Annotated in this window: 57 protein-coding genes and 1 pseudogene; 24 read left to right on the top strand and 34 right to left on the bottom strand. The window is 66.9% G+C overall.

Going from position 1 to position 55,333, the window contains the following annotated elements; translation table 11 throughout:
* Window positions 1-211: 211 nt before the first annotated feature.
* Window positions 212-922, top strand: a complete 711-nt coding sequence (locus LJ725_RS23480; protein WP_230553375.1) for a DUF2490 domain-containing protein — start codon at window positions 212-214, stop codon at window positions 920-922.
* On the opposite strand, the gene LJ725_RS23475 is transcribed toward LJ725_RS23480, so the two are convergent.
* From LJ725_RS23475 to LJ725_RS23435, 9 genes are all read right to left on the bottom strand, one after another.
* Window positions 909-2,276 carry a paraquat-inducible protein A gene (locus LJ725_RS23475; RefSeq protein ID WP_230553374.1) on the bottom strand — a complete coding sequence of 456 codons (1,368 nt, stop codon included), beginning with the start codon at window positions 2,274-2,276 and terminating at the stop codon, window positions 909-911. The two genes, LJ725_RS23480 and LJ725_RS23475, sit on opposite strands and share 14 nt — an antisense overlap.
* Window positions 2,277-2,280: 4 nt before the next feature.
* The gene (locus LJ725_RS23470; protein ID WP_230553373.1) at window positions 2,281-2,871 is read right to left on the bottom strand and encodes a PqiC family protein; all 591 of its coding nucleotides are present in this window, start codon (window positions 2,869-2,871) and stop codon (window positions 2,281-2,283) included.
* On the bottom strand, window positions 2,868-4,517 hold the full coding sequence (locus LJ725_RS23465) for a PqiB family protein (RefSeq protein WP_230553372.1): 1,650 nt from the start codon (window positions 4,515-4,517) through the stop codon (window positions 2,868-2,870). The genes LJ725_RS23470 and LJ725_RS23465 overlap by 4 nt, the downstream gene beginning before the upstream one ends.
* Window positions 4,518-4,618: 101 nt before the next feature.
* Entirely contained in the window at window positions 4,619-7,489 is a 2,871-nt protein-coding gene (locus tag LJ725_RS23460) for a DNA translocase FtsK (protein ID WP_230553371.1), read from the bottom strand.
* A gap of 15 nt (window positions 7,490-7,504) precedes the next feature.
* On the bottom strand, window positions 7,505-8,710 hold the full coding sequence (locus LJ725_RS23455) for an aminotransferase class I/II-fold pyridoxal phosphate-dependent enzyme (protein ID WP_230553370.1): 1,206 nt from the start codon (window positions 8,708-8,710) through the stop codon (window positions 7,505-7,507).
* 191 nt (window positions 8,711-8,901) lie between these two features.
* Window positions 8,902-10,218: an ammonium transporter gene (locus LJ725_RS23450; protein WP_408015770.1), complete on the bottom strand. Its 1,317-nt coding sequence runs from the start codon at window positions 10,216-10,218 to the stop codon at window positions 8,902-8,904.
* Between the two features lie 68 nt (window positions 10,219-10,286).
* Window positions 10,287-10,625 carry a P-II family nitrogen regulator gene (locus tag LJ725_RS23445; protein ID WP_230553369.1) on the bottom strand — a complete coding sequence of 113 codons (339 nt, stop codon included), beginning with the start codon at window positions 10,623-10,625 and terminating at the stop codon, window positions 10,287-10,289.
* Between the two features lie 188 nt (window positions 10,626-10,813).
* On the bottom strand, window positions 10,814-12,157 hold the full coding sequence (locus tag LJ725_RS23440) for an ammonium transporter (protein WP_408015769.1): 1,344 nt from the start codon (window positions 12,155-12,157) through the stop codon (window positions 10,814-10,816).
* A gap of 40 nt (window positions 12,158-12,197) precedes the next feature.
* On the bottom strand, window positions 12,198-12,536 hold the full coding sequence (locus tag LJ725_RS23435) for a P-II family nitrogen regulator (protein WP_230553368.1): 339 nt from the start codon (window positions 12,534-12,536) through the stop codon (window positions 12,198-12,200).
* A 252-nt stretch (window positions 12,537-12,788) separates the two neighbouring features.
* Here LJ725_RS23435 and LJ725_RS23430 point away from each other — a divergent pair, with 252 nt between their 5' ends.
* Both LJ725_RS23430 and LJ725_RS23425 read left to right on the top strand, forming a co-directional pair.
* Entirely contained in the window at window positions 12,789-13,595 is an 807-nt protein-coding gene (locus LJ725_RS23430) for a TorF family putative porin (RefSeq protein WP_230553367.1), read from the top strand.
* A 69-nt stretch (window positions 13,596-13,664) separates the two neighbouring features.
* Complete coding sequence (locus tag LJ725_RS23425) at window positions 13,665-14,939, top strand: UbiH/UbiF/VisC/COQ6 family ubiquinone biosynthesis hydroxylase (protein ID WP_230553366.1); 1,275 nt, start codon at window positions 13,665-13,667, stop codon at window positions 14,937-14,939.
* A 1-nt stretch (window position 14,940) separates the two neighbouring features.
* Here the strand turns inward: LJ725_RS23425 and LJ725_RS23420 are convergent, their stop codons facing one another.
* The gene (locus tag LJ725_RS23420) at window positions 14,941-15,474 is read right to left on the bottom strand and encodes a hypothetical protein (RefSeq protein ID WP_230553365.1); all 534 of its coding nucleotides are present in this window, start codon (window positions 15,472-15,474) and stop codon (window positions 14,941-14,943) included.
* 154 nt (window positions 15,475-15,628) lie between these two features.
* On the opposite strand from LJ725_RS23420, the gene LJ725_RS23415 reads away from it, so the two are divergent.
* Window positions 15,629-16,606, top strand: a complete 978-nt coding sequence (locus LJ725_RS23415) for a CobW family GTP-binding protein (protein ID WP_230553364.1) — start codon at window positions 15,629-15,631, stop codon at window positions 16,604-16,606.
* A 4-nt stretch (window positions 16,607-16,610) separates the two neighbouring features.
* Entirely contained in the window at window positions 16,611-17,654 is a 1,044-nt protein-coding gene (locus LJ725_RS23410; RefSeq protein ID WP_230553363.1) for a WD40 repeat domain-containing protein, read from the top strand.
* Between the two features lie 2 nt (window positions 17,655-17,656).
* On the opposite strand, the gene LJ725_RS23405 is transcribed toward LJ725_RS23410, so the two are convergent.
* Entirely contained in the window at window positions 17,657-18,862 is a 1,206-nt protein-coding gene (locus tag LJ725_RS23405) for a Bcr/CflA family multidrug efflux MFS transporter (protein WP_230553362.1), read from the bottom strand.
* A gap of 53 nt (window positions 18,863-18,915) precedes the next feature.
* Between LJ725_RS23405 and LJ725_RS23400 the strand changes: the two genes are divergently transcribed.
* Genes LJ725_RS23400 through LJ725_RS23385 form a run of 4 tightly spaced genes read left to right on the top strand, consistent with a single transcriptional unit; the run spans window position 18,916 to window position 22,475 of the window.
* Window positions 18,916-19,704, top strand: a complete 789-nt coding sequence (locus LJ725_RS23400; protein ID WP_230553361.1) for a HesA/MoeB/ThiF family protein — start codon at window positions 18,916-18,918, stop codon at window positions 19,702-19,704.
* The gene (locus LJ725_RS23395; protein ID WP_230553360.1) at window positions 19,701-20,090 is read left to right on the top strand and encodes a DsrE family protein; all 390 of its coding nucleotides are present in this window, start codon (window positions 19,701-19,703) and stop codon (window positions 20,088-20,090) included. Before LJ725_RS23400 ends, LJ725_RS23395 begins: the two co-directional genes overlap by 4 nt.
* 16 nt (window positions 20,091-20,106) lie before the next feature.
* Complete coding sequence (locus LJ725_RS23390; protein ID WP_230553359.1) at window positions 20,107-21,084, top strand: adenosine kinase; 978 nt, start codon at window positions 20,107-20,109, stop codon at window positions 21,082-21,084.
* Window positions 21,081-22,475 (top strand): AmpG family muropeptide MFS transporter, encoded by a 1,395-nt coding sequence (locus LJ725_RS23385; RefSeq protein ID WP_230553358.1) that lies wholly within the window; start codon window positions 21,081-21,083, stop codon window positions 22,473-22,475. Before LJ725_RS23390 ends, LJ725_RS23385 begins: the two co-directional genes overlap by 4 nt.
* A 169-nt stretch (window positions 22,476-22,644) precedes the next feature.
* Here LJ725_RS23385 and phoB read toward each other — a convergent pair whose 3' ends face one another.
* Genes phoB through pstS form a run of 6 tightly spaced genes read right to left on the bottom strand, consistent with a single transcriptional unit; the run spans window position 22,645 to window position 27,961 of the window.
* The gene (phoB, locus tag LJ725_RS23380) at window positions 22,645-23,337 is read right to left on the bottom strand and encodes a phosphate regulon transcriptional regulator PhoB (RefSeq protein WP_230553520.1); all 693 of its coding nucleotides are present in this window, start codon (window positions 23,335-23,337) and stop codon (window positions 22,645-22,647) included.
* A gap of 47 nt (window positions 23,338-23,384) precedes the next feature.
* Entirely contained in the window at window positions 23,385-24,110 is a 726-nt protein-coding gene (phoU, locus tag LJ725_RS23375) for a phosphate signaling complex protein PhoU (protein ID WP_230553357.1), read from the bottom strand.
* A 32-nt stretch (window positions 24,111-24,142) separates the two neighbouring features.
* The gene (pstB, locus tag LJ725_RS23370) at window positions 24,143-24,973 is read right to left on the bottom strand and encodes a phosphate ABC transporter ATP-binding protein PstB (protein ID WP_230553356.1); all 831 of its coding nucleotides are present in this window, start codon (window positions 24,971-24,973) and stop codon (window positions 24,143-24,145) included.
* Window positions 24,973-25,845: a phosphate ABC transporter permease PstA gene (gene pstA / locus LJ725_RS23365; RefSeq protein WP_230553355.1), complete on the bottom strand. Its 873-nt coding sequence runs from the start codon at window positions 25,843-25,845 to the stop codon at window positions 24,973-24,975. Before pstA ends, pstB begins: the two co-directional genes overlap by 1 nt.
* A 4-nt stretch (window positions 25,846-25,849) precedes the next feature.
* Window positions 25,850-26,863, bottom strand: a complete 1,014-nt coding sequence (gene pstC, locus LJ725_RS23360; protein WP_230553354.1) for a phosphate ABC transporter permease subunit PstC — start codon at window positions 26,861-26,863, stop codon at window positions 25,850-25,852.
* Between the two features lie 51 nt (window positions 26,864-26,914).
* Window positions 26,915-27,961 carry a phosphate ABC transporter substrate-binding protein PstS gene (gene pstS / locus LJ725_RS23355; protein WP_408015768.1) on the bottom strand — a complete coding sequence of 349 codons (1,047 nt, stop codon included), beginning with the start codon at window positions 27,959-27,961 and terminating at the stop codon, window positions 26,915-26,917.
* Window positions 27,962-28,218: 257 nt separating this feature from the next.
* Here pstS and phnG point away from each other — a divergent pair, with 257 nt between their 5' ends.
* Genes phnG through phnN form a run of 8 tightly spaced genes read left to right on the top strand, consistent with a single transcriptional unit; the run spans window position 28,219 to window position 34,454 of the window.
* Window positions 28,219-28,677: a phosphonate C-P lyase system protein PhnG gene (gene phnG, locus LJ725_RS23350; protein WP_230553353.1), complete on the top strand. Its 459-nt coding sequence runs from the start codon at window positions 28,219-28,221 to the stop codon at window positions 28,675-28,677.
* A complete protein-coding gene (gene phnH / locus LJ725_RS23345) occupies window positions 28,674-29,264 on the top strand; it encodes a phosphonate C-P lyase system protein PhnH (RefSeq protein WP_230553352.1) in 591 nt (196 codons plus the stop codon). Before phnG ends, phnH begins: the two co-directional genes overlap by 4 nt.
* A gap of 2 nt (window positions 29,265-29,266) precedes the next feature.
* Window positions 29,267-30,370, top strand: a complete 1,104-nt coding sequence (locus LJ725_RS23340; protein WP_230553351.1) for a carbon-phosphorus lyase complex subunit PhnI — start codon at window positions 29,267-29,269, stop codon at window positions 30,368-30,370.
* A 3-nt stretch (window positions 30,371-30,373) separates the two neighbouring features.
* The gene (locus LJ725_RS23335) at window positions 30,374-31,216 is read left to right on the top strand and encodes an alpha-D-ribose 1-methylphosphonate 5-phosphate C-P-lyase PhnJ (RefSeq protein ID WP_230553350.1); all 843 of its coding nucleotides are present in this window, start codon (window positions 30,374-30,376) and stop codon (window positions 31,214-31,216) included.
* On the top strand, window positions 31,213-31,986 hold the full coding sequence (gene phnK, locus LJ725_RS23330) for a phosphonate C-P lyase system protein PhnK (RefSeq protein WP_230553349.1): 774 nt from the start codon (window positions 31,213-31,215) through the stop codon (window positions 31,984-31,986). The genes LJ725_RS23335 and phnK overlap by 4 nt, the downstream gene beginning before the upstream one ends.
* 4 nt (window positions 31,987-31,990) lie before the next feature.
* Entirely contained in the window at window positions 31,991-32,722 is a 732-nt protein-coding gene (gene phnL, locus LJ725_RS23325; protein ID WP_230553348.1) for a phosphonate C-P lyase system protein PhnL, read from the top strand.
* Entirely contained in the window at window positions 32,719-33,864 is a 1,146-nt protein-coding gene (locus LJ725_RS23320) for an alpha-D-ribose 1-methylphosphonate 5-triphosphate diphosphatase (RefSeq protein WP_230553347.1), read from the top strand. The genes phnL and LJ725_RS23320 overlap by 4 nt, the downstream gene beginning before the upstream one ends.
* A 14-nt stretch (window positions 33,865-33,878) precedes the next feature.
* A complete protein-coding gene (gene phnN / locus LJ725_RS23315) occupies window positions 33,879-34,454 on the top strand; it encodes a phosphonate metabolism protein/1,5-bisphosphokinase (PRPP-forming) PhnN (protein WP_230553346.1) in 576 nt (191 codons plus the stop codon).
* Here the strand turns inward: phnN and LJ725_RS23310 are convergent.
* Genes LJ725_RS23310 through phnC form a run of 5 tightly spaced genes read right to left on the bottom strand, consistent with a single transcriptional unit; the run spans window position 34,402 to window position 38,673 of the window.
* Complete coding sequence (locus LJ725_RS23310; protein ID WP_230553345.1) at window positions 34,402-35,151, bottom strand: DUF1045 domain-containing protein; 750 nt, start codon at window positions 35,149-35,151, stop codon at window positions 34,402-34,404. The two genes, phnN and LJ725_RS23310, sit on opposite strands and share 53 nt — an antisense overlap.
* Complete coding sequence (gene phnE / locus LJ725_RS23305; protein ID WP_230553344.1) at window positions 35,148-35,984, bottom strand: phosphonate ABC transporter, permease protein PhnE; 837 nt, start codon at window positions 35,982-35,984, stop codon at window positions 35,148-35,150. Before phnE (LJ725_RS23305) ends, LJ725_RS23310 begins: the two co-directional genes overlap by 4 nt.
* Window positions 35,984-36,868, bottom strand: a complete 885-nt coding sequence (gene phnE / locus LJ725_RS23300) for a phosphonate ABC transporter, permease protein PhnE (RefSeq protein WP_408015767.1) — start codon at window positions 36,866-36,868, stop codon at window positions 35,984-35,986. The genes phnE (LJ725_RS23305) and phnE (LJ725_RS23300) overlap by 1 nt, the downstream gene beginning before the upstream one ends.
* Window positions 36,869-36,902: 34 nt before the next feature.
* Complete coding sequence (phnD, locus tag LJ725_RS23295; protein WP_230553343.1) at window positions 36,903-37,817, bottom strand: phosphonate ABC transporter substrate-binding protein; 915 nt, start codon at window positions 37,815-37,817, stop codon at window positions 36,903-36,905.
* 37 nt (window positions 37,818-37,854) lie between these two features.
* Entirely contained in the window at window positions 37,855-38,673 is an 819-nt protein-coding gene (gene phnC / locus LJ725_RS23290; protein ID WP_230553342.1) for a phosphonate ABC transporter ATP-binding protein, read from the bottom strand.
* A gap of 160 nt (window positions 38,674-38,833) precedes the next feature.
* Here phnC and LJ725_RS23285 point away from each other — a divergent pair, with 160 nt between their 5' ends.
* On the top strand, window positions 38,834-39,151 hold the full coding sequence (locus LJ725_RS23285) for a hypothetical protein (protein ID WP_230553341.1): 318 nt from the start codon (window positions 38,834-38,836) through the stop codon (window positions 39,149-39,151).
* On the opposite strand, the gene LJ725_RS23280 is transcribed toward LJ725_RS23285, so the two are convergent.
* The 7 genes from LJ725_RS23280 to LJ725_RS23250 form a co-directional block, all read right to left on the bottom strand.
* Window positions 39,129-39,470 (bottom strand): hypothetical protein, encoded by a 342-nt coding sequence (locus tag LJ725_RS23280; RefSeq protein WP_230553340.1) that lies wholly within the window; start codon window positions 39,468-39,470, stop codon window positions 39,129-39,131. The two genes, LJ725_RS23285 and LJ725_RS23280, sit on opposite strands and share 23 nt — an antisense overlap.
* Window positions 39,471-39,564: 94 nt before the next feature.
* Entirely contained in the window at window positions 39,565-40,257 is a 693-nt protein-coding gene (locus LJ725_RS23275) for a response regulator transcription factor (RefSeq protein WP_230553339.1), read from the bottom strand.
* 26 nt (window positions 40,258-40,283) lie between these two features.
* Entirely contained in the window at window positions 40,284-40,556 is a 273-nt protein-coding gene (locus LJ725_RS23270; RefSeq protein WP_230553338.1) for a hypothetical protein, read from the bottom strand.
* A gap of 93 nt (window positions 40,557-40,649) precedes the next feature.
* Window positions 40,650-40,868: a hypothetical protein gene (locus tag LJ725_RS23265; RefSeq protein WP_230553337.1), complete on the bottom strand. Its 219-nt coding sequence runs from the start codon at window positions 40,866-40,868 to the stop codon at window positions 40,650-40,652.
* An 83-nt stretch (window positions 40,869-40,951) separates the two neighbouring features.
* The gene (locus LJ725_RS23260; RefSeq protein ID WP_230553336.1) at window positions 40,952-42,346 is read right to left on the bottom strand and encodes an ATP-binding protein; all 1,395 of its coding nucleotides are present in this window, start codon (window positions 42,344-42,346) and stop codon (window positions 40,952-40,954) included.
* A gap of 18 nt (window positions 42,347-42,364) precedes the next feature.
* Window positions 42,365-43,024, bottom strand: coding sequence for a rhomboid family intramembrane serine protease (locus tag LJ725_RS23255; RefSeq protein ID WP_230553335.1), 660 nt, complete (start codon window positions 43,022-43,024; stop codon window positions 42,365-42,367).
* Window positions 43,025-43,065: 41 nt separating this feature from the next.
* Window positions 43,066-44,322: an argininosuccinate synthase gene (locus tag LJ725_RS23250; RefSeq protein ID WP_230553334.1), complete on the bottom strand. Its 1,257-nt coding sequence runs from the start codon at window positions 44,320-44,322 to the stop codon at window positions 43,066-43,068.
* A 113-nt stretch (window positions 44,323-44,435) separates the two neighbouring features.
* Here LJ725_RS23250 and LJ725_RS23245 point away from each other — a divergent pair, with 113 nt between their 5' ends.
* The gene (locus LJ725_RS23245) at window positions 44,436-45,464 is read left to right on the top strand and encodes a class I SAM-dependent methyltransferase (RefSeq protein ID WP_230553333.1); all 1,029 of its coding nucleotides are present in this window, start codon (window positions 44,436-44,438) and stop codon (window positions 45,462-45,464) included.
* Here LJ725_RS23245 and rlmN read toward each other — a convergent pair whose 3' ends face one another.
* Both rlmN and LJ725_RS23235 read right to left on the bottom strand, forming a co-directional pair.
* Window positions 45,465-46,613, bottom strand: a complete 1,149-nt coding sequence (rlmN, locus tag LJ725_RS23240) for a 23S rRNA (adenine(2503)-C(2))-methyltransferase RlmN (RefSeq protein ID WP_230553332.1) — start codon at window positions 46,611-46,613, stop codon at window positions 45,465-45,467.
* A gap of 53 nt (window positions 46,614-46,666) precedes the next feature.
* Window positions 46,667-47,227, bottom strand: a complete 561-nt coding sequence (locus tag LJ725_RS23235) for an RNA methyltransferase (protein ID WP_230553331.1) — start codon at window positions 47,225-47,227, stop codon at window positions 46,667-46,669.
* 83 nt (window positions 47,228-47,310) lie between these two features.
* Here LJ725_RS23235 and LJ725_RS23230 point away from each other — a divergent pair, with 83 nt between their 5' ends.
* Complete coding sequence (locus LJ725_RS23230) at window positions 47,311-48,561, top strand: class I SAM-dependent methyltransferase (RefSeq protein WP_230553330.1); 1,251 nt, start codon at window positions 47,311-47,313, stop codon at window positions 48,559-48,561.
* A gap of 22 nt (window positions 48,562-48,583) precedes the next feature.
* The gene (locus LJ725_RS23225; RefSeq protein ID WP_230553329.1) at window positions 48,584-49,522 is read left to right on the top strand and encodes a hypothetical protein; all 939 of its coding nucleotides are present in this window, start codon (window positions 48,584-48,586) and stop codon (window positions 49,520-49,522) included.
* On the opposite strand, the gene LJ725_RS23220 is transcribed toward LJ725_RS23225, so the two are convergent.
* Entirely contained in the window at window positions 49,509-50,504 is a 996-nt protein-coding gene (locus LJ725_RS23220; protein ID WP_230553328.1) for a D-2-hydroxyacid dehydrogenase family protein, read from the bottom strand. The genes LJ725_RS23225 and LJ725_RS23220 overlap by 14 nt on opposite strands.
* A gap of 54 nt (window positions 50,505-50,558) precedes the next feature.
* Between LJ725_RS23220 and LJ725_RS23215 the strand changes: the two genes are divergently transcribed.
* The gene (locus tag LJ725_RS23215) at window positions 50,559-51,443 is read left to right on the top strand and encodes a TauD/TfdA dioxygenase family protein (RefSeq protein ID WP_230553327.1); all 885 of its coding nucleotides are present in this window, start codon (window positions 50,559-50,561) and stop codon (window positions 51,441-51,443) included.
* A 16-nt stretch (window positions 51,444-51,459) separates the two neighbouring features.
* Here the strand turns inward: LJ725_RS23215 and panC are convergent, their stop codons facing one another.
* On the bottom strand, window positions 51,460-52,323 hold the full coding sequence (panC, locus tag LJ725_RS23210; RefSeq protein ID WP_230553326.1) for a pantoate--beta-alanine ligase: 864 nt from the start codon (window positions 52,321-52,323) through the stop codon (window positions 51,460-51,462).
* 406 nt (window positions 52,324-52,729) lie between these two features.
* Between panC and LJ725_RS23205 the strand changes: the two genes are divergently transcribed.
* Together LJ725_RS23205 and LJ725_RS23200 are read left to right on the top strand one after the other, a co-directional pair.
* Window positions 52,730-54,034, top strand: a complete 1,305-nt coding sequence (locus LJ725_RS23205; RefSeq protein ID WP_068193688.1) for a tyrosine-type recombinase/integrase — start codon at window positions 52,730-52,732, stop codon at window positions 54,032-54,034.
* 114 nt (window positions 54,035-54,148) lie between these two features.
* Window positions 54,149-54,331 (top strand): thermonuclease family protein, encoded by a 183-nt coding sequence (locus LJ725_RS23200; protein ID WP_068190314.1) that lies wholly within the window; start codon window positions 54,149-54,151, stop codon window positions 54,329-54,331.
* A gap of 208 nt (window positions 54,332-54,539) precedes the next feature.
* On the opposite strand, the pseudogene LJ725_RS23195 reads toward LJ725_RS23200, so the two are convergent.
* Window positions 54,540-54,959, bottom strand: a pseudogene (locus LJ725_RS23195) (conjugal transfer protein TraG); the annotation flags it as partial.
* Window positions 54,960-55,333: the final 374 nt, after the last annotated feature.

Genomic DNA, 55,333 nt, shown 5'->3' with positions numbered 1-55,333 from the left:
CATTCCCTCCCAGGGATGTGGTGGCCGACACCTCATGGGCCGGCTCTTCTATTGTTATGACATTAGGACATTCGATTCGGAGCGAGTCAATCCGGCGTCTCACACCTCGCCCGCCGGGCAGAAGACCCTTCGGTCGCCATCGAACGCAGCGCGGGTGTGGCCGAAGCCAACTCGATTGCCACACCACGGAGGCGCCGGTATCGTCGACCCGGTGACGAGTTCGATAGTCCGCTTCGCTGCGCTGATCATCGTCTTCTGCCTGGTCTCGACGGCAGCGCAGGCGCAACGGCGCCAGCGGCAGGCAGCCGCGACGCAACTACAGAATGGCCAAGTCTGGGAATCGCCTGCAGTCGCGCTGGAGTATCGGATCGACCGCAACTGGTCGTTCCATCTCGACACCCAACTGCGCTTCGATCAGAACATGAGCCGCCTGCGGACGCTGCAGGTCCGGCCGGGCTTCGAGTATGCACTCTCGCCCAACTGGGCCCTCGCCGCGGGCTATGTCCAGTTCACCCGCTATCTCCCCGGCGCACGACAGTCGCGCGGGCCCTTCCAGGACATTCTCCATCGCTCGCGCATCGAGGGCCTCCCGATCGTGGCCCGATGGCGGTGGGAGGAACTGTTCTTCGACGACAGCCGGCTGCTGGTCCGCACGCGCGCTCTGGCAGGTGTCCGGATCCCGTTGTGGCGTTCGCCGTGGGAACTCGCGATGTCGAACGAGGTCTTCATCAACGTCGGCACGGACCGTCCCACCCGGACAGCGGGATTCGCGCAGAACCACGCCTATGTCGGGTTCGGACGCCAGCTTTCGGCCTGGGCCAAGGGGTCGTTCGGTTACGAACTCGATTCGATCCGGAGACTGAACGGCTCGTTCCTGAACGAGCACAATATCAAGCTCAACCTGGCCTTCAGCCTGAATTGACGGCCGCCGCCCGGGCATCGCTTCGGCTCGCAGCCGACGGAAGAGACTTCCGGTGCGGGTTGCGCGCGGCGGCGTCCCACATGAGGCGGGGATCGAACGCTTCAGCCGCGAAGATTGTGACGATGACGACCGCGCAGAAGGCTAGCGCCCCCATGCCGGGCTCGATGGTCACGGCACGCCCGAACTGGACCAGCGCGCCCAGCAGCGACTCCATGAAGATGTCCACCATCGACCAGCGGCCGATCCAGGCGACGATGAAATAGAGCCGCGTGCGCTGGCGCAGCAGCACGCCGGCTTGCTCTGCCGTGCCGGTGAGCGAGGTCGCGCCGATCATGCTCACCAGCCCGATCAGCTTGAACAGCGGCACCAGCACACTGGCAAAGAAGACCAGCAGGGCGAGCGGGTACATCTTCGAGGCCACCAGCTCCTCGACGCCGCCCATGATGGTGCTCGGCTCGCCGGAGCCCAGCTGGATGACCGTCAGCACCGGATAGACATTGGCCGGGATGTAGAGGATGACGCCGGCAATCACGAGCGCCAGCGTCCGGTTCAGGCTGTCGGGCTTGCGCTCATGCACGTGCGCCCCGCAACGCGGGCAGCGACCGTCATGTTCGGCCGGCACGCAGACGAGCTTGCAATCCTCGCAGCTCGCGGCACCCGGCCGGTATTCGAGCGGGGCGGCGGCCGGCATCGGCGCATGGGTCTGGCCGCGCCGCTCGATTTCCTCCCACACCGCCTGCGGATCGAGCGACAGCTCGGCCCACACGACCACGACCGTGAGGATGCCCAGCGCATAGACTGCCGGTCCGAGCTGGATCGTCACCAGGTCGCCCAGCTTGGTATAGGCGACGAATACCCCCAGCAGCAGGACCTCGAGCATTGCCCAGGTCCCCATGCGACGGGAGATGAGGAATACTCCACGCAGGTTGGGCGGCAGGGTCCGCATGCGCAGACCGATCAGCACGTAGAGTGTGCCCGCGAACTTGGCGAGCGGTGCCAGGGCCGTCGTGAAGGCTACCGCAATGGCCAGAGGCCACAATCCATGGCGCACAAGCTCGGCCGGACCGGAGAGCAGACTGGTCTCGTGCACGATGCCGGCAGTCGACACCTTCATCAGCATCGACAGCCACAACACCGAGAACAAGACCAGCGACGCGAAGGTAAGCGCCAGGCAATGGCCGGTCGGATCGGCGCGCGTGGCCCTGAGCTCGGTGCCGCAGCGCCCGCAATCGGAACGCATGTTGGCGGCCATCGCCGGCACGATCTGGAACAGGCCGCAGCCCGGACATTCGCGCAGCTGGGGCGGCGTCACCAGAGGACCCGGGTCGCGCTGCACCGCGAAGGCCCGCAGCATGGCGCTACTGCAGCAGCGAGGCGATGCCGTCCGACAGCTCGCCCAGCGCGTCGCTCATGGCGGCGACATGGCCCGGCGTATCCGGCGTCGGCACCGGCCGGGTGATGGAGAAGTTGCGCGCCGCCGTGCGCGACGGCCGGTTGAACTGGATCGCGACCTGGGCCAGCAGGACAACGTTGCCGGCCTTGTCGGCGTCGAAGCGCTGGATGTCGATGCCGACCGTCGCAAAGGGATCCGTCGTAATCGAGCCTGCCTCGCTGTAGACTTGGCTGCCCGGCAGGCGCTGCGAGAGTTCGAGCACGATGGTGCGGCCGATCATTCCGCCGACCGGCTCGCCCCACCAGGCGTTGGAGCGGACATCGAGCTTGAAGTCCTCGGTCGAGCGGACGATCTCCTTGCGGTCGAGATAGCCCGGCAGGCCGATGTCGCGGATCTGCACGATCCGCGGTCCGCGCGTCAGCACGGGGCCCGGCCGAACAGCCAGCGTGTAGAGGGTGGGCTCGGGCGAGGAGCCGCAGGCCTGCAGCGCCGGCGCGGCGAGTACCGGCAGTGCGAGAATGCCGAAACGGCGGCGGCCGAAGCGAGTGGCGATCATTCCTTGCCCGTGTTGGTGCGGCCCTTGATCAGGGCCTCTGGGTGACGCGACAGAAGATCGGCCAGCGCACGGATCGAGCGCGCTGCGTCCGTGACCTGCGGCAGCAGGCGATCGAGGTCGCGATGGAACTTCGACGTGTCGCCATAGCCCTTGTCCACCGAGCCGATCAGCCGGTTGGCCTTGGTCACGGCCTCCTGGAGCTGCAGCGCGATGTCGGGCAGCCGCTTCAGCGCCGGCGTGCCCTCGACGTCGAGCTTGCGGGCGATGTCCTGCACGTCGAGCATCGCCTTCTCGAGCGCGGCCAGCGTCGCCTTGACCTGCGGCCCGTTGACGGTCTGCTCGATGCCGGTGGCGGCGCCGAGCAGGCTGTTGCCGATCTTGTCGAAGTCGATGCGGTTGATCTTGCTCAGCAATTCGCTGGCAGAGGCGGTGATGCTGTCGAAACCACCGATCTCGGCCGCCGGAATGAGATAGTGGTCCCCGACCTTCTCGAGTTCTCCGCGGGCGGCGTCGGGCACCACCTGCAGCGAGATGATCTTGGAGTTGCTGATCAGGCTCGGCGCCTGCAGCGTGGCCCGCAGCCCGCGGTGGATCATCTCCTCGGCGATGTTGATCGGCTCCAGCCCCTGCGCCTTGGCGAGATTGCTGATGCGACCGGCCTCGACGCGATAGTGAATGGGCGCCACGACGCGATCCTGCTTGGGATCGTAGACCAGGCCGACGCGGGTGACCTCGCCGATCTTCAACCCGTGGAAGGTGACATCGGCCCCCTCGGTGACGCCGGCGACAGAGCCGGGGAAGTAGGAGATCAGCTTGATCTGCTGGCCGAAGCCGGCCGACTTGGCCTCCTCGATGTTGGCGTAGAGCTTGAAGCGATGGTCGGCCTTGCTGATGGGGGCCGTCGAATCGTGCGCGGTATCGAAGGCGATGCCGCCCAGCAGGACGGCGCGCAGCGATTCCATCTGGATGTTGATGCCGTTCGAGCCCAGCGAGACCGACAGGCCGGAGGCGTTCCAGAAATTGCTGTCGTCGCGGACGTAGCGATCGAATGGCGCCCGCACGAAGGCGTGGATGGCAACGCGGCTGGCGAGATCGTGCAGGTCCCAGCCCAGCACCGTGCCGACCTCGATGTCGCGAAAGAAGACCGGTGCCCCCAGGCTGATCGAGCCCAGCCTGTTGGTGTCGAGCCGGAAGGTCGTGCCCTTGACCGAAGCCTGCAGGATCGGCGGATCTTCCTGCCCCACGAAACTGCGCGTCGGCGTCCCCTTGTCGGTCGAGGGCCGCATGCCGATGTAGGAACCGGACAGGATGGTTTCGAGGCCGGAAATGTTGCCGGCGAAGAGCTGCGGCTTCACCACCCAGAAGATCGTCTTGTCGGTGAGCAGCGGCTCGGCTTCCTTCACCGTCTCGATCGTCACCAGCACCTTCGAGAGGTCGGGCGGGACCGTGATCGATTTCACCGTCCCCATGACGACGTTGCGGTACTTGAGCTGCGACTGGCCTGCTGTCAGGCCGGCGGCCGTGTCGAACGCGACCGTGATGGTGGGGCCGCGCTTGGAAAAGGTATCCCACGCGAGCCAGGCGGCGATCAGCGCGGTCAGGATGGGGACGATCCACACCAGCGGGATGCGTCGACGGTGGCGCACCGAGGCCGACGCAACCGGACCACCCCCGATGGGTGGCCTTGTGGCGGATCCAGGCGGGGGTTGATCGCTCATCGTTCCTCGTTCGCCCTCTACGCGGGCCCTCAGCGCTCCCGGTCGTCGATGTCCCGGGCCAGGACTTCGCGCTTGCCGACATGGTTGGCGGAGCTGACGACGCCCTCGCGTTCCATGCGTTCGACGATGCGGGCCGCCCTGTTATAGCCGATCTGCAGGTAGCGCTGGATGAAAGAAGTGCTGCACTTGCGCTCGCGGGCGACGAGGGCGATGGCCTGGTCGTAGAGCTGGTCGCTCTCGCCCTCCTCGCCGTCGCCCGGGAGGCCGCCACCCTCGCCCTCGGACTCGGGATCGTCGGTCACCGCGTCGATATAGGCGGGCGCGCCCTGGGCGCGCAGGTGGCGAACCACTTCCTCGACCTCGCCGTCGCTGACGAACGGGCCGTGCACGCGGGCGATCTTGCCGCCGCCGGCCATGTAAAGCATGTCGCCCTGGCCCAGCAGCTGCTCGCCGCCCTGCTCGCCCAGGATGGTGCGGCTGTCGATCTTGGAGGTAACCTGGAAGGAGATGCGGGTCGGGAAGTTAGCCTTGATGGTGCCGGTGATGACGTCGACCGAGGGACGCTGCGTGGCCATCACGACGTGGATGCCGGCGGCACGGGCCATCTGGGCGAGACGCTGGACCGCCGCCTCGATCTCCTTGCCGGCGACCAGCATCAGGTCGGCCATCTCGTCTATAATGACGACGATGAAGGGCAGCGGACGGAGGTCGATCTCCTCGTCCTCGAAGGTGGGCTTGCGCGTCTCGGGGTCGATGCCGGTCTGGACCTTGCGGGTCAGCACGCCACCCTTGCGGGCGGTCTCGGCCAGCTTCTCGTTGTAGCCCGCGATGTTGCGCACCCCGACCGCGCTCATGGCGCGGTAGCGGTCTTCCATCTCGCGCACCACCCACTTCAGGGCCACGATCGCCTTGCGCGGCTCCGTGACGACGGGCGTCAGCAGATGCGGGATGTCCTGGTAGACGCTGAGCTCCAGCATCTTAGGGTCGATCATGATGAAGCGGCACTTGTCCGGCGGCAGCCGGTAGAGCAGCGACAGGATCATGGTGTTGACCGCGACCGACTTGCCCGAGCCGGTGGTGCCGCCGATCAGCAGGTGGGGCATGCGGGCAAGGTCGGCGATCACCGGGTCGCCGCCGATGTCCTTGCCCAGCGCCAGCGGCAGGCCGAGACGGCCGTCCTCGTAGTGTTTCGTCGACAGCAGTTCGCGCAGGAACACCGTCTCGCGCTTGGCGTTCGGCAGCTCGATGCCGATGACGTTGCGGCCCGGCACCGTGGCGACGCGCGCCGACACCGCGCTCATCGACCGGGCGATGTCGTCGGCAAGACCGATGACCCGGCTCGACTTGGTGCCCGGCGCCGGCTCGAGTTCGTAGAGCGTCACGACCGGCCCCGGCCGCACCTTCACGATCTGTCCCTTCACGCCGAAGTCGTCGAGCACCGTCTCGAGCAGGCGCGCGTTCTGCTCCAGCGCTTCCTCGTCGATCTTGGGCTGCGCGTTCACGCGCGAAGGCAGCGACAGGATGTCGAGCGGCGGCAGCTTGTATTCCCCGACCCCGAGATCGAGTTCGCGCTGGCCGGCCTTGGCGGCCCGCTTGCCCTGCGCCACCGCGGCCTTGCGCGGGACGATCTTCACGGCCGGCTGGGCCGCGGCAGCCACGGGCTGCTCGAGATCGAGGGCGCTGTCGGGTGTGAACGGGTTCTCGTCGACCTGCTCGTCGATCACGGCCTCGTCCGGCAGCGGTGGTGGGGGCGGCGCGGCGGCACGCGGCGGCGCCTCGAATTCCTCCTCGGCGAGCGGCTGGCGATATTGCGGGGGTGCGGCTGCGACTTCGGGGCCGCCGAAGCCCGGTTCGATGCGTTCCGCATTGGCGGCGGACGCCGGCGCGGAGCGCCGCATGAAAGGCTCAATGCGCAGGCCGCCGGTGAGGCGGCTGAGGAAACCTCGCTCCAGCGTGCGCGCCGGCGCGGCTTCGTCCAGCACCGGCGAATGCAGCCTCGCGCCTTCGGGCGCCGCCGGGATGTCGTCGGCCGGCCGCTCGATCGGCGCGTAGGGCGCGTCGACCATCAGCGAGTCGCGCGCCGGCATGGCCGTGCCTTCCTCGGGAATCTGCTCGTAGCGGTTCTCGAAGCGGGCCGGATCGTACTGGCTGGCGTCGATCTCCCCCGGGATTTCGGCGTAGCCGATATGGGGCGCCGGCGGCTCGCTCTCTTCCTCGAGGTTCTGCGGCTTGCCGCGCCACAGGCCGACGGCCGCCCGCGCCCCCCACACCGTCCACAGGAACGGCGCGCGCAGGATGCGGAAGATCAGCGGCAGGTCGGTGCGATTCATGCCCAGCGCCGGGGCCATCGCGATGAAGGCAAGGGCGGCGCATACCGGCTCGATCAGCGTGAGCGCGCCGCCGCTCGAATGGGTCAGCACCAGCTCGCGAAAGCGGCCGACCAGCGCCAGCCCCACCAGTCCCCCCGGACCGGCGTGGGTGGCGGCGCCACCGACGTCGCCCAGGCCGACGCAGGCCACGCTCATCATCAGCAGCGCCAGCAGCAGCAGCGAGAGCCGCAGCCCGAAGAAGCCGAGATGATGGGTACGCACCATGCGCACGCCCCAGGTGATGAAGGCGACCGGCGCGAGGATGATTGCAAGACCGAAGGTCTGGAGCAGCAGGTCCGAGATGTAGGCGCCCGGAAGCCCCAGCAGATTGTTGGGCGCGCGTGCCGTGGCGTGGTTGAGCGAGGGATCACCCGGGCTGTAGGTGAACAGCGCCATCATCAGCATCAGGCCGAAGCCCGCCGTCGCGACGCCCACGATCTCCATCATGCGGCGGCGCAGGAAGTCGCGTCCCCCTTCCGGCAGAATGGAAGTCCGGGGCTGCAACGCTGACGAGACGCTCAGCATGGCCATGCGCGGTGACGCTCCCTACAGGACAGCCGCGAGGCGCTGCAGCCCCTCGCGCGTGGTCTTCTCGTCGTGCACCAGCGCCACGCGGATGTAGCGGTGCGAGGTGTTGATGCCGTTGGTCTCGCGGCAGGCATAGGCGCCGGGCAGCACCTTCACGTGCGCCTCGCCCCACAGCTTGCGCGTGGCCTCCTCGCCGTCGCCGACGTCGAGCCACAGGAAGAAGCCGCCGCCCGGCGTGTAGTAGGCGAATCGGTTGTGCAGGATCTGCTCGGCGACGCGGAAATTCCGCTGGTACCAGTCGCGAGTCTGGACCGGATGCGTCTCCTCGCGCCACAGCGCGGCCGACGCCTTCTGGACGGCGAAGGGGATCTGCGGGCCGCCATAGCTGCGCCAGCGCAACACCATCGCCACGAGCTTGGGATCGCCGGCCATGAAGCCCGAACGCAGGCCCGCCGCGTTCGAACGCTTCGACAGCGAATGGAAGACCGCGAGATTGCGGAACGGATCCTTTCCGCCGGTCTCGTCGATCTCGAGCGCCGCTTCGAGGGCACCCGGCGGCGGTGCGCCGGTGTAGATCTCGGCGTAGCACTCGTCGACCGCCAGCACGGTGTCGTACTTGCGGCAGAGACGCAGCAGGTTCTTGAGATAGTCCTTGCCGGCGATCGCGCCCTGCGGATTGGCCGGTGAGCAGAGATAGACGACCGACATCCGCCGCCAGGTCGCCTCGTCGAGACTCTCATAGTCCGGCAGGAAGCCGTTCGAGGCCTCGGCGTTGACCAGCAGCGGCTCGCCGCCCGACAGGACCGCGCCGCCGAGATAGGCCTGGTAGAACGGGTTGGGCAGCGCGACGATCGGCTTGGCTCCGCCCTTCTCCTGCGGCGTCGCCACCGTCGAGATGATGTAGACGCCTTCCTTGCTGCCCGCCGTCGGATGGACGTGCACGTTCGGATCGAGCAGGCCCTGGGGCAGCTTGTAGCGCCGCGTCAGCCATTCGCAGATCGCGAGATTGAGGTCCGGCAGGCCCTGGTTCGGCGGATAGCGGTTCCAGCCATCGACCTCGTCGATCACGATCTGGCGCGCGAAGGCCGGCATCGCGCCCTGCGGCTCGCCGACCGACATGTTGATCATCGACAGGTGCGAAGGCGGGGTGATCGGGGCAATGAGCGAGTTCAGCCGCGCGAATGGGAAGTCGGTCAGCGTCTCGGTCAGGCGCGGATTGAACATTCTCGTATCCAATGGGCCAAAACCGGCCCCAATAAAGCAACGGTGCCGACCCAACACGGCCAGCCTATCGCCATATTCTATGGAACAAATTTGCCAATCACAACAATGGAATAGGCTTGTTTCTTGAGACAAAGGAAGGGGTTGATGTCCCTTCCCGTCCCAGCCACTAGCGCTAGAGGGCCGCCGCGGCGTTACTGGACGCGTTCGCCGTGCAGCGCGGTGTCGAGGCCCTCGACCTCCTCGTCCTGGGTGACCCGGAGCCCGATGGCGGCATCCAGGATCTTGAGAATGATCCAGGTCACGACGGCGCAGAAGGCGCCGATGACGACCACGCCGTACAGCTGGGTCAGGATCTGGCCGGCATGGCCGTCGACCAGCCCGACCGGCTGCCCCTTGGCCACGTCGTTGATCGCCCGGGTGGCGAAGACGCCGACCAGGATCGAGCCCAGGATGCCGCCGACGCCGTGCACGCCGAACGCATCGAGCGAATCGTCGTAGCCCAGCTTGTTCTTCAGCACGATCGAGGCCCAGTAGCAGACCGCGCCGGCGATCACGCCGATCACCATCGCGGCCCAGGGTTCGACATAGCCGGCCGCCGGCGTGATCATGCCGAGTCCGGCGACCGCACCGGTCAGGATGCCGAGGACCGACGGCTTGCCGCGGGCTGCCCATTCTATGACCATCCAGACGAGGGCGGCGACGGAGGCGGCGATGTGGGTGTTCAGCATCGCGCTGCCGGCCAGTTCGCCCGAGGCCAGCGCCGAGCCGGCGTTGAAGCCGAACCAGCCGACCCAGAGCAGCGACGTGCCGATCAGGGTGAGCACCAGATTGTGCGGCGCCATGTATTCCTGGCCGTAGCCGTGCCGCTTGCCGATCACCACGCAGCAGACGAGTGCCGCGATACCGGCATTGAGGTGGACGACGAGGCCGCCGGCGAAATCGAGCACGCCGGCCGCCCCCAGGAAGCCGCCGCCCCAGACCCAGTGGGCCACCGGGACATAGACGAGCAGCAGCCACAGGCCCATGAACCACATCATCGCCGAGAATTTCATGCGCTCGGCGAAGGCGCCCGCGATGATTGCCGGCGTGATGACGGCGAAGGTGGCCTGGTACATCAGGAACACGTTCTCCGGCACGGTCTTGGCGAGCTCGTGGGTGCTTCCGAGGAGCCCCTTGCCGAAGGCGCGCGACAGCGAGCCGATCCAGCCATTGAGTGCGCCGCCGTCGGTGAAGGCCAGCGAGTAGCCAACCGCGAACCACAGCACGGTGACCAGCGCCGCCACGGCGAAAGCCTGCACCGAGGTCGCCAGCACGTTCTTCTTCCGCACCATGCCGGCATAGAAGAGCGCGAGGCCCGGAATGTTCATCATCAGGACGAGGACCGTGGCCATCAGCAGCCACGCCGTGTCGCCGGTATCGATCTGCGGCTTGTCGGCGGCCCAGGCCGCCGGGGCGAACGTCATCGGGCACGCCAAAAGCGCGCCGAAGCGCAGGACCGTCCTGATCATTTCTTCCCCCGTGTCTTGTCTTGCTTGCTTGTCGTCTTGGTCTTGTCGTTCTTCGAAAAAGTCGATGGCTAGAGTGCGTTGGAGCCCGATTCGCCGGTGCGGATGCGCACGGCCTGCTCCACCGCGGTGACGAAGATCTTGCCGTCGCCGATCTTGCCGGTGTGAGCGGCCTTCTGGATCGCCTCCACGGCGCGCTCGACCTGGTTGTCGTCGACCACGATCTCGATCTTCACCTTGGGCAGGAAGCTCACGAGGTATTCGGCGCCGCGATAGATCTCGGTCTGGCCCTTCTGGCGGCCGAAACCCTTGACCTCGCTCACCGTCAGCCCCGACACGCCGACGCCGGTCAGCGCGTCGCGCACCTCGTCGAGCTTGAACGGCTTGATGATGGCGGACACGAGCTTCATGCGATTTCCCCTCCGGCCGTCTTCGGCATTGGTCGACAGACTGGCGTCTGCCGTTCGCGTCGTCAAACGCCGGACAGAAAAAGGGCCCGGCGAGAAACTCGCCGGGCCCGAGGGTCCGCCGCGACACGGAGCGGCGGATGAGAGGGAACCAGGAGGAGAGGGGTTCCCGATCTCGAGGGAAGACGATCCTAGTGGATCGTCTCGCCGTGCAGGTTGATGTCGAGGCCTTCGACCTCTTCCTCGGTCGTCACGCGCAGCCCGATCAGGGCATCGACGATCTTGAGGATGATGAAGGTGGCGATGGCGCACCAGGCGATGCAGACCAGCGCACCCCAGAGCTGCGTCAGGACCTGGCCGGCATTGCCGTCGATCAGGCCCTTCTTGCCTTCGCCGCCGATCACCTCGACCGCGAACACGCCGGTCAGGATGGCGCCGACGAAGCCGCCGATGCCGTGCACGCCGAAGGCGTCGAGCGAGTCGTCGTAACCCATCGCCTTCTTGAGGCCGGTGGCGCCCCAGAAGCAGATCAGGCCGGCGACGATGCCGATGGCCAGCGATCCCATCGGGGTCACGAAGCCGGAGGCCGGAGTGATGGCGACCAGACCGGCGACCGCACCCGAGATGATGCCGAGCACCGACGGCTTGCCGCGCGTCACCCACTCAGCGAACATCCAGGCCATGGCCGCCGCAGCCGAGGCGAACTGCGTCACCGCCATCGCCATGCCGGCGTTGGGGCTGGCGCCGACCGCGGAACCGGCGTTGAAGCCGAACCAGCCCACCCAGAGCAGGGCGGCGCCGATCACCGAGTAGACCAGGTTGAACGGCGCCATGTTCTCGGTGCCGAAGCCCTTGCGCTTGCCGATCACCAGGGCGCAGACGAGGCCCGCGACGCCGGCGTTGATGTGCACCACGGTGCCGCCCGCGAAGTCCAGCACGCCCCAGTCGCCCAGGAAGCCGCCGCCCCACACCCAGTGGGCGATCGGCGCGTAGACGATCAGCGACCACAGCGCCATGAACCACATCATTGCCGAGAACTTCATGCGCTCGGCGAAGGCGCCGGCGATCAGGGCCGGGGTGATGATGGCGAAGGTGAGCTGGAAGCACATGAAGACGGTCTCGGGGATCGTCTTGGCGAGCTCATGCACGCCGTCGAGCGTGAGGCCCGCCATGAAGATGCGGCTCAGGCCGCCGATGATCGTGCTGCCGGGCGTGAAGGCCAGGCTGTAGCCGACGATCAGCCAGAGCACGGAGATCATGCAGGTGATGGCAAAGCTCTGCATCACCGTCGACAGCACGTTCTTCTTGCGCACCATGCCGCCGTAGAACAGCGCCAGGCCAGGAATCGTCATCATCAGGACGAGCGCGGTCGATACCAGCATCCACGCCGTGTCGCCCGTGTCGAGCTTGGGCGCTGCCGCCGCAGCCGCAGGAGCGGCGGCCGGCGCGGCGGCCTGGGCCAGCGCAAGCGCCGGCAGGAGCAGCGTCGCGGCCGCCCCAACGCCCGCAAGCACCGAGTTGGTCTTGAACTTCATCATGGTCCCCTGGTTCTTGAGTTGAGTGCGTTGCCTAGGATCAGAGCGCTTCGGCGCCGGACTCGCCGGTGCGGATGCGGATTGCCTGCTCGACCGGCAGGACGAAGACCTTGCCGTCGCCGATCTTGCCGGTGCCCGCCGCCTTGCGGATGGTCTCGACGGCTCGCTCGACCATGCTGTCGTCGATGACGACCTCGATCTTCACCTTCGGCAGGAAACTCACGGCGTATTCGGCGCCGCGGTAGATTTCGGTCTGGCCCTTCTGGCGGCCGAAGCCCTTCACTTCACTGACGGTCAGCCCCTGGATGCCGAGCGACGTCAGGGCGTCCCTGACCTCGTCCAGCTTGAAGGGCTTGAAGATTGCCACGATCATTTTCATTTGCGCCTGTCCTCCACCGGGCGGCACGCCCGCCCCCAAAGTTCAATTCCTCGCGAGCAAGCGCCGTGCCAAACGCGCTGTGAAATAGCGGCTCGCGATTGGCACGCGGCTTGCAGCAATTGGGGCGGAAACAAGTCATAAGTCTTTGGGGTGGTCATGTTGCTTAAAAAATCCGCTGTTCTGGCTACTGCGCTGATCACAATGTGTGCAGCGAGTGCGGCCCATGCACAGGGCACGCCGAATCCGCAGACCGTGGAAGTCACGCCCACCGCGCCGGCCAAGTCCGAACAGCAGGTTGCTCAGGGTACGCCCGATCCGGCGACCTCGGCTCCTCCGGAGAAGGAGACCTGGAAAGCCCCGTGGGGCGGCAACTTCACGGCCGGCTTCGCCGTCCTCAACGACTATTCCTATCGCGGTATTTCCCAGACGCAGCGCCAGGTCGCGATCCAGGCGGCCTTCGGCTACGAAACCGCCCCCGTCAGCGAAAAGGTCCCCCTGACCGCCTATGTCGGGGCCTGGGGTTCCAACGTGAACTTCCCCGGCACCGGCACCACCGCCGAGATCGACCTGCTCGCCGGCCTCAAGCTCAAGCTGATGGACGACAAGCTCACCTTCGACCTGGGCTACATCCGCTACAACTACCTGAGCGCTCCCTCGAGCCTGTTCTACGACTTCAACGAGTTCGGCCTCGTCGCCGGCTATGACTTCGGCGTCGCCCAGGTCAGCGCCGCCGTCCGCTACAGCCCCAACTTCTTCGCGAACTCCGGCAACGCCTGGTACAAGTGGGCCTCCGTCACCGTGCCGCTGTCCTTCATCCACGTGAACGACAACGTGGCCTTCAAGGCCTTCGGCACGATCGGAAACCAGTATGTCGAGCGGAACATCAACTACGGCATCCCCAACGACAATTACTGGGACTGGCAGCTCGGCGTCGTCATGTCCGTCTACGGCTTCGACGTCTCGGCGGTCTACACGGGCACCAACCTCAGCGTTCAAGACTGTCTCGGCACCCAGAACTGCGCCAGCCGCGTGATCCTCGGCATCGCCAAGTCCTTCTAGGCCGCGACGAACCGATCCATGCAGCCATAGAGGGTTGCCGCCCCCCGGGGCGGCTGCCATCTATGGCTGATGGACAGGCGCCCTTCCGACCGTTCCCCCTTCGACCTCGCCATCGTGGGCGCAGGTCTCAACGGCAGCCTTCTCGCGCTGGCCGCCGGCGAATCGGGCCTCTCTTCGGCCCTCATCGACCGCGTACCGCTCTTCGCCATGACGGAACAGGGCTTCGACGGTCGCACCACCGCCATCGCCTATACGAGCCAGCGCCTGTTCGCGGCTCTCGGCCTCTGGGACGAACTCGCACCCAACGCCGAACCGATCCGCGACATCCGGATTTCCGATGCCGGCCATGACGGCCGCGCCAGCCCCCTCTTCCTGCATTTCGACCATCGCGAAGCCTCCGACGATCCGGAGACTGCCGCGCCGATGGGCTGGATCGTCGAGAACCGCTTCCTGCGGTCCGCCATCCTGCGCCGTCTCGCTGCCTGCCCGAAAGTCGAACTCGTCTCGCCCGATGAAGTGGTCGACAGCGATCGCGGCCCCGTTCGTGCCGGCCTCGTGCTGAAAAGCGGGCGGCGCATCGCCACCCGGCTGATCGCCTCGGCCGAGGGCCGGTTCGGCGCGACCCGCGAGGAGGCCGGAATCGGGGCACGGAGCTGGTCCTACGACCAGATCGCCATCGTGCTGGTCGCCCACCACGCGGAGCCGCACCGGGGCGTCGCCCAGGAGAAATTCCTGCCCGGCGGCCCCTTCGCCATCCTGCCGATGACCGACGGTCCCGGTGGCGAGCATCGCTCGTCGATCGTCTGGACGGAGCGGACGGCGATCGCCCGCCGCCTCCTCGAACTCGACGAGCCCGCTTTCCAGGCGGAGTTCGCGCGGCGCTTCGGCGATCATCTCGGTCCTGTGGCGCCCGCCGGCACGCGCTGGTCCTATCCGCTGCGTCTTGTCCATGCCGAGCGCTACATCGACACGCGGCTGGTGCTGGTGGGTGACGCTGCCCACGGCATCCACCCGATCGCGGGCCAGGGCTACAATCTCGGCGTCCGCGACATCGCCGCCCTCGTCGAGGTGATGGCCGACGCCAAGCGGCTGGGCCTCGACGTCGGCGGTGCCGACACGCTGGAGCGCTACGCGCAATGGCGCCGGGCGGACAATCTGTCGATGGTTGCCGCCACCGACCTGCTCAATCGCCTGTTCTCGAACGACATCAGGCCGTTGCGGCTCGTTCGCGATGCCGGTCTCGCCGCCGTCAACCGCGTGCCGGCGCTGCGCAAGTTCTTCGTCCGGCACGCGATGGGCCTGATCGGCGACCTGCCCAAACTGATCCGCGGCGAGCGACCCTAGGTCAGGGCGTCACCAGGCTGCGGAAGTCGGGCGAGGCGATCAGCTTCTGCAGCGTGTTCTGGACGGCCGGGAAATAGGCATCGGCGACGCGCTTGCAGGCAGTCACTGCGGCGAACGCGCCATCGAACACGTAGTGTTCCTCGACGCTGACCGACCTGCCGTTGGACGACCGGACCGTGAGCCCGATGTCCCAGTAGGCGACGGTCGAGGAGAAGGCGAGCTTGTCGACGGTGCCGGTCAGGGTAACGGTCCCGCTGTCGGCGTAGACGCCGGCGATCTTCAGTTCGTCGACGAAGGCCTTGCGGATGTAGGCGGCGAAGCCCATGCCGTCGGATGCCGTGATCGGGCCGGCGGCGCGACAGCCATCGGCAAACTTCTGTGCCTCCGTGAAGGCGCCGACCGCGATCCGGTTGGGGGCCAGGCTCTTCAGCGCCACGACATTGTCGGCCGATATTCCATAGCGCGGCGCCGAGTAGGTCTCGCAACCCGCCACGAACAGGGCCAGCACCACGAACAGCAGATTGCGTGCAATCATCTCTTCCCCCAAACATCTCCAGCGCGATTTTCAGATGCGCCTTGCTATCGGACGTTTAGGGGACGCGAATTGGCCGTGTCAACAAACCCGACCCGCCAACTGGACTCTTCGCAAGCCCCACCCTATCTGAGGGACCCCATTTCAAGGACCCTCCATGGCCAGCCCACAGACCTCGGCGCAAGTGCCCGTCACCGTGCTCACCGGCTATCTCGGCGCCGGCAAGACCACGCTGCTCAACCGCATCCTGAGCGAGCAGCACGGCAAGAAGTACGCCGTGATCGTCAACGAGTTCGGCGAGCTGGGCGTCGACAACGACCTCGTGGTGAATGCCGACGAGGAAGTGTTCGAGATGAACAACGGCTGCATCTGCTGCACCGTGCGCGGCGACCTGATCCGCATCATCGAAGGCCTGATGAAGCGCAAGGACAAGTTCGACGGCATCCTGGTCGAGACGACCGGCCTTGCCGATCCCGGTCCCGTCGCGCAGACCTTCTTCACCGACGACGACGTCAAGGCCCGCACCCGCCTCGATGCGATCGTCACCGTGATCGACGCCAAGCACTTCTTCGGCCAGCTCGAGCAGGGCAGCGAGGCCGAGCAGCAGGTGGCCTTCGCCGACGTGATCCTGCTCAACAAGACCGACCTGGTGAGCCCGGAGGAGCTGAAGAAGGTCGAAGACAGGATCCGCGGCATCAACCGCTACGCCCGCATTCATCACACGGAGAAGAGCCGGATCGAGCTCGACGCCATCCTCGACAAGGGCGCGTTCGATCTCGGACGCATCCTCGAGTTCGAACCGGACTTCCTGCACAGCGGCCACGACCACAACCACGAGGACGAGGTCCGCAGTCTCTCGATCACCGCCGACCGGCCGGTCGATCCCGACAAGTTCCAGAAGTGGATGGGCGCGCTGCTGCAGATCAAGGGCGGCGACATCTTCCGCAGCAAGGGCATCCTCGCCATCGACGGCGCACCGCGCCGCTACGTCTACCAGGGCGTCCACATGATGATGGACAGCGACTGGGGCACGCCATGGAAGGATGGCGAGAAGCGCTCGAGCAAGCTGGTCTTCATCGGGCGCAACCTCGACGGCGACAACCTGCAGCGCGGCTTCGAAGAGTGCCTGAAGTAAGACCGTGAAGATCGACCTCGCAAATCCGGCCTGGCAGCAGACTTTGCCGCCGGCCCGCTCCCTCGCCACCGACGCCCCCGTGGCGGCCTGCGCCTTCAATCGTGACGGTTCGACCGTGGCCTTCGCCTTGGGCGACGGCTGCGTCCGCCTGCTTCCCGCCGACATCCAGCAGGCAGCGCCCGAGGCCGCCGCCCCCCTGCACACGGGCGTCGCGCTGTCGCTGGTGGGCGATCCGGCCGGAGACGGGTTCGTGAGCGGCGGCGACGATGGTCGCGTCCTGCGCCTTGCCGCCGACGGCACGGCGACGGAGCTGCTGGCCCAGAAGGGCAAATGGATCGAGCATCTCGTCGCCCACCGGACGGGTGCGGTCGCGGCCTCGGCCGGCAAGAGCATGTTCCTGTTCCGCGACGGCGAGGTCCGCGAGTTCGGCCCGCATCCCAGCACGGTGGCCGGCCTCGACTTCAGCAAGGACGGCAGCCGCGTCGCCTGCGCGCACTACGGCGGCATCACCGTCTGGAGCCTGAGCAAGGAAGTCGTGCTGCCGCCGCGCCGCTTCGCCTGGCAGGGCAGCCACGTGGCGCTGCGCTGGAGCACCGACGGCAAGTTCATCGCCACCGGCACGCAGGAGAACGACATCCATGTCTGGCGGGTGGCGCAGGCCACCGACATGCGCATGCAGGGCTATCCCGCCAAGGTGAAGTCGCTGTCGTGGACCGCCGACGCGCGCTTCCTCTACACCTCCTCGCAGCCAGTCTTCACGGCCTGGCCGTTTTCCGGCAAGGGCCCCGAAGGCAAGCCGCCACTGCAGTTCGGCGACGAGGGCGCGGGCCTGATGACCGTGGTCGCCGCCCACCCCACGGCCGAGTTCGTGGCCGGCGGCTACGATTCCGGCGAGCTGCAGCTCGGCGACATCCGCACCAAGCGCTCGGTCGTGCTCAAGATGGCGGATGGGTCCCCCATCACCTGCCTCGCCTGGTCGCCCGACGGCTTCAAGCTGGCCGTCGGCAACGATCGTGGCGACCTCCTGACAATCGATCTGCGGCGGTAGGCCTATCCCTGCCGCACCAGTGTGCGGTGACAGACGAGGCAGAGGATGCCCGCGATGCCCATCGCGGTCGTCATCGGCGCGATGGTGCCGTCGAACGTCTGCCCGACGATGGCGCCGAAGATCGCGCCGGCGCCGAACGTCATGACGCCCATCAGCGACGATGCCGTGCCCGCCATGTGCGGGTAGCGCTGCATCGCCATCGCCGTCGAATTGGGCGCGATCAGGCTCAGCGTCGCGATCTGGAAGACCAGGCAGACCAGGAACGGCCACAGGCCGATCGTGCCGTACTTCGCCTCGATCCAGCCCATGACCATCGCCGCCGTGCCGGACACCGCGGGGACGATCACCGCGACGCGCAGGATGCGCCCGGCCCCGAGCAGGCGCACGAACCGCGCATTGAACAGGCTGCCGATGGTCATGAAGACCACCATGCCGCCGAACACCACGCCAAAGTAACGAGGCGAGATCCCGTAGCGCTCGATGAAGACGAACGGCGACCCCGAAATGTACGAAAACAGGGCGGCGAACATGAAGGACGAGGTCAGCGCGTAACCAATGAAGGTGCGGGTGGCGAGCAGTTCGCCGAACCGTTTCAGGATCTGGCTGAAGACCAGGGGCTGGCGATACTCCGGCTTCAGCGTCTCGGGCAGCTGGAACCAGGCGACGACGAAGGCGATCACGCCAGCCGATGCCAGCACCCAGAAGATCGCCCGCCAGCCGGCGAACCACATCACCTGGCCGCCGAGCACCGGCGCCAGCATCGGCGCGATGGAGGAGCAGGCCATCATCAGCGACATTGCGCGCGCGGCGTGATCCTTCTCGGCCAGGTCGCGCACCATCGTGCGCGCCAGCACGACGCCGCCGCAGGCGGCGAGACCCTGCAGGAAACGCAGCCCGATGAGATGGCCTGCCTCGGCGGCGAACGCACAACCGACACTGGCCAGCACATAGACCGCGAGTCCGCCCAGGATGACCGGGCGGCGGCCGAACCGGTCCCCCGCAGGACCATAGAAAATCTGCCCCACACCGAAGGCGATCATGAAGGCCGACAGGGTGAGCTGGATGTCGCCGGCCGAGGACCTGAGGTCGACGGCGATCACCGGCAGCGCGGGCAGGTACATGTCGATCGACAGAGGCGTGAAGGACGACAGGAGCGCAAGCACCGCCAGAAGCAGCGGCGTCAGGGTCGGACGAGTCGGGGGGTTCATGGCGCGGTGGCTCTACAGGCATCCATGGGCTCACGCCATGCTATAAGCGGACCATGACGTCACTGCCTGACCTGTCGGAAACGCAGATCCGCCGTTACGCGCGACATATCGTGCTGGCGGAGATCGGTGGCATCGGCCAGTCGAAGCTGATCGCGGCGAAAGTGCTGGTGGTCGGTGCCGGCGGCCTCGGCGCACCCCTCCTGCAGTATCTGGCCGCGGCTGGTATCGGCACGCTGGGTGTGATCGACCACGACACGGTCGATCTCTCGAACCTGCAGCGCCAGGTCATTCACCGCACGTCCGACGTGGGCGTCTCCAAGGTCGACAGCGCCCGTCGTGCGCTCGCCGACATCAACCCCGAGGTGCGGGTGCAGGCCCATGACGAGCGCCTCACCGGCGACAATGCCGAACGCATCATCGCGGGCTACGACATCGTCGCCGACGGCAGCGACAACTTCGCCACCCGCTACCTGCTGAACGACGCCTGCTTCAGGCTGAGGAAGACGCTGGTCTCGGCCGCCATCCTGCGCTTCGACGGCCAGATCTCCACCTACAAGGCGTGGCAGGGCGCCGGCCATCCCTGCCTGCGCTGCATCTTCCCCGCCTCGCCCTCGGAGGACGCCGTGCCAAGTTGCGCGCAGGCCGGCGTGCTGGGCGCGCTGGCCGGGACGCTGGGCACCCTGCAGGCCACCGAAGTGGTTAAGGAGATCCTTGGGGTCGGCCGCTCGCTCTCGGGCTCCCTCCTGCTATACGACGCACTCAATGCCTCCTTCGAGACGCTTGCCGTCACCAAGCGCGGCGATTGTCCCACCTGTGGCGGCGCGGCGGAGGCGTCCCGGTGAGCGACGACGGCGTCTCGGTGATCCTGCGTTCCGACGACTACGAGAGCGTCCACTACGGATTGGCCATGGCGGCGGCGGCGCTGGCGGTGAACAAGAAGGCCGTGCTGTTCCTGACCATGGGCGGCATCCGCGCCCTCCAGGGCTCCCCGCCCCCTTTGCGCGACTGGGCGCGCGACGCCGCCAACCGCGCGCGCGGCGTCGGCGACTTCGAGACGCTGCTGCAGGCCTGCGTCGAGCTTGGCGCGCGGCTCATCGTGTGCGAAATGGGCCTGCGATCGCTCGACATCGATCGCGCGAGCCTGCGGGCCGACATACCGTTCATGGTGGCCGGCCTCGTCACCTTATTGGAAGAAACCAAGCCGGGCATGCACCTGGTATCGCTTTGACGCTGTAGGAGACTTCATGACATCCGCCCCCTTCGACGTGCTGGGAATCGGCAACGCCATTGTCGACGTCATCGCGCGCTCCGACGACGCCTTCCTCGGCCAGCACGGGCTCGTGAAGGGCAGCATGATGCTGATCGACGAGGCGCGCGCCGAGCAGCTTTACGACGGCATGGGTCCGGGCATCGAAGTCTCCGGCGGCTCCTGCGGCAACACGATGGCCGGGATCGCCTCGTTCGGCGGCAAGGGCGCCTATATCGGCAAGGTGCGCAACGACCAGCTGGGCAAGGTGTTCGGCCACGACCTCAAGGCGACCGGCGTGGCGTTCGACACTCCGGCCGCGACCGAAGGCCCCGCGACCGCTCGCTGCCTGATCCTGGTGACGCCCGATGCCCAGCGCACGATGAACACCTATCTCGGTGCCTGCACCGGCCTCGGCCCCCACGACATCGACACCAAGCTGGTGGCCTCGGCGCAGGTCACCTACGTCGAGGGTTATCTGTGGGATGCACCGGCGGCCAAGCAGGCCGTGCTGAAGGCCTTCGACGCCGCCCGCGCCGCCGGCCGCCAGGTCTCGATCACGCTCTCGGATTCCTTCTGCGTCCATCGCTATCGCGAGGAGTTCCGCGACCTGGTCCGCAACAAGGTCGACATCCTGTTCGGCAACGAGGCCGAGATCAAAGCCCTCTACGAGGTCGAGACCTTCGAGGAAGCGCTCGAGGCGGCCCGCAAGGAAGCCAAGATCGCCGCCCTCACGCGCAGCGAGAAGGGCTCGGTGGTGATCAAGGGCAGCGAGACTTACGAGGTGCCGGCGGCGCCCGTGGCGAAGGTCGTCGACACGACCGGCGCCGGCGATCTCTATGCCGCGGGTTTCCTGTTCGGCTTCACCCACGGCAAGCCGCTGGCCGAATGCGCGCGGCTGGGCGGCATCGCCGCGGCCGAGGTCATCTCCCATGTCGGCGCCCGCCCCGAGCAGCCGCTCAAGGGCCTGATTTGAGCGCTGACGCCCCGGCGAAGGGATGGCGGGAGTCGCTTGCGACCTACCGCCATCCGCGCGTCGTACAGTTCCTGTTCCTCGGCTTCTCGGCCGGGCTGCCCTTCCTGCTGGTCTTCTCGACGCTGTCGGCGTGGCTGCGCGAGTACGGGATCAGCCGGACCGCGATCGGCTTCATCAGCTGGATCGGCATCACCTACTCCTTCAAGTTCGTCTGGTCGCCGGTCGTCGATCGCGTGCCGCTGCCGCTGCTGACGCGCTGGCTGGGCCGCCGCCGCGCCTGGATGCTGCTGGCCCAGAGCGGGATCGCCGGCGGCCTGCTCGCCATGGCGTACTGCGATCCACGCACCGACCTGTGGTGGATGGTCGTGTTCGCGCTGGTCGTTGCCTTCTCCTCGGCCACACAGGACATCGCCCTCGACGCCTGCCGCATCGAGGCGACCGATGCGAGCCTGCAGGGCGCGACCGCGGCGACCTATCAGCTGGGCTACCGCGTCGCCGTGCTGGCCGCGGGCGCCGGCGCCCTCTACGTGGCCCAGTTCGTCTCGTGGACGGCGGCCTACCAGACAATGGCGGCGCTCGGCCTCGTGGGCATCGTGACGACGCTCCTGATCTCGGAACCGGAGCGGCGGGCCACCGCGGGAACGACCGAGCTCGAAGGCAAGGTCGCGACCTTCGCCGCGGGGCTCGGCACCATGCCCGGCTGGGTCCGCAAGGCGCTGATCTTCGTCTATGGCGCCATCGTCTGCCCGTTCGTCGACTTCTTCGCCCGCTTCCGCTGGATGGCCGTCCTGCTGCTGCTGTTCATCGGCCTGTTCAGGCTGTCGGACATCGCCATGGGCGTGATGGCCAACCCGTTCTACATCGACATGGGGTTCAGCAAGGACCAGATCGCCGACGTCTCCAAGATCTACGGCTTCGTCATGACGATCCTGGGCGCGCTGCTGGGCGGCGCGCTGGTGTTCCGCGTCGGCGCGGCGCGCCTGCTGGCGCCGGCGGTGTTCCTGATCGCGGCGAGCAACCTCACCTTCTCGTGGCTCGCCTGGGTCGGCCAGCCCGACCTGATGATCCTCACCATCGCGATCAGCATCGACAATCTCGTCGGCGGCATGTCCGGATCGATCTTCATCGCCTTCCTGTCGGGCCTCACCAACACAGCCTACACCGCCACGCAGTACGCGCTCTTCACCTCGATCATGACGCTGCCCGGCAAGCTGCTGGGTGGCTCCTCGGGGTGGGTCGTCGACAAGCTCCAGGAAGAGTTCACGGCCACCCACAAGTTCGGCGGTTACGCGATCTTCTTCGTCTACACCGCGCTGCTCGGCCTGCCGGCCCTCGTGCTGGCGCTGATCGTTCGCCGCCACTTCGAGCAAAAAGAAACCCCTCCTTCCTGACGGAAGAAGGGGTGAGTAAGTCGGCTGCGGGTATCGGGACCGAGCCGGGGAACCGGCCCGTTCCGGGAGCGGGGCGTGGGGCGCCTTGCAAAGAACGGGCAAACCCTCTCTAGGCCAGCGACACTACAATGCCGTTACCGCGCATGTGGAAAACCCAGTTATGACGCGGTCAGCCCGGCGTCGAATCGAGCGCGTAGCCGGCGGCCCGGACGGTACGGATGACGTCGGCATGGTTCTCGCTGTTCAGCGCGATGCGCAGGCGCCGGATGTGGACGTCGACGGTGCGGGCCTCGACATAGACGTCCTTGCCCCAGACCGAATCGAGCAGCTGCTCGCGCGAGAAGACGCGGCCAGGATGTTCCATGAAATGCCGCAGCAGGCGGAACTCGGTCGGCCCGAGATGCAGCGGCTTGCCACCACGCGTCACCCGGTGGGCCACCAGATCCATGACGATGTCGGCGTAGGACAGCGCCTCGTCGGCCAGCGCCGGGCGGATGCGCCGCAGCACGGCGCGGATGCGCGCGACCAGTTCGGTGGGCGAGAAGGGCTTCGGAACGTAGTCGTCGGCACCGGCGTCGAGGCCGCGCACGCGATCGCCCTCCTCGCCGCGCGCCGTCAGCATGATGATCGGCACGTTGGCCGTCGCCGTCTGCCGGCGCAGCTGACGGCAGACCTCGATGCCCGACATCAACGGCAGCATCCAGTCCAGCAGAATGAGATCGGGCACATCCTCCTGGACAGAGCGCAGCGCCTCCTCACCGTCGTAGGCGACGGCGACCCTGAAGCCCGACTGTTCCAGATTGTAGCGCAGCAGCTCGACCAGGGCCGTCTCGTCCTCGACGATGAGCACATGCGGCTTCATCGACGAGGTCTGCGCGTCGCGGCGCGAGGGGCTGGCGGCGGTCATGCTCACGGCGCGGTTCCCGCCGGGGCATCCGACGTAGCGTAGATCGCCGCGCTGCCCTTCGGCCGGGCCTCGTCGAAGCCGTGGCCGGTGGAGCGGAAGCTCACCAGCTCGGCGATGTTGGTGACGTGGTCGCCGGCGCGCTCGATGTTCTTGGCCATGAACATGAGGTGCGTGCACGCGGTGATCGTGCGCGGGTCCTCCATCATGTAGGTCAGCAGCTCTCGGAACAGGCCCGTGTAGACCTGGTCGATCTCCTCGTCGCGCTCCCACACGTCCCGCGCCTTGGCCACGTCGCCGTGCGCGAAGGCATCCAGCACGTCCTTGAGCGCCGTGCGCACCAGCCGGCCCAGCCGCTCGATGCCGGTCACCGCCGCAGCCGGCGGCGTCGCCTGGCTCAGCACGATACTGCGCTTGGCGGTGTTCTTGGCGTAGTCGGCGATGCGCTCGAGGGCCGCCGCGATCTTGATCGACGAGAGGATGACGCGCAGGTCGACCGCCATCGGCTGGCGCAGCGCCAGCAGACGGACCGTCTGCTCCTGCACCGCCTCATCCAGCGCGTCGACACGCGCGTCGTCCACGATCACGCTCTCGGCCGCCTCGGTGTCGCGCTCGCGCAGCGCCGCCAGCGACCGCGCCAGCTGGCTTTCCGCCAGGCCGCCCATCTCGCTGATCGTGGCGCTCAGCCGCTCCAGCTCCTCGTCGAACCGCTTCAGGGTATGTTCGGGCATGATCTGTCCCTTCTGTTCTTCGTCGCGCCGGATCAGCCGAACCGGCCGGTGATGTAGGCCTGGGTGCGCTTGTCGCTCGGCGTGGTGAACAGCGTCGCCGTCGCCCCGAACTCGACAAGCTCGCCGAGGTACATGAAGGCGGTGAAGTCCGAGACGCGGGCCGCCTGCTGCATGTTGTGGGTGACGATGACGATCGTGTAGTCCTGCTTCAGCTCGTCGATCAGCTCCTCGATCTTGGCCGTCGAGATCGGATCGAGCGCCGAGCACGGCTCGTCGAACAGGATGACCTCGGGCTTCACCGCCACGGTGCGGGCGATGCAGAGGCGCTGCTGCTGGCCGCCCGACAGGCTGAGGCCGCTGGCGCCCAGCTTGTCCTTGACCTCATCCCACAGTGCGCCGCGGCGCAGGGCCTGCTCGACGCGACCGTCGAGTTCGGACTTCGGCAGGCTCTCGTAGAGCCGGATCCCGAAGGCGATGTTCTCGTAGATCGACATCGGGAAGGGCGTCGGCTTCTGGAACACCATGCCGATGCGCGCGCGCAGCAGGTTGATGTCCTGGTCGTCGCGCAGCAGGTTGTCGCCGTCGAACATGACTTCGCCGGTGGCGCGCTGGCCGGGGTAGAGGTCGTACATGCGGTTCAGGATCCGCAGCAGGGTGGACTTGCCGCAGCCCGACGGCCCGATGAACGCCGTCGCCTTGTTGGCGTAGAGCGACAGGGTGATCCCCTTGAGGGCCCGGCTGTCGCCGTAGAAGAACTCGAGGTTCTTGATCGAGATCTTGGGCGTCAGCTTGGCGACGTCCGCCTTCGCGTGAGTCGCGACGGGGGCGGCAACGGCGGGCGCTTGCGTGGATGGCATGGACATTACGACTTCCTCGCGGAGGTGAGGGAACGGGCCAGGATGCTGAGGCCCAGGACGGTGACGGTGATCAGGAGCGCGCCGGTCCAGGCGAGCTTCTGCCATTCGGCGTAGGGCGACAGGGCGAACTGGAAGATGACCACCGGCAGGCTGGGCATCGGCTGGTTCATGTTCATCGTCCAGAACTGGTTGTTCAGTGCCGTGAACAGAAGCGGCGCGGTCTCGCCGCTGATGCGCGCGATGGCCAGCAGCACGCCGGTCACGATGCCGGCCTGCGCCGCACGATAGGCAATGCGCACGATCATGTGCGCGCGCGGCAGGCCGATCGAAGCCGCCGCCTCGCGCAGCGTGTCGGGCACCAGGCTCAGCATGTCCTCGGTCGTGCGGACCACGACGGGGATCACGATGACCGCAAGAGCGACCGCGCCGGCCCATCCGGAGAAGTGACCCATCGGTGCCACCATGATCTCGTAGACGAACAGGCCGATGACGATCGACGGCGCGCTGAGCAGGATATCGTTGATGAAGCGCACCACGCTCGACAGTTTGTCGTGGCGGCCGTACTCGGCGAGGTAGGTGCCGGCCAGGATGCCGATGGGCGTGCCGATGATCACGGCGAGCGCCGTCATCACGAGACTGCCGACGATGGCGTTGAGCAGGCCGCCTGCTGCGCCCGGGGGCGGCGTGTTCTCGGTGAAGACCGTGAGCGAAAGCCCACCCAGGCCCTTGTAGATCAGGACGCCGAGGATCAGCACCAGCCATCCCAGTCCGAAGATCGTCGCGGCGAACGCCAGCCCCTTGGCGATGGCATTGCGGCGGCGGCGACCCGCGTACAGCGGATTGGTCAGGGCGGCCGACTTGGTCGCAGTGGCAGTCATGGCGTTACCTCCCCTGTCGCTGCAGGCGCATCAGCATGTAGCGGGCGATGGCAAGCACACAGAAGGTGATGAAGAAGAGGATGAGTCCGAGCGCGACCAGAGACGAGGTGTAGAGATCGCCCACCGCCTCGGTGAATTCGTTTGCGATCGAGGCCGAGATCGTCGTGCCGGGCGCGAAAAGCGAGGCCGAGACGTGATGCGCGTTGCCGATCACGAAGGTGACCGCCATCGTTTCGCCCAGCGCGCGTCCGAGGCCGAGCATGAAGCCGCCGATGACGCCGACCCGCGTGAACGGCAGCACGACGTAGCGGAACACTTCCCACGTCGTGCAGCCGACACCGTATGCCGCTTCCTTGAGCACCGGCGGCACCGCGTCGAACACGTCGCGCGAGATCGAGGTCACGAAGGGCAGCACCATGATCGCGAGGATCAGGCCCGCGGTGAACATGCCGATGCCGTAGGGCGGGCCGGCGAAAAGCGTGGAAAGAACCGGAACGTTCTCGAAAGTGTCGATGAACAGAGGCTGCACGTACTGCTGCAGGAACGGCGCGAACACGAACAGGCCCCAGATGCCGTAGATGATGCTGGGAATGCCGGCCAGCAGTTCGATCGCAATGCCGATCGGGCGGCGCAGCACCTTCGGGCAGAGCTCGGTGAGAAAAAACGCGACCATGAGGCCGACGGGGACCGCGATCAGCATGGCGATGAACGACGTCACCAGGGTGCCGAAGATCGGCGCCAGGGCGCCAAACCGCTCGGTCACCGGGTTCCACGACTCGTCGAACAGAAAGCCGATACCGAAGGTGCCGAGCGCGGGCGCCGCACCGACGATGAGGGCGATGATCACGCCGCTCAGCAGGGCGAGCACGGCGAGCGACGCGCCGCGTGTCAGCCCATGGAACAAAGAGTCGGTCAACCTGAGGCGCCGCAGCACGGCTGCCCGCGACGCCGACACGGCCGCCGGCGCGCTGGCGCCCTTCAATGCAACTTCACTCACGTCCCGCTCCCCCGAAGCCATAAGCCTCCCCAAGAATGAAGGGCGGGTGTTGCCACCCGCCCTATCGCGATCCTAGTTCGTCGGCGAGTACAACGGCTTGCCGTCGGCGCCCTTGATCTCGGCCTGCCACATCTTCTGGATGTCGTTCACGACGTTCTGCGGCATCGGGACGTAGTCGAGCGAGTCCGCCATGGCGTCGCCCTTGGCGTAGGCCCAGGCGAAGAACTTCAGCGCCTCAGCCGATTCAGCCGGCTTCTCCGGCTTCTTGTACATCAGGATCCAGGTGGCGGCCGCCATCGGCCAGGACTTGTCACCGGGCTGGTTGGCAAGGATCACGCCGAAGCCGGGCTGGGACTTCCAGTCGGCATTCGCCGCAGCGGCCTGCACCGTATCCGAGCCCGGGGCGACGGCCTTGCCCGCCTTGTTGATCATCCTGGTGAAGGTCATCTTGTTTTCTTTGGCGTAGGCGTACTCGACATAGCCGATCGAGCCCTTGGTCTGCGCCACGTTGCCGGCCACGCCTTCGTTGCCCTTGGCGCCGATGCCGACCGGCCACTGCAGCGCTGTGCTGACGCCGACCTTCGCCTTCCAGTCCGGGCTCACCTCGGCCAGGTAGTAGGCGAAGTTGTAGGTCGTGCCCGATCCGTCCGAGCGACGCACCGGCACGATCGCCTGCTTCGGCAGCTTGACGTTGGGGTTGAGCTTGGCGATCTCGGCGTCGTCCCAGCTCTTGATCTGGCCGAGGTAGATCTTGGCCAGCGTCGGCCCGTCGAGCACCAGATCGCCCGGCTTGACGCCTTCGAGATTGATCACCGGCGTCACCGAACCCATGACCATCGGGAACTGGACCAGGCCGGACTCCTCGAGATCCTTGCCCGTGAGCGGCGCGTCGGTGGCGCCGAAGGTCACGGTCTTTGCCTTGATCTGCTTGATGCCGCCGCCCGAACCGATCGACTGGTAGTTGAGACCGTTGCCGGTCTCCTTCTTGTAGGCGTCGGCCCACTTGGCATAAATCGGGTAGGGGAACGTCGCGCCCGCACCAGAAATGTCGATGGCATGGGCGGCGATCGGGGACAGCGTCAGGGCGGCTGTCGCGAGGACGATCTTGGTCAGGTTCACGGGGTTCTCCTTCGTTGAATTTCGAAGCGCCCGTCATCTAGGAGCCGTACGTCTCCCTCCTATGACGGATATGTGACACTTGGATGACAGTGAAGGCAGACGCCTGAGGATGAACCCGCAAGCGGCGAAAAGAATTGTTCTAAATCAATAAGTTGTCCCCGCTGCGCTGGACGGGCCGACTGTCACACGAATTTAACTTCATGCCCTCGCAACGGTAACGCTGGCTGAGGATGGTGCGCCTCTTTCGTGAGCGCCCCATGTCCGAAACCCCTTCGATCGAGCGTCGCCGCCGATGGCTTTCCGTCCTGGCGAGAGCACCCGGCGCGCGGCTGCAGGCGCTGTGGTACGCGCTCGGCGCCACCCCGTCCCATATCGTTTTGCGGCGTCCCGAGATCGGCCTGGTCATGGTGCAGGGCCGCATCTCCGGCACCGGCGCAGCCTTCTGCGCCGGCGAAATGACGGTCACGCGGGCCGCGGTGCGCCTGGACAGCGGCGAATTGGGTTTCGGCTATGTTCGCGGCCGCGACACGCACCATGCCGAGACCGTTGCCGTGGTCGACGCGCTGGGCCAGCGGGCCGACTGGACGGCCAGGCTCGAAGCCGAACTCGTGGCACCCCTGGTCCGCGAGGCCGAAGCGCGGCATCGGCTGATCGCCGCACGCGCCGCCGCCACCAAGGTCGACTTTTTCACCGTCGCCCGTGAGGCCGGCACATGACCACCAACTTGCTCGCGCCGGGCCTTGCCGATCCGCCGCATGACGCGCAGCGACTGTTCCGCGGCGTGCTCGAGGCCTTCTCCCATCCCGGCCGCATCATCGAGCTGCGCGATCCGCCCGCCGGCCCCGGCACGCTCAGCCCTGCCGCCGTTGCCTTCCTGCTGACCCTTGCCGACCGCGAGACGCCGCTTTGGCTGGACGCTGGCCTCGACAAGCCGGACGTGCGCGATTTCCTGCGCTTCCATGCCGGCGCCCCGCTCGTCCCTGCGCGCGGGGCCGCGACCTTTGCGGTCATCCTCAGCAGCAGCGGTGACCCGTTTGCCGGCTTCGCCATCGGCACCGATACCTATCCCGATCGCGCCGCCACACTGGTGATCGAAGTGCCGTCGCTTGAAGGCGGTCCGGCCTGCACCTGGCGGGGCCCGGGCATCGACGGTGAGGCACGCGTCGCCATTGAGGGACTGGGCGCCGACTTCTGGCCCGCCTGGGCCGCCAACCACGCGCTCTTTCCCTGCGGCGTCGACCTCGTCTTCGCCGCCGGTTCCCGACTCGTCGCGCTGCCGCGCAGCGTCGCCGTGGAGGCCTGACCATGTACGTCGCGGTCAAGGGCGGCGAGACCGCCATCGCCCATTCACTCGAACTCTTGGCCGACAAGCGCCGCGGCGATCGCGAGGTCGCCGAGCTTTCGCTGGAACAGATCGACCAGCAGCTGGGACTCGCCGTCGATCGCGTGATGACCGAGGGCTCCTGCTACGACCGCGGCCTCGCATCGCTTGCCATCAAGCAGGCGCGCGGCGACCTTATCGAGGCGATCTTCCTGCTGCGCGCCTATCGCACGACCCTGCCGCGCTTCGGCGCGTCGGAACCGCTCGACACCACCCACATGGTGGCGGAGCGCCGCATCTCGTCCACCTTCAAGGATGTGCCGGGCGGCCAGGTGCTTGGCCCGACCTACGACTACACCCATCGGCTTCTCGACTTCGCGCTGGCTGCCTCCGGCGAGCGCCCGAGCGCAGCCACGGCGCCCGCCGAACCCACCGATCGCCTGCCGCGCGTGGGCGACATCCTGCAGCGCGACGGCCTGCTCGAACCGCCGCCGGCACGGACGGCGGCCGAGGCACAGGACCTGACGCGTCAGCCGCTGGTGTTGCCGGCCGACCGGCCGTTGCGCCTGCAGAACCTCGCGCGCGGCGACGAAGGCTTCCTGCTGGCTCTCGGCTACTCGACGCAGCGCGGCTACGGCAACAACCATCCCTTCGTCGGCGAGATCCGCTACGGCCACGTGCCCGTGTCCTTCGTGCCGGAGGAACTGGGCTTCGCGATCGAGATCGGCGAGATCGAAGTGACCGAGTGCGACATGGTCAACCAGTTCGCCGGCTCGCACGACGTGCCGCCCCAGTTCACGCGCGGCTACGGCCTGGCGTTCGGCCATGCCGAGCGCAAGGCGATGGCCATGGCGCTTGTCGACCGGGCGCTGCGCGCCGGCGAACTGGGCGAGGCCGCGAACTCGCCTGCCCAGGACGAGGAATTCGTGCTGGCCCACAGCGACAATGTCGAGGGATCGGGCTTCGTGCAGCACCTCAAGCTGCCCCACTACGTCGATTTTCAGTCCGAGCTGGTGGTGGTGCGCGCCCTGCGTGCCGAGGCCGAGAAGCGCCGCGAGCAGACCGTGCTCAGCCAGGCGGCGGAGTGATCCATGCCCGACACCGACATCCAGGGTTCCGCCTACAACTACGCCTATCTCGACGAGCAGACCAAGCGGATGATCCGCCGCGCCATCCTGAAGGCGGTGGCGGTCCCCGGCTATCAGGTCCCGTTCGGCGGGCGCGAGATGCCGCTGCCCTACGGCTGGGGCACCGGCGGCATCCAGGTCACGGCCGCCATCATCGGCCGCGACGACACGCTGAAGGTGATCGACCAGGGCGCCGACGACACGACCAATGCCGTCTCGATCCGCCGCTTCTTCGCCCGGGTGGCCGATGTCGCCACGACCACCCGCACAGAAGAAGCCACCATCATCCAGACGCGCCATCGCGTACCAGAGACGCCGCTCAGAGACGGCCAGATCCTGGTCTTCCAGGTGCCGATACCCGAGCCGTTGCGCATGCTCGAGCCGCGCGAGACCGAAACGCGGACTCTGCACGCGCTATCGGAATACGGCGTCATGCAGGTGAGCCTCTACGAAAGCATCGCCCGCCACGGCCGCATCGCCAAGACCTACAACTATCCGGTGATGGTGAACGGGCGCTACATCATGAGCCCCTCGCCGATCCCCAAGTTCGACAATCCCAAGCTCGACCGCAGCCCCGCACTGCAGCTCTACGGCGCCGGCCGCGAGAAGCGCATCTACGCCGTGCCACCGCACACGCCAGTGAAGAGCCTGGACTTCGACGATCACCCGTTCGAGATCGAGACCTGGACCGAGAGCTGCGCGCTCTGCGGGTCCAAGGAAAGCTTCCTCGACGAAATGATCGTCGACGACGCCGGCAAGCGCCTGTTCGTCTGCTCCGATACCGACTATTGCGAGAGCCGGCGATGAGGGGTCCGCTCCTCTCCGCCTGCGGCGTCACCAAGCGCTTCGGCGGCCGTATCGCCTGCCGCGACGTGAGCTTCGATCTGTGGCCCGGCGAGGTGCTGGGCATCGTGGGCGAATCGGGCTCCGGCAAGACCACGCTGCTCAATTGCCTGGCCGGCCGCCTCGCACCCGACGGCGGTTCCGTCACGTACGAAACGCTGTCCGCCGGCATCGTCGACGTGCACCACCTTTCAGAGGCGCGGCGGCGCCTGCTGGCGCGCACCGAATGGGGCTTCGTGAACCAGGACGCGCGGGATGGACTGCGCATGGGCGTGAGCGCGGGCGCCAATATCGGCGAGCGGCTGATGGCCGTTGGCGCGCGCCACTATGGCGAAATCCGGCGCGAGGCCATCGACTGGATGACACGCGTCGAAATCGATGCCGACCGTCTCGACGATCGACCGACGACCTACTCCGGCGGCATGCGCCAGCGTCTGCAGATCGCCCGCAACCTCGTGAGCAAGCCGCGGCTGGTCTTCATGGACGAGCCGACCGGCGGCCTCGACGTCTCGGTGCAGGCCCGCATCCTCGATCTGCTGCGCGGCCTCGTCGAAGGGCTTCATCTGTCGGCCGTGCTGGTGACCCACGATCTCGGCGTCGCGCGTCTGCTGACGCACCGGCTGATGGTGATGCAGGGCGGCATGGTCGTTGAACAGGGACTGACCGACCAGGTGCTCGACGATCCGCAGCACGCCTACACGCAGATGCTCGTCGCCTCGATTCTGCCGGTGTGAGCCCATGACCTCCTCCCGACCCGCTCTCCGCGTCTGCGGCCTCACCAAGTCTTTCATCGTGCATGCGCAAGGTGACTTGGCGCTGCCAGTCCTGCGCGACGTGGCGCTGTCCGTCTCGCCCGGGGAATGCCTCGCGCTGGTCGGCCCATCGGGCGCCGGCAAGAGCACCCTGCTGCGCTCGCTCTACGGCAACTATCGCGCCGACGGCGGCTCGATCCGCGTGCGCCAGGACGAGGCCTGGACCGAGCTGGTCGGCGCCGAACCACGCACCGTCCTCGACGTGCGTCACCGCACGATGGGGTTCGTCAGCCAGTTCCTGCGGGTGATCCCGCGCGTGTCCGCGGTCGACGTCGTGGCGGAGCCGCTGCGGCGGCGCGGCAGCGAACCCGCCGAGGCGCGACGGCGCGCGGAGTTCCTGCTCGCCATGCTCGGCATTCCCGCGCGCCTGTGGTCGCTGCCGCCCGCGACTTTCTCCGGTGGCGAGCAGCAGCGCGTGAACATCGCGCGCTCGCTGATCGTCGACTACCCGATCCTGCTGCTCGACGAGCCGACGGCCTCGCTCGACGCCGCCAACCGCGACGGCGTGGTCGAGCTCATCCGTCAGCGCCGTGATGCCGGCGCCGCCATCGTCGGCATCTTCCACGACACCGGCGTGCGCGACGCCGTGGCGACCCGCGTCCACGAAGTCCTCCCCCCTGCCCAGCCGGCCGGCGTTTCCCCAGGAGTTGCCGCATGAGCCTCGAGACCGTCCTGACCAATGCCCGCGTCGTCACCGCAGATGCCGAGTTCGACGGCACCGTCATCGTGCGCGACGGCCGTATCGTCGAGATCGCCCAGGATCGCTCCTGCGCGGCAGGCGCGATCGATCTCGAGGGCGACTATCTCGTGCCCGGTCTGGTCGAGCTGCACACCGACAACATGGAGAAGCATTTCGCGCCGCGCCCCGGCGTGAAATGGCCGAGCGTCTCGGCTGTCATGGCGCATGATACGCAGATCAGCGCCGCCGGCATAACCACGGTGTTCGATTCGCTGGCACTGGGCGACGTCCACGGCAAATCGGACCGCGTCGAGAACCGCGAGCGCATGATCGAGGCGGTCTGCATGGCCACCGACCGGCGCATGACGCGCGCCGAGCATCGCATCCACCTGCGCTGCGAGATCACCGCCGAGGACGCGGTCGAAGCGGTCGACAAGTGGATCGACCTGCCGTTGGTCGGCCTGGTGTCGATCAACGACCACACGCCGGGCCAGCGCCAGTTCCTCGATCCGGAGAAGCTGAAGCAGTACTACAAGGGCAAGCACGCGATGACCGACGAGCAATTCGAGGAATTCTCGATCCGCGTCACCGAGCTTCATCACCGCAACGCCGCGAAGCATCGGCGGGAGATCGTGGGCCGCGCCCAGGCGCGCGCGCTACCGATCGCCAGCCATGACGATGCGACCCACGGCCATGTCCAGGAAGCCGTCGCCAACGGCATGACGATCGCCGAATTCCCGACCACGCACGAAGCCGCCAGCGCCTCGCGCGAGGCCGGCCTCGCCATTTTGATGGGCGCCCCGAACCTCGTGCTGGGCGGCTCGCACTCCGGCAACATCGCGGCCATCGACCTGCTGCGCGCCGGCCACGTCGACATCCTGTCGTCGGATTATGTGCCGGCCAGCCTGATGGAAAGCGTGTTCAAGCTGCCCTCCTCCGGCATCGGCCTCTCGCTGCCGCAAGCCGTGAAGCTCGCCTCGCTCAATCCCGCGCGCGCCGTCGGCCTCGGCGATCGCGGCGAGATCGCACCCGGGCGTCGCGCCGACCTGGTGCGCGTGCGCACGGTCGATGGCGCTGCCGTTGTACGCGCCGTCTGGCGCGAGGGCGAGCGCGTCGTCTGAGCCGGGAGGTCGCGATGGAAGGCTCGCTGGTCTACGTCATGGGCCCTTCCGGCGCCGGCAAGGACTCCGTCCTTAGCCGCGCCCGCGCCCTGCTCCCGCCAGAGGCGCCCGTCGTGTTCGCCCACCGCTACATCACCCGGCCAGCCGATACCGGTGGCGAGAACCATGTGGCCGTGACGCGCGCGGAGTTCGCGATGCGCCGCGCCCACGGCCTGTTCGCCTATCACTGGGGCGCCCATGGCAACGACTACGGGGTCGGCCGCGAGATTCACGACTGGCGCGCCGCCGGACTGACCGTGGTGGTGAGCGGTTCGCGCGATCACTTCCTGCGAACCGGCGGGCTCGATTCACAGGCCCGACCCGTCCTGATCACCGCCCCCGCCGATCGGCTGAAGCAGCGCCTCGCCGGACGCGGCCGCGAGAACGCTGCCGAGGCGGCGAAGCGTCTGGAGCGCGCGGAGGCCTACGAGATCGCCGACCCACGCCTGGTGACGATCGTCAACGACGGCACCCTCGACAAGGCGGCCGAGGCCTTTGTCAGGCTGCTCGCCAGACTTGAGTGGTCAGGCGCCTCCCTCCGCCGAGCCTGAAACGTGCCAGAACGGTGAACAGCCTGTCGGGCGCCGGTTGGCGGAAGACACAGAGGTCGCGCACCGCCAGCGGCTGGTCGATGAAGGGGGCGAAGCGGTCCTGAAGCTCGGCGAGGATCGTCGCGCGTTCCCCCGGGTCCTTGACATGGCCGGTGAGCGTAAGATGGAAGCGCCCCTGCTCCATTACATAGGGATAGCCCCAGCGCCGCAGCAGCTCGTCCTGCCGGGCGCTCAGGCCCGCCGCCCGCCGACGGGTCAGTTCGGCCACCCCGGCCGGCCGGCGGAAGGCATCGAACTCGATGACGCAGCGGTCGGCGAGATCCTGAAGGACGGCACATCGCTCCGCCGGTACGAGGGCGAGGAAATCACCCAGCTCGACCAGCGCGAGCAACGGGACATCGATCTGGCGTTCCGTCGCGGCGAAGGCACCGACCGCATCGAGCAGGTCGCGTTCGGTGACGTCGTCGGCCAGCGCCATCGGCGGCTTCAGGGTGCCGTGGAAGCCGTACAGCCTCGGATCCGCGACCAGTTCGGACAGCCGCTCACGGGGAATGCTCCCGACCGGGGGGATGTCCCGCGCCTCGCCCGTGTCCGGGCTGCGACCGAGCCAGCGGCTGGCGACGATCGCCAGCGCCTCTTCCGCGCGCGGCGCGTAGTAGAGCGCGTAGCGGGGCCGCTCCGCGGACGGATCGCTCATTTACCTATTCCTGCGCGGCGGCCGATCATGGCGAAGCGGAGCTGGCTGGACACGACGTCGATGGCCGCCACGGTGACCAGGATCATCAGGATTATGAAAGAGGTCTGCTGCAGCTCGAGGGTGCGGATCGCCTCGGCCAGGTGCAGGCCGATGCCGCCGGCGCCTACGATGCCGATGATGGTGGCCGAGCGGGTATTGGACTCGAAGTAGTACAGGACCTGGCTCGCCAGAACGGGAAAGACCTCGGGCAGGATGCCGAAGCGGATCCCCATGAGATGGCTTCCGCCGGCCGAGGCGATGCCCTCGACGGGCTTGCGGTCGGCGGCCTCGATCGCCTCCGAGAAGAGCTTGCCAAAGCTGCCGATGTCGGCGGTCATGATGGCGAGCGCTCCGGCAAAGGGGCCGAGGCCCACCACGTTGATCCAGATCAGCGCCCAGATGAGGATGTCGACGCTGCGGATCGTATCGAGCGAGCGGCGCGCGAGGAACCGGACGAGGCGCTGGGCCGTCACGTTGCGCGCCGCCAGGAATCCGACCGGCAGCGCCAGCACCGCCGCCGCCAGGGTTCCCAGCAGCGCAATGGCCACCGTCTCGATCAGCGCCACGCCATAGGCCCGTGCATGCGCCCAGGAGCCCGGGTCGGGCGGCAGCATCAGCCCGGCGATCTCGAACAGGCGGCCGACGCCCGTCAGGAGCGTACCGCCGAAGAAGCCGAGCTGGCCCATGCCGAACAGCAGGAGCAGGAACAACGCGGCGGCAATGCCGATCATCACGAAGCGCTGGCGGCTCCAGCGAGTGAAATGCTCGGGGTAGCGCGCACGCACGGCGTCCATCAGTTCCTTCCTTCGAGGCCGATCAGCCGGTGCCGCAGGATCGATGTCAGCGAGTCGATGACCGCCACGGTGATCAGGATGAGCACCAGGATCGCCGAGACGTCAGAGTAGTAGAACTTGCGAATGGCCTCGATCAGGTCCTGGCCGATACCGCCCGCGCCGACGAAGCCCATGACGGCCGCGCCGCGCACGTTGATCTCGAAACGCAGCAGCGTGTAGCTGGTGAAGTTCGACAGGACCTGCGGCAACGCGCCGAAGCGCATGGCTACATGCCAAGGGGCTCCCGTAGAGGAAATGCCCTCCACCGGCTTCATGTCGATGTTCTCGACCACCTCGGCGAACAGCTTGCCGAGCGCGCCGAGCGTATGGATGACGACGGCGAGCACGCCCGCCATCGGCCCGAGGCCGAAGGCGATCACGAACAGCAGGGCGAACACCAGCTCGGGCACGGTGCGGCACAGCTCGCAGAACCGGCGCACGATCACGCGCGTCCAGCGGCCGGGCGCGACGTTGGCGGCGGCCAGGAAGGCGAGGCCCGCCGCCGCGAGCGCTCCCAGGAGCGTGCCGACATAGGCCATCAGCAGCGTCTCGGCGAGCAGCCGCAGCCAGCGCTGCAGGCCCCAGAACCATTCGCCGATGTCCGTCCAGACAGGCTGGCCGTTCTCCAGGTAGAACAGGCGAATGATGTAGCTCGGGAAGCGATGGATGTTCTCCAGCAGCTTGCCGGGCGAGACCTCCGCCGAGATCGAGGCCAGCACCATCGCGACCGCGACACACGCCACGAAGAGCAGCGCGTTGGCGCGGCGGCTGCGCACCGAGGCGTCATAGGCCGCCATCAGCGGCCGAAGCTGCGCCTCGGGCAGCCGGACGATCGTCGTGCTCACGGCCGGACGGGCTGGGAGAACCGCTCGACGCCGATCAGCTCTTCTGCTTGCGCAGCGCGTCGACGAACTTGATCAGCTCGACAACCGGCTCGTAGGCGGCGGCGTCGACCTTGGTGAAGCCGCGGTCCTTGCCGTCCGAGAGCTTGTCGAACGCCGCCTTGGCCTTGGTCGGTGCCTCCTCGAAGGCCTTCGAGATGGCAGCCTTCAGGTCGGGCGGCAGGCTGGCGAGATAGGCGAAGGGCGAATTCGGGATCAGGTCCGACTTGTAGATGATGCGGAAGTCTTCCTGCTTGGCCAGCCCCTTCGACACCATGCGCGTCAGGTTCGAATCGTTCTCGGCATTCCACCAGTTGGCGGCGACATCGACCTGCTTTTGCTGCAGCGCGATGACCGCGTTCTCGTGGCTGCCGGCGTAGGTCACGCGGGCGAAGAAGGTCTCGGGATTGAGCTTGAGCTTGTTCAGCGCGAAGCGCGGAACGTTGTTGCCCGAGGTCGAGTTGGGGTCGACCAGGCCCAGGTTCTTACCCTTGAGATCGTCGATCGTCTTGTAGGGGCTGTCGGCCCGAACATAGAAGACCGAGTAGTAGCCGATGGTGCCGTCGTTGTTCACCGTGGTGGCGAAGGGCTCTACCTTGACGCCGGTGACGATGGCGCGCGCATAGGACGCCGGGCCGTAGCCCGCGATGTGGATGCTGCCGTTGCGCTGCCCCTCGATCACCGCGGCATAGTCGTTGGCGACGCGCAGGGTCACCTTGGTGCCGAGCTGCTGGGAGAGATACTCGATGAACGGGCCGTAGCGTTCGGTCACGCCCGACGCGTTCTCGGCCGGGATCACGGCGAAGACCAGCTCGGGATAGGCGCTCTTCCACGACTGGGCGTGGCCGGCGCCGGCGAGAGCGAACGAGGAGGCAGCGAGGGCGGCGCCCAGCGCAAAACGACGGGTGAGCATGCTTGTTCTCCTTGGATGAAGGTCGATGGGCGGGAAATCAGGAGCCGGCGAGCGCGAAGCCCGGCTGCGCGACGGCCGGCTGGGGAACGGGCGGCGGCGCGGCGTGCCCCATGACGTCGCCGGCCTCAAGCCCGTACAGCTCGCGTGCGGTGCCTTCGGTGAGGGCGGCTGGCACATCGTCGAAAACGACGCGGCCGCCGGCCATGCCGACCAGCCGGTCGCAATAGCCGCGCGCCAGGTCGAGGCTGTGGAGGTTGCAGATCACGGTGATACCGAGATGCCGGTTGATGTGCTGCAACGCGTCCATCACCACCTTGGTGTTCCGGGGATCGAGCGAGGCGATGGGTTCGTCGGCGAGCACGATGTCGGGCTGCTGGATCAGCGCACGAGCGATGGCGACCCGCTGCTGCTGGCCGCCCGACAGGGTTTCCGCACGCTGGCCGGCCATCCGCGCCATGTCCAGGCTCTCGAGGGCCGACAAAGCCTGCGCCTTTTCGTCGTCGCTCCACATCTTCAGGAGCGCTCGGGTCGCCGGCAGGTGAAAGGCCCGGCCCATCATGACGTTGGTCAGCACATCGAGGCGGCCGGCAAGATTGAACTGCTGGAAGATCATGGCGCAGCGGGCGCGCCAAGCCCTCAGCGGCCGGCCGCTGAGGGCCGTGATGTCGGTGTCGCCGAACAGGATGCGGCCCGAGGTCGGATCGCCCAGGCGATTGATCATGCGGAGAAGGGTCGACTTGCCGGCGCCGGAACGGCCGATAACACCGACCATCTGTCCGGTCGGCACGACCAGCGAGACGCCGTCCACGGCATGCTTGCCGCCGAAGCTCTTGGTAACGCCTTCCAGTCGAAGCATCCCGCCTCCAAATCCCACGGGGGCTCGGTAGCGTCCGGAGGCTTCGCCCGCGCTACGGTTGCGTTACAGACAGAAGACAGGTGTGGAGAAACTCACGAGGGCTGAACCCCGGAGCGCCGGCGGCGTTGAGAGCCGGGGAACAGGGAGTAAGGCTGGCGTGATGAGTGTCCTGGCTTCTGTCGTCTTGGTCGTGGCCGTCACATCCGCAGCGGCATGGCTCGCGACGTCGCGCTGGCCCCATAGAACACGGCGCTGGCAGGCCACGTTCGCCGCCCTCAGTGTTCCATTGCTGTCGGTCGTGCTCTTCGCGATCGCGGTCCTGACGGCCCTTGCCGATGCGCCCGGCGCGGGCGAACGTGGAACCGTCGGAATGGTCATCTTCTCGATGGTCTTCTTTCTGCTTTACGCCGTCGTCGCCGGCCTCGCGATCGGCATTCCGACCGCCGTGATTTCGGTCAGGATGCTTCGCCGCTCTTGAAGGTCGGTCGGTTGGCCAGCGCACGACCGGGCGCATCCATCGCCCATTTCACCGATGCGTAGAGATACCAGCCGATGGCCAGAAGCAGTCCACCCATCATCACGAAGCCCCCTGGCTCGTCGCCCCTCGGATAGAAGTGCGCGGTGAACATGGCCGCTATGATCACCGCCGCCATGAAGCCGACGACATGCGCGAGGAATTTCCATCCGAAGACGCGCACAAAGCCGTCGCGCTCGGAAGAAGTGACGAGGATCGGCCGGCCGGTACGGCCCTGACGATAGACATGGCTTCTGCCATGCGGCCGGAACTGGGAAGCCATCGCCCATCCCAAGGCCTCGACGATGCTCATCGCCAATGAACGCACCGGCTCGGCGGATCGTTCCGCTCAATCTCCGCTGTGCAATCGCTCGAAGCTACGCGACTACCATGGCGGCCTGCGTCGGTTTCATGAGATAGCCGACGCCGCGGATCGTGAGGATCTCGATGTCGGAGCCCGCACCCGCGAGGAGGCGGCGCAGGCGATGGACATAGACTTCGACCGCATTGGAGGACTTGTCATGCGCACCTCCGAAGACCAGCGCATCGAGAACGTCGTGGACGAGGACCCTCTCCCCGCGCTTCAGGAAGACCTCCAACAGCTCGGCCTCCCGCGCCGGGATGGCGAATGTCCTGCCCTTGATGACGGCGCAGCGGCTGTCGGCATCGAAGGCCACGTTCCCCATTGCAAGCACCTGACGCGGCGCGTCCGGCGTCCGCTGCATGAGCGACCGGAGACGGGCGATCAGTTCGGCCATCGCGAAGGGCTTGATCATGTAGTCGCTTGCGCCCCTCTCCAGGCCGGTCACGCGATCGTCCAGGGCGTTGCGCGAGGAGAGGATGAGCACCGGCGTCGAATCGCGGCGCCTTCGCAACTGGTCGAGCAACGCCAGCCCGCTTGCGTCGGGAAGCCCCAGATCGAGCACAATGGCCGCGTACCGTACGGCCTGGATGGCGAGCCTCGCGTCTTCGGCCAGGCCCACGATATCGACGTCGATACCCGCGCGCTTCAGCGCATCCCCGATCAGCCCGGCGAGTTCCCGGCTGTCTTCGATGATGAGAACGCGCATCGCCCCCTCCTCCTTAGACCCGACGGTCAACTGCGTGGCGGCAGATCGATCCGTGCGTTTCTGAGTGCCTGTTCGAGCGCGGGAATTCCGCTCGTATCGCCCGCCTTGCATTTCTCGAGCGCGACACGCGTATCGAGGCCCTGGGGTTGCTGACCGCGTTTCGAGTTCATATCGAGATACCGCTCGTACTTCACGGCCAGCGCCCCGCAATAGTTGGCATCGGCGGGCTGGGCGGAGGCCGCGATGGGCGACAGCGTGATCGCGACCATCGCGGCGCTGAGCAATTTCATCCTGGTCATTCTGATCCTCCAAGTCTCTCGAAGAGCGGCGCCAGTGAAGGCCCGGACGGAGGCTCGATTGCGGCGGTCCGATTTCAGGAAGCTTACGCCGCGTTACTTGTGGCCCAGCAGTCGCAGCGCCTGCAGCATCGTCGGCGTCGGCATGCCGGGGTTGAGCCTGTCGGGCGGCGCGGCGGCGGCCATCGCCCGGTAGGCGGTGGCAAGCGCCTCGCCGTCGGCGAGGGAGGGCCAGGACTTCACGACGTCGAGACCCGCCCGGATCATCCGGGGGGTGACGACGATTCCGCATGGTTCATTCGCCTTCGATGTCATGCGCACACACTCACGCGTTGTTCGAAGCGACTATGTCGACTGAAACTTACAGGCCGCTTTCGCGACGTTGCGCACGGGATGCATCAGGCCTGCCGCACGGCGGGTAGCGTGACCGTGAAGGTCGACCCCTTGCCCGGCACGCTCTGGATGTCGAGCCGGCCACGGTGACGGTTCACGACGTGCTTGACGATGGCAAGGCCCAGTCCCGTGCCGCCAAGCTGGCGGGATCGTGCCGCATCCACCCGATAGAAGCGCTCGGTGAGGCGCGGCAGGTGGGATGCTGGGATACCGTCGCCCTCGTCCGCGACCGCGATCGTGACACGCTCCGGGCCGGACGGCCGCGCAATCACCCGGACCTCGGTCGAGGGCCGCGCATACTTGACCGCGTTGTCGATCAGGTTCTGGAAGACGATCGTGAGTTCATCCGGATCGCCGACGGCGCGCGGTAGGTCAGGTGCGATATCGAGAACGACCGTCACGCCGCGCGACGAGGCCTTGAGCTGCAGCAGGTCGAGCACGGAGCGCAGCACCTGCGTGAGATCGACGTCGGCGGCCGGCCGCGCATGCTCGTGCTGCTCGATGCGCGACAGCATCAGCAGGTCATCGACCAGGCGGCGCATGCGGTCCGCCTGTTCGGCCATGATGCCGAGGAAGCGTTCGCGCGCCGCGGCATCCTCGCGCGCCGGGCCGCGCAGGGTTTCGATGAACCCTGCCAGTCCGGCGATCGGCGTCTTCAACTCGTGGCTGGCATTGGCAACGAAATCGGCCCGCATGCGCTCGGCGCGGCGCAACGCCGTAGTGTCGTGCAGGACGATCAGGGCCAGCGAGCCGTCGGCCGCCGCCCGCGGCAGCCGACGCAGATGGGCGACCATGTCGAGCTCGGGCGGCCCCGCCAGCACCAGTTCGACCACGCCCTGGTCCGGTCCCGAGAAGTTGCCGTCGGGACCGGTCTCCAGCAGCGCATCGATGGCCGCCAGGAGCTGCGGTTGACGCAGCAATGTCGAGACGTCGCGCTCCGTCCCGCCGGAGCTGCCCAGCAGCAGGGCGGCGGCAAGATTGGTGCGCACGATGCGACGCTGCCGGTCGACCGACACCAGCGGATCGGGAAGGCCGTCGACGATCGCCTGTGCCGAGGCGGCGAGATTGTCGATCGAGGCGCGCTGCCGGCGCCAGCCGGTCGAGAGCGTCGCGGCCGCGGTCGCCAGCTCCTCGGTCGCGGGGGCGAAGGACAGGCGCGGCATCACCGGTTCGCGTTCGTCGGAGAGTTCACCCACGAAGCGGGCAAAGCTCGCCAGCGAGTTCAGGTAGCGCTGGATCAGGAGGATCGTGACCAGCCCGATGCCCGCCATCGCGAACAAAGTGCTGCGACCCGACAACTCACCCGCGCCGTAGAGGATCGCCAGCGCGCCCCACGACGGCGCCAGCGCGACGGCGTTGGCGGCCAGGGTGCGGCGGAGCGGGATGCCGTTGTCGGCCATGGACCGACTATAGCCGGGTCAACTCATCCGCGGCGCGAAGAAGCGTATGCTCGCGAGCCCGAACAGGAAGCCTGCGATATGCGCCACCCACGCGACCGATTCGCCGCCGGCGCCGGGCGTACCGCCGAATATGCCGAAGAAGACATTAAGGCCGATCCAGATGCCGGCGACCGGCAGCAGCGACGTGAGGCTGCCAACGTAGCGCATGAGCATCAGTACGGCGCCGAACACGCCGCTGATCGAACCCGAGGCGCCCACCACCGGATCGATTGAATCGGGATAGACCAGGATGTGAACGAAGCCCGCTACGACCCCGCACACCAGATAGAAGAGCACGAAGCGGCGCACACCCAGCAGCCGCTCCACCGGCGCGCCGAAGGCCGCGAGGGTGAGCATGTTGATGCCGAGATGCATCCAGCCGCCATGCAGGAACTGGTAGGTGACCGGCGCCACCAGCAAGGAGAAGAGATCGCGGCCGCTGTCGGTCGTGTAGGCAGCGGGCACGAGGCCGAACTGCAGGATGATCTCCTGGTCGGCCTGTTCGCCCAGGAGCTGGCGCAGCAGATGGACGGCGACATTGATGCCGATCAGCCACAGCACGGCGGGCGGCAGGTTGATCGCCCGCTCGCCCGTTCCGCGCCCTCCGGGGAGGCGGCGCTCGTCGTGGTCAAAAGGCATGCGCCGCTCCGGTCGGTTTCGGGCTGTCAGCTCTTCGGCCGCTAGCTCCTGGGGCCACCCTGGCCCAGCGCACGCAGGCGCAGCCTGAGCGCGTTCAGCTTGATGAAGCCCTCGGCGTCGCGCTGGTTGTAGGCGCCCTGGTCTTCCTCGAAGGTCACGTGCTGCATCGAGTACAGCGAGACCGGCGACTTGCGGCCGACGACCGTGGTGTTGCCCTTGTAGAGCTTGAGACGCACCGTGCCGGTGACGTTCTCCTGGCTCTTGTCGATCAGCGCCTGCAGCATCTCGCGCTCCGGCGAGTACCAGAAGCCGTAGTAGATCAGCTCGGCGTACTTCGGCATCACCTCGTCCTTGAGATGACCGGCGCCGCGGTCCAGCGTGATCGATTCGATGCCGCGATGGGCGGCGTAGAGGATCGTGCCGCCCGGCGTCTCGTAGATGCCGCGGCTCTTCATGCCGACGAAACGGTTCTCGACCAGGTCGAGGCGGCCGATGCCGTTGGCCTTGCCCAGCTCGTTGAGTTTCGTGAGCAGGGTCGCGGGCGACATCTTCACGCCATCGATGGCGACGGCGTCGCCTCTCTCGAACTCGATCTCGATGTAGGTCGCCTTGTCGGGCGCACTCTCGGGCGAGATGGTGCGCTGGTAGACCATCTCGTCGGCCTCTTCCCACGGATCTTCCAGGATTTTGCCCTCGCTGGAGGAGTGCAGGAGGTTGGCGTCGACAGAGAACGGGGCCTCGCCGCGCTTGTCCTTGGCGATGGGAATCTGATGCTCCTCGGCGAATTCGAGCAGCTTGGTGCGCGAGGTCAGCTCCCACTCGCGCCACGGCGCGATCACCTTGATGTCGGGCTTCAGCGCATAATAGGAGAGTTCGAAGCGGACCTGATCGTTGCCCTTGCCGGTGGCGCCGTGACAGACCGCGTCGGCGCCGGTCTTCAGCGCGAGGTCGATCTGATGCTTGGAGATCAGCGGCCGGGCGATCGAGGTGCCGAGCAGGTACTGGCCCTCGTAGAGGGCGTTGGCGCGGAACATCGGGAAGACGAAGTCCTTAACGAACTCCTCGCGGACATCCTCGATGAAGATGTTCTCGGGCTTGATGCCCAGCAACTCGGCCTTCTTGCGCGCCGGCGACAGTTCCTCGCCCTGGCCCAGGTCGGCGGTGAAGGTCACCACCTCGCAGCCATAGGCCGTCTGCAGCCACTTCAGGATGACCGAGGTGTCGAGGCCGCCGGAATAGGCCAGGACGACCTTCTTGATGTCGCCCTTCTTGTAGGGCCCGGTATAAGAAACGCTCATGCTGGCCGCTTTCATGTCGATTCGGTAAAGGCGCGCGGAATATAGCGGTCGACCCCACCGGGGCAAGCGCGCGCGCCGCAAAGACGCTATAATCGGGGCGAGAATAGCATCCCATGGTAACCGCTCTCGACCGCCTCTCCTATGCCGCCCGCCAGACCGCGCGGGTCGCCTGGTATGCTGGCCACTACGCAGCCGGCCGCAGGATGCTGAAGCCCATGCCCAAGCCCGATTTCGCCATCGGGCCGACGCCCGGCCGGGCCGAGCTGACCGCCGACATGCGCGCGCTGTTCCAGCGCGAATGGCGGGACGTGGCCGCAGGCCTGTTCCCGGCGCCCCGCCTCCTGGGGCCGGAGCCGGCAGAGTTCCTGCGGCGCAGCCTGCTCTATTTCCGCGACCTGCCCCAAGTCGACGCCCGCCGGCACGGCGCCCTCGACGACGAGCTGCCGCCCGGCACCCAGGCCGACGGGCTGCCCGACTATTACCGGCAGAACTTCCACTTCCAGAGCGACGGGTGGCTCTCGGAACAATCCGCCGCGCTCTACGACACGCAGGTCGAGGTGCTGTTCACCGGCGCCGCCGACGTCATGCGACGCCGCGCCCTGGCGCCGATCGCGACCTGGCTTGCGGGCCGCAACCAGCGTGACGTCCGCGGCCTCGACGTCGGCTGCGGCACCGGCCGCCTGCTCGCCGCCGTGCATGGCGCCTGGCCCGGGATGAAGCTCACCGGCATCGACCTCAGCCGCCCCTATCTCGACGAGGCGCGCCGCCTGATCGGCCGCACCGCCCGCGTGAAGCTCGACGAGGCGGCTGCCGAGACGCTGCCGTTCGACGAGGCGAGCCTCGACCTCGTCGTCTCCTCCTTCCTGCTGCACGAACTGCCGAAGGAGATCCGCGCCAAGGCGATCGCCGAGATGGCGCGCGTCGTGAAGCCTGGCGGCCTGGTCGTGATCGTCGATTCCCTGCAGAAGGGCGATCGTCCCGACTGGGACGGACTGCTCGACCTCTTCCCGCACTATTTCCACGAGCCGTATTACGCGGAATACACCGCCGGCAGTCTCGAAGGCTGGTTTGCAGCCGCCGGGCTTCAGCCCGTTTCGACCGAACTCGCCTTCCTGTCGAAGATCGCCGCCTTCACGAAGTAGCTACAGCGCGACCTTCACGCCGCGCTGGCGGAGGCTCGCGCTCTTGAGCTGGCCGCAGGCGGCGGAGATGTCACGGCCGCGCGGCGTGCGCACGGGAGCACTCAGGCCGCCGTCGTTCACGATCTCGGCAAAGCGATGGATGCGGTTGTTCGAACTGCACTCGTACGGCGCACCCGGCCAGGGGTTGAACGGGATCAGGTTCACCTTGGCGTGGATCGGCTTCAGGATGCGCACCAGTTCGCGCGCATCGGCGTCGCTGTCGTTGACGCCCTTCAGCATCGCATATTCGAAGGTGATGCGCCGGCTGTTGCGGGCGCCGGGATAGTCGGCGCAGGCCTTCAGCAGCTCGGCGATCGGCCACTTCCGGTTGATCGGCACCAGCGTATCGCGCACCTCGTCGCTGACGGCATGCAGCGACACAGCGAGGTTGACGTCGAGCGCCTCGCCGACCTTCGGGATCATCGGCACGACGCCGGAGGTCGAAAGGGTGATGCGGCGGCGGCTGAGGGCGATGCCCTGGTCGTCCATCACGATCTTCAGCGCCGTGACGACGTTGTCGAAATTGTAGAGCGGCTCGCCCATGCCCATCATGACGATGTTGCTCAGCATGCGCTGCGCGTCGGCGGTCGGCGTCGGCCATTCGCCGTAGCTGTCGCGCGCCACCATGAACTGGCCGACGATCTCGTCGGGCGTCAGGTTGCGCACCAGCGGCTGGGTCCCGGTGTGGCAGAAGGTGCAGGTGAGCGTGCAGCCGACCTGGCTGGAAACGCAGACCGAGCCGCGATCGGTCTCGGGAATGTTGACCGTCTCGGCCTCGTTGCCGTCGCCGAAGCGCAGTAGCCACTTGCGCGTGCCGTCGACCGAGCGCTGCTCGGTGACGATCGAGGGCCGCTCGATCACGAACTGGTCGGCCAGACGGTCGCGCGCCTTCTTGGCGATGTTGGTCATCCGCCCGAAGTCGGTGACGCCATGCCAGTAGATCCACTGCCAGATCTGGGCGGCGCGGAACGGCTCCAGCCCGGCCTCGACCAACGCCGACTTCAGCCCGTCGCGCGACAGGCCGATCAGGTTGCGGCGCAGATCGTTGCGCCCGTGCGCGACGGCGCCGGGCTCCAGAATCTGCAGCGGTTCGGTGGGCAGAACGGACATCGAGCGGCTGAGATAGTCGCCACGCCCATGCGGCGCAACTGCGCCGGCCTAGTCTATTGTTTCGACTGCGCTTTTTGCCGCAGCCGCTGCTTGCGCTTGTACAGCGGCTCACCGAACACCGGGACCTCCAGCGCTTCGGTGGGTGCCCCCTCGCCCACGGGGCGCGGGGCGTGGCGGCCCAGGCTGATCAGGCGGTCGTACATGACCAGTGCCCCGGCCGTGCCGAGATTGACCGAGAATCGGGTCGGGATCTTGACCACGTAGTCGCACAGCGCCTGAACGCCCGGCGACAGGCCCTCGCGCTCCGAGCCCAGGATGTAGGCGGCCTGGCGGGGATGGCGGAAGCTGGGAAGCTCGATGGCATCGTCGGTGATCTCGATGCCGACCAGGCGGCAGCCCAGCGGCAGGCGGAAGCTTTCGAGGTCGGCGAAGCGGTATGTCGGCACCGACTGGGGCGTATCGGAGGTGTCGGCCAGCGCCCCGGCGCGCACGTCATACTGGGCCCTCACGGTGAAGACGAAGGCCGCGCCGAACGCATGGGCGGTCCGGAACAGGGTGCCGACGTTCATCGACTTGCTGGGCCCCTCGATACCGATGCCGAAATAGCCTTTCATGGCCCCTAGATTTGTTGCAGTAATGAAATGCAGGCGCTGCCATCCCCCCGGTAGCGCCCCGCCCGTCGCCAAACAAGGCCCTGATGACCGCTTCTTCGTCGTTGGATAACGTTCGCGCCCAGTACGAGGCGCTGCCCTATCCGGCTCGCGATCCACGCGACGAGGCGATCCGCCTGATCACGGGCACGCCCAGCCACATCCTCGAGATCAACCACTACCTGTTCGCGGGCCGTCTGAACTTCATCCGGCCGTTCCGGGCGTTGGTCGCTGGCGGCGGCACGGGCGACGCCTGCATCATGCTGGCCCAGCAGCTGGTCGACCGGCGCTGCCCCGGCGAGGTCGTCTATCTCGACCTGTCGACGGCTTCGCGCCAGATCTGCGAGGCGCGTGCGAAGGCGCGCGGCCTGCGCAACATCCAGTTCCTGACCGGATCGCTGCTCGACCTGCCGACGATGAACATCGGCCAGTTCGACTACATCGACTGCACCGGCGTGCTGCATCACCTGCCCGACCCCGCGGCCGGCATGCAGGCGCTGGCCAGCGTGCTGCACCCCGAGGGCGGCATGGGCGTCATGCTCTACGGCGAATACGGCCGCAGCGGCGTCTACCCGCTCCAGCAGATGCTGCAGACGCTGGCGCCGCTGTCGATGGCCATCGAGGACCGGCTGGCGATGGCCAAGCGCCTGATCCGCTTCCTGCCGACGACCAACCTGTTCCGTCGCAACCCGTACCTCAACGACCACGTGACGGGTGGCGACGCGGGCCTCTACGACCTGCTGCTGCACAGCTGCGACCGCGCCTTCACGGTGCCGCAGATCGGCCAGATGGCGGCATCCTCGGGCCTGCGCGTCGTCGCCTTCCTCGAGCCGGTGCGCTACGAGCCCTCGACCTACATGAGCGATCCGGTGATCGCGCGCCAGACGAGCTCGCTGCCACTGCTCGACCGCGCCGCCTTCGCCGAGCGCCTCGCCGGAAACCTGCGGACCCACGTCTTCTATGCCACGCGCGCCGGCTTCGACACGGTGGCCCGGCCCGAGGACACGTCGGCCATTCCGGTGCTGCGCGAGATGGATGCGCAGAAGTTCGCCGCCGGCCTGCAGCCCGGCGCCCCGCTGGTGGCCAATCTCGACGGCTTCCCGTGGCGGGCCCAGCTTCCGCCGCTGGCGCCGCGCATCATCTCGCAGATCGATGGCCGTCGCACGGTCGCGGAGATTTACACCTCGCTCGGCAGCCAGGGCGGCCTGCCGCAGTGGGAGGATTTCTACACGCAGTTCGAGGACCTCTACGTCAAGCTGAACGGCGTCAATCACCTGCTGTTGCGCTTCCGCACCTGAACCGCGCGCCGCGAGATCCGCAATGAGCGGTCATGTCCTCGCCATCGCGCTCGGCAACTCCCTCCTCTGGTCGATCTATCTTCTGCTGACGCGCCACGTCGTGAGCGGCGCGCAGCTCGACGCCTGGGCCTACACGCTGGTGCAGCTGCTGAGCGCCGGCTTGGTCCTGCTGTGGGTCGGCCGGCGCACGCCGGGAAGCTGGGCCGACCTGCTCCTGCCCTGGACGGTCTGCTACGCCTTCATGCGCGTGATCATCAACGGCTGCACCGCCGCCGCCATCGTGTGGCTGGCGGTCACGCAGAGCACGCTGATCTCGACGGTGAGCGTATTGATCGGCGCGGGAACGGGCTGGGCGTTGACCCGGCAGGCGCCGGCGCGGCACGACTGGCCGGGCCTGGCGCTGCTCGCCGTCGGCATCGCAGCCTTCGTCGCCGCGCTGGCCTCCGAGACCGCGTGGCGCGGTGTCGCCTGGCTGCTGGCTTCGGAAGCGGTGGCGGTCGCCGCCTCTTGGATGATTGCCTATCACCCGCGCAACCAGGCGAACGATCCGGCGGCGCGCAGTCGCTTCACCGGGGAGATCCTCGTCGCCGCGTCGCTGGCGCTGATCCTCGTCTGGACGCTGGCCGGTCTCGCCGGCGCGATGGCCTCGCCCTGGGCCGGCGGCGGCGACGCCTTCGGCCGCATCGAGCTCTGGCTCTACGCGATCCTGGCGGGCCTGCTGTTCCGTGCGCCGGGCACCTGGCTCGGCTTCTGGACCATCAACCATTCGGGCGTGCAGACCTACCTGATCGCCCTCACCGCGATGCCCTTCTTCGCCATCGCGCTCGAAGCGATCCTAGCCCACGCCGGCTGGCTGACGCCCGCCAGCCTCACCATGCCCGAATGGCTGGCCGCCGGCGTGATCCTCGCCGGCGCCATCTGGCTGATCGTCGTTCGCGTGAAGACCCCTACGCCTTCCTGAGCGCGTCCGGATTGAGGACGTTGATCGGCGCGCCGTCGAGCCAGGCCTCGATGTCCTTGATCGTGCCTTCGTAGAAGTGGCGATAGCTCTCCTCGACCACGTAGCCCAGATGGGGAATGAGCGTGACATTGTCGAGCTTGGTGAGCGGATGGTCGGCCGACAGCGGCTCCTTGTCGTAGACGTCGAGGCCGGCGTGCAGGATCGTGCGGTTCTTCAGCGCCGCGATCAGCGCTGCTTCATCGACGATCGGACCGCGAGACGTGTTCACCAGGATCGCGGTCTTCTTCATCTTGGCGAGGTCGGCCGCGCCGATCAGGCCGCGCGTGCGGTCGGAAAGCGCAAGATGGATGGAGACGAAGTCCGAGGTCGCCAGCAGCTCTTCCTTGCTGACATACGTCGCACCGCCCGCTTCGGCCTTTTCGGGCGTCAGGTTCTGGCTCCACGCCACGACATCCATGCCGAAGGCCTTGCCGTACCGCGCCGCGCGACTGCCGAGCTTGCCGAGGCCCAGGATGCCCAGACGCTTGCCCTCGAGCACCACCATCTGCTCGATGCCGTCATGCCACTTGCCCTGCCGCGCCAGCCGTTCGGCCTTGGCGAGGTCGCGGGCGCACATCATCAGCAGCGCCCAGCCCAGTTCCGCGGTCGGTGCATTCGACGTGCCGCCGGGCGTGGTGGAGATCGGGATGCCGCGCTCGGCCGCCGCCTTGTCGTCCAGGCTCGCGGCGCGCGCACCGGTCAGCACCATGAACTTGAGGTTGGGCAGCTTCTCGATCAGCGCCCGCGGGAAGGCCGTCCGCTCGCGCAGCAGGCCCAGCATGTCGAAGGGCGCCAGTTTCTGCGCGGCATCCTCGACCGAGGCGAAGGGCTCGTGGAAGACGGTGATCTCGACACCGCGTTTCCTGAGGCGGTCCCAGTCGGCCATGCGCAAGGCCACCTTCTGGTAGTCGTCGAGCAGGGCGAGCTTCATCGTTTGCGGCATGGCGTTTCCTGGGGGAGAATGATTTCAAAGGCACTATAGCCGCGGGAGGCGGCCATGAGCATCACCGTAACGCCAGCGCATCCTGATTTCGTCGCCGAGATTGCCGGCGTCGATACCGCACGTCCGCTTGGCGCCGCCGACCGGCAGGCCATCGAGGATGCGATCGACCGCTATGCGGTGGTGGTCTTTCGCGAGCAGAGGCTCGACGACGACACGCAGGTCGCCTTCGCCCGCAATTTCGGCCCGATCGCCTCCTCGGCCCTGAAGCTGCGCCATCGCGACATCAAGCATCGGATCGAATCGAGCGATGTCGCCGACATCTCCAACCTCGACGGCGACGGCAACGTGCTGAAGCCCGATGCGCGACGCCGGCTCGACGGGCTGGCCAACCGGCTGTGGCATACCGACGCCTCGTTCCGCGCCGTCCCCGGTGCACTGTCGATGCTCTATGCCCACGTCATTCCCGAGGAAGGCGGCGATACGGAGTTCGCCGACATGCGCGCCGCCTACGACGCGCTGCCCGAGGCCAGGAAGAAGGAACTCGAAGGGCTCGTCGCCGAGCATTCGATCTGGCGTTCGCGCGAGCAGCTCGGCGTCGTGCAGTATAGCGAGGAAGAACGCGCCTCGCTGCCGCCGGTCCCGCAGCGGCTGGTGCGCACCCATCCGGGCTCGCACCGCAAGACCCTCTATCTCGCCGCGCATGCCTCGCACATCCTGGGCATGCCGGTGGCCGACGGACGCCTGATCATCCTCGATCTGATCGAGCATGCCACCCAGCCGCGCTTCGTGCATGCCCATCGCTGGGCGAAGGGCGATCTCGTGATCTGGGACAATCGCTGCACGATGCATCGCGCCCGGCCGTTCGACACGACGAAGGTGCGCGACCTGCGCCGTGTCACCACGCGCGACGTCGCCTCTACGCTCGAGCAGGCCGCCTGAGCGACCGTCGGCCGCCTCAGACGGCGAGATTGTCGATGAGCCGCGTGCGGCCGAGCCGGGCGGCGGCGATCACGCGGGCCGGGCCGGCGACATGCTCCAGCGGCTTCAGGCTGTCGGCATCGACGACGGTGAAATACTCGACGATGTCGAAGCCGCCGTCGCGCAGCGCCTGCGACGCCGCCGCGGAGGCCTCCGCACAAGACTTCGTGCCGTCGCGCACCGCGTCCGCGACTGTCACGAGCTGCTTGTACATGCCCAGCGCTTTCGTCCGCTCCTCGGCGCTGAGGTAGCGGTTACGCGACGACATCGCGAGACCGTCCTTCTCCCGTACCGTGGGCATGCCCACGATCTCGAACGGCATGGCGAGATCGCGCACCATGCGCTTGATGACCTGGAGCTGCTGGTAATCCTTCTCGCCGAAATAGGCACGGTCCGGCATCGCCATCAGCAGCAGCTTGCTGACCACCGTGGCGACGCCCTGGAAATGGCCGGGCCGCAGCGGGCCGCAGAGACCGTCGGTTATGCCGGCCACCGTCACGGTCGTGAGCTGCTCGCCGGGATACATCTCGTCCTTGGTCGGTGCGAAAGCGATGCGGCACTGCGCGTCGCGCAATTTGTCGAAGTCGCCTTCCTCGTCGCGCGGATAGGCGGAGAAGTCCTCCTTCGGTCCGAACTGGGTCGGATTGACGAAGATGCTGGTCACCGGCACGTCGCCGCGCTCCAGCGCGCCCTTCACGAGACTGACATGGCCCTCGTGCAGCGCACCCATCGTCGGCACGAGGCCGATCGTGCGGCCGGCCTTCCGGAAGCCGGCAACCGCGCGGCGCAGGTCCGCCACGGTGCGGACGACGAGCAGGCCCGGTTCGGTCGATGTGTTCATGTCTGGCCTCTCACGCAAGGACGAGTCCGCCGCCTAGACCAGGTCCGCGGCAAAAATGGGACGCGCAATCTATAAGAAGCCTGGATCAAAAGGGACCGAAAGCATCTTGCCCGGACCCTTGCAGGACCGGGATGCGAACCGGACGCCCGGTCTCAACAAGATGATGCGGTAGAAATTGGAGCGGGCGAAGGGATTCGAACCCTCGACCCCGACCTTGGCAAGATATTGGTCCATCTTCGCTAGACTAGCCTCCGATAGCCAGTAGCCCGCAAAAACAACTAGTTAGAGCGACCCACCTACGCCGCACTACCCGCATCTAGCCTGCTATTCGCTTTATCTCGCTTACAAGGCGCTTACATTCTTGCCGCAATTTGATAATGTAAGCAGGCAGCGCAGGAGAGCGATAGTGTCGAGGTTGACCAAGCGGGCGGTCGAAGCCCTTGCTACCACCGCGGAGGGCCAGGAATTCCTTTGGGACGGTGAGATTCGCGGCTTCGGCGTCCGGGTAATTCCGTCTGGCCTGAAGACCTTCGTCGTCCAGTATCGCAACGCGGCGGGCAAGAGCCGCAGGATCAAAATCGGCCGGTTCGGCATCATGACCGTTGAAAAGGCCCGTGAGCTTGCGAAGGTGAAGCTTGGCCGCGTCGCTGAGGGCATTGACCCCGCCGAGGAACTGGAGGCTGGGAGGGACAACATAACGGTCGAGGCATTGTGCGACTGGTATCTAACGGAAGCTGAAGCGGGTCGGATCCTTGGCCGCAAGAACCGCCCAATCAAAGCATCGACGCTGGCGATGGATCGGAGCCGGATCAACACTCACATAAAACCGCTGCTCGGCAAGCGGTTGGTGGGCAGCCTCCGCGTCGTCGACATCGAGGGCATGCAATCCGATATCGTGGCCGGAAAGACTGCCGCTACGGAGCGGCGGCCGGGACGGGGTGGAGTCGCCCGGGGTGGACCGGGCGTGGCAGGCCGGGCGGTCGCAACGTTCCAGTCGATTCTCAGCCACGCCGCGCGCCTGGATGTCATCGAGAAACATCCGAGCCAAGGCGCACGACGTCTCGCCGGCAAGAAGAAGCAGCGACGCCTCAGTACCGGCGAGATCAAGAAGCTCGGCGCGGCCCTACAGTATGGCGAACGAAACGGCGAGCACAGCACTGGACTGGCGGTTGTCAGGTTTCTGCTGCTGACAGGCTTTCGCATCTCCGAGGGCCAGCAGATGCACCGCGATTGGCTCCACGCCGAAAAGGGCTACGTTGCCTTCCCCGACACCAAGGCGGACGCTCAGATTCGGGCGATCGGACCGGTTGCTGCCCGCCATGCCGCGAACCAACCGAAGCAAGAAGGCAGCCCGTACGTTTTTCCTGCCGACGTTGGCGACGGCGCTTTCACTGCGGGCAAGGCCTGCTTGGAGCGACTGTGCGCGATGGTAGGCATTACAGGTGTCACGCCGCACACGCTTCGTCATACGTTTGGAAGTGTAGCCGGTGATCTCGGCTTCTCGGAATTGACGATCGCCGCGATGCTGGGCCACGCGGCACAGTCGGTAACGCAGGGCTATGTCCACATCGACGAGGCTCTCAAGCTTGCCATCACTCGCACCTCGGACACGATCGCGCAGTTGCTGAACGAGGGTGCGCAGGAGGCGCGTGCACCCCGTAATCGCTCGCACAGGGCTATGTCTCGCGGCGCCGAAATCAGCGCAGATTAACCAGGATAGCGGAGCCAGAATCTACAAGCGCGGGGGCTCCACCCACCGTACTACTCCAAGGGTCATGTACACCAATTCGTCGCCACTCGGCCAAGACTCCACCCTGGAGAAGCCATGAAGCTCGCAACCGCCTTGATTTTGTTGGCGCTCCCGGTTGGCGCCCAGACCGTCACAGACGGCGATACGATCAAGATGGACGGAACCACCTATCGCCTCTGGGGCATCGACGCCCCAGAAAGTAAGCAAGAGTGTGCAGACAGTTGGGCGGCCGGCAAAGCCGCAACAACCTATCTCTAAAGGACGATATGGCCATTGAGGAAGCACTGCTTTGAACCAGCTACCCAAGGTTTGTGTCTTCTGTGGGAAGCCTGTTCGCGATCCATTGACCGAACGGAAGCGAGCACGTGAGCACGTGTTTCCATCTTGGGCACTGGAAGAATTCGGTGTGACGCGCGACACTATCGAGTTCTCGCTATTCGAGGCGATGTGGGATGACGGGGCATCACTTCAGGTAGTCGGAACCGAGCTTTCCGAGGACGACCCCATCGAGACCCAACAGCCCCGCATTGCGTGCCTCGCGCACCGTCGCCCAGCGCGCCGAGCCATATGTGGCCACGTTCTTCGTCTCGCGGGCCCGCCAGACCGACATGCCGATCGCCACCGCGATCGAGATCAATCCTCCCGAGGCCGCGATGCAGGCGCCTTCGACGAAGATGGAAGGCGCATAGGCGTCATATGCATACCACCACCAGAAGAAGGCCGGTGGGTGGTAGACAGGAACGCCGGCGAGTTCGAACCAGGGCGGCCCGAGCTGGAGCTGATAGCCCAACCGCCAGGCCGTCCATTGCGTCGCCGCCCACAGGGTGACGAGCACGATGGCGAAAACGAGGGTGATCTGTCCCCAGAGGATCTTGGTCGCGGACATGCCAACGTAAAATCAGCCGGCCGAGCGTAGCTCTACAAGTGCAGCGGAAAATGGAGCGATCGCTCGGCGGGATTGGCGTGCGATTCGGAAACTCGATCAGACCCCTCCCTGCCTTGGCTTGGCTTCTCTGGCCGGCTCCCCGGCAACCCTCTTACCTCTCACGAACACCAATGACCGTGCAGGGCTGGAATCGAACCACCAACACTACGATTTTCAGGTGGCTGGGCCGCCCAGCCAAATCAACAGCTCAACTAGGTCGCATACTCATAAACGATTCCCAAATTTTGGAAAAAGTGATTCAAGGTTCCGAAAGGAGCCTTGGTGATGGCGCGCTACGATCTGACCGAGTTTGAGTGGAGAACGATCCAACCGTT

Origin of the sequence: Reyranella aquatilis (genome assembly GCF_020880995.1) — a bacterium.
GTDB classification, from domain to species: Bacteria; Pseudomonadota; Alphaproteobacteria; order Reyranellales; family Reyranellaceae; genus Reyranella; species Reyranella aquatilis.
Note: the sequence above shows the minus strand (reverse complement) of the source record. Positions and strands in the feature narration are given on the sequence as shown.

Coding starts and splice junctions, on each gene's coding strand:
- LJ725_RS23475 (WP_230553374.1), bottom strand. CDS start 2,276: ATGCTGCGGGCCTTCGCGGTGCAGCGCGACCCGGGTCCTCTGGTGACG.
- LJ725_RS23470 (WP_230553373.1), bottom strand. CDS start 2,871: ATGATCGCCACTCGCTTCGGCCGCCGCCGTTTCGGCATTCTCGCACTG.
- LJ725_RS23460 (WP_230553371.1), bottom strand. CDS start 7,489: ATGGCCATGCTGAGCGTCTCGTCAGCGTTGCAGCCCCGGACTTCCATT.
- LJ725_RS23455 (WP_230553370.1), bottom strand. CDS start 8,710: ATGTTCAATCCGCGCCTGACCGAGACGCTGACCGACTTCCCATTCGCG.
- LJ725_RS23450 (WP_408015770.1), bottom strand. CDS start 10,218: ATGATCAGGACGGTCCTGCGCTTCGGCGCGCTTTTGGCGTGCCCGATG.
- LJ725_RS23445 (WP_230553369.1), bottom strand. CDS start 10,625: ATGAAGCTCGTGTCCGCCATCATCAAGCCGTTCAAGCTCGACGAGGTG.
- LJ725_RS23440 (WP_408015769.1), bottom strand. CDS start 12,157: ATGAAGTTCAAGACCAACTCGGTGCTTGCGGGCGTTGGGGCGGCCGCG.
- LJ725_RS23435 (WP_230553368.1), bottom strand. CDS start 12,536: ATGAAAATGATCGTGGCAATCTTCAAGCCCTTCAAGCTGGACGAGGTC.
- LJ725_RS23425 (WP_230553366.1), top strand. CDS start 13,665: ATGGACAGGCGCCCTTCCGACCGTTCCCCCTTCGACCTCGCCATCGTG.
- LJ725_RS23420 (WP_230553365.1), bottom strand. CDS start 15,474: ATGATTGCACGCAATCTGCTGTTCGTGGTGCTGGCCCTGTTCGTGGCG.
- LJ725_RS23415 (WP_230553364.1), top strand. CDS start 15,629: ATGGCCAGCCCACAGACCTCGGCGCAAGTGCCCGTCACCGTGCTCACC.
- LJ725_RS23405 (WP_230553362.1), bottom strand. CDS start 18,862: ATGAACCCCCCGACTCGTCCGACCCTGACGCCGCTGCTTCTGGCGGTG.
- LJ725_RS23400 (WP_230553361.1), top strand. CDS start 18,916: ATGACGTCACTGCCTGACCTGTCGGAAACGCAGATCCGCCGTTACGCG.
- LJ725_RS23390 (WP_230553359.1), top strand. CDS start 20,107: ATGACATCCGCCCCCTTCGACGTGCTGGGAATCGGCAACGCCATTGTC.
- phoB (WP_230553520.1), bottom strand. CDS start 23,337: ATGAAGCCGCATGTGCTCATCGTCGAGGACGAGACGGCCCTGGTCGAG.
- phoU (WP_230553357.1), bottom strand. CDS start 24,110: ATGCCCGAACATACCCTGAAGCGGTTCGACGAGGAGCTGGAGCGGCTG.
- pstB (WP_230553356.1), bottom strand. CDS start 24,973: ATGTCCATGCCATCCACGCAAGCGCCCGCCGTTGCCGCCCCCGTCGCG.
- pstA (WP_230553355.1), bottom strand. CDS start 25,845: ATGACTGCCACTGCGACCAAGTCGGCCGCCCTGACCAATCCGCTGTAC.
- pstC (WP_230553354.1), bottom strand. CDS start 26,863: ATGGCTTCGGGGGAGCGGGACGTGAGTGAAGTTGCATTGAAGGGCGCC.
- phnG (WP_230553353.1), top strand. CDS start 28,219: ATGTCCGAAACCCCTTCGATCGAGCGTCGCCGCCGATGGCTTTCCGTC.
- phnH (WP_230553352.1), top strand. CDS start 28,674: ATGACCACCAACTTGCTCGCGCCGGGCCTTGCCGATCCGCCGCATGAC.
- LJ725_RS23340 (WP_230553351.1), top strand. CDS start 29,267: ATGTACGTCGCGGTCAAGGGCGGCGAGACCGCCATCGCCCATTCACTC.
- LJ725_RS23335 (WP_230553350.1), top strand. CDS start 30,374: ATGCCCGACACCGACATCCAGGGTTCCGCCTACAACTACGCCTATCTC.
- phnK (WP_230553349.1), top strand. CDS start 31,213: ATGAGGGGTCCGCTCCTCTCCGCCTGCGGCGTCACCAAGCGCTTCGGC.
- phnL (WP_230553348.1), top strand. CDS start 31,991: ATGACCTCCTCCCGACCCGCTCTCCGCGTCTGCGGCCTCACCAAGTCT.
- LJ725_RS23320 (WP_230553347.1), top strand. CDS start 32,719: ATGAGCCTCGAGACCGTCCTGACCAATGCCCGCGTCGTCACCGCAGAT.
- phnN (WP_230553346.1), top strand. CDS start 33,879: ATGGAAGGCTCGCTGGTCTACGTCATGGGCCCTTCCGGCGCCGGCAAG.
- LJ725_RS23310 (WP_230553345.1), bottom strand. CDS start 35,151: ATGAGCGATCCGTCCGCGGAGCGGCCCCGCTACGCGCTCTACTACGCG.
- phnE (WP_230553344.1), bottom strand. CDS start 35,984: ATGGACGCCGTGCGTGCGCGCTACCCCGAGCATTTCACTCGCTGGAGC.
- phnD (WP_230553343.1), bottom strand. CDS start 37,817: ATGCTCACCCGTCGTTTTGCGCTGGGCGCCGCCCTCGCTGCCTCCTCG.
- phnC (WP_230553342.1), bottom strand. CDS start 38,673: ATGCTTCGACTGGAAGGCGTTACCAAGAGCTTCGGCGGCAAGCATGCC.
- LJ725_RS23285 (WP_230553341.1), top strand. CDS start 38,834: ATGAGTGTCCTGGCTTCTGTCGTCTTGGTCGTGGCCGTCACATCCGCA.
- LJ725_RS23280 (WP_230553340.1), bottom strand. CDS start 39,470: ATGGCTTCCCAGTTCCGGCCGCATGGCAGAAGCCATGTCTATCGTCAG.
- LJ725_RS23275 (WP_230553339.1), bottom strand. CDS start 40,257: ATGCGCGTTCTCATCATCGAAGACAGCCGGGAACTCGCCGGGCTGATC.
- LJ725_RS23270 (WP_230553338.1), bottom strand. CDS start 40,556: ATGACCAGGATGAAATTGCTCAGCGCCGCGATGGTCGCGATCACGCTG.
- LJ725_RS23265 (WP_230553337.1), bottom strand. CDS start 40,868: ATGACATCGAAGGCGAATGAACCATGCGGAATCGTCGTCACCCCCCGG.
- LJ725_RS23260 (WP_230553336.1), bottom strand. CDS start 42,346: ATGGCCGACAACGGCATCCCGCTCCGCCGCACCCTGGCCGCCAACGCC.
- LJ725_RS23255 (WP_230553335.1), bottom strand. CDS start 43,024: ATGCCTTTTGACCACGACGAGCGCCGCCTCCCCGGAGGGCGCGGAACG.
- LJ725_RS23250 (WP_230553334.1), bottom strand. CDS start 44,322: ATGAGCGTTTCTTATACCGGGCCCTACAAGAAGGGCGACATCAAGAAG.
- LJ725_RS23245 (WP_230553333.1), top strand. CDS start 44,436: ATGGTAACCGCTCTCGACCGCCTCTCCTATGCCGCCCGCCAGACCGCG.
- rlmN (WP_230553332.1), bottom strand. CDS start 46,613: ATGTCCGTTCTGCCCACCGAACCGCTGCAGATTCTGGAGCCCGGCGCC.
- LJ725_RS23235 (WP_230553331.1), bottom strand. CDS start 47,227: ATGAAAGGCTATTTCGGCATCGGTATCGAGGGGCCCAGCAAGTCGATG.
- LJ725_RS23230 (WP_230553330.1), top strand. CDS start 47,311: ATGACCGCTTCTTCGTCGTTGGATAACGTTCGCGCCCAGTACGAGGCG.
- LJ725_RS23225 (WP_230553329.1), top strand. CDS start 48,584: ATGAGCGGTCATGTCCTCGCCATCGCGCTCGGCAACTCCCTCCTCTGG.
- LJ725_RS23220 (WP_230553328.1), bottom strand. CDS start 50,504: ATGCCGCAAACGATGAAGCTCGCCCTGCTCGACGACTACCAGAAGGTG.
- LJ725_RS23215 (WP_230553327.1), top strand. CDS start 50,559: ATGAGCATCACCGTAACGCCAGCGCATCCTGATTTCGTCGCCGAGATT.
- panC (WP_230553326.1), bottom strand. CDS start 52,323: ATGAACACATCGACCGAACCGGGCCTGCTCGTCGTCCGCACCGTGGCG.
- LJ725_RS23200 (WP_068190314.1), top strand. CDS start 54,149: ATGAAGCTCGCAACCGCCTTGATTTTGTTGGCGCTCCCGGTTGGCGCC.